Origin of the sequence: Nocardia sp. CA-129566 (assembly GCF_050956075.1) — a bacterium.
In the GTDB taxonomy this organism is placed as follows: domain Bacteria; phylum Actinomycetota; class Actinomycetes; order Mycobacteriales; family Mycobacteriaceae; genus Nocardia.
This window is the reverse complement of sequence record NZ_CP192085.1, coordinates 2,466,109-2,522,908: the sequence shown is the minus strand read 5'-3', so window position 1 is coordinate 2,522,908 and position 56,800 is coordinate 2,466,109. Positions and strand designations below refer to the sequence as shown.

The 56,800-nt window shown below is 66.1% G+C and carries 51 protein-coding genes (1 of these 51 cut by a window edge); 20 read left to right on the top strand and 31 right to left on the bottom strand.

From position 1 onward, the window contains the following. Positions 1–174: 174 nt before the first annotated feature. Positions 175–579 (top strand): hypothetical protein, encoded by a 405-nt coding sequence (locus ACQP0C_RS11250; RefSeq protein WP_433732878.1) that lies wholly within the window; start codon positions 175–177, stop codon positions 577–579. Between the two features lie 63 nt (positions 580–642). Here the strand turns inward: ACQP0C_RS11250 and ACQP0C_RS11245 are convergent, their stop codons facing one another. The 6 genes from ACQP0C_RS11245 to ACQP0C_RS11220 all read right to left on the bottom strand — a co-directional run bounded on the left by ACQP0C_RS11245 (position 643) and on the right by ACQP0C_RS11220 (position 8,525). After that, a complete protein-coding gene (locus ACQP0C_RS11245; protein ID WP_433732877.1) occupies positions 643–1,689 on the bottom strand; it encodes an acyl-CoA thioesterase in 1,047 nt (348 codons plus the stop codon). 104 nt (positions 1,690–1,793) lie between these two features. Beyond that, a complete protein-coding gene (locus ACQP0C_RS11240; protein WP_433732876.1) occupies positions 1,794–2,954 on the bottom strand; it encodes an alkane 1-monooxygenase in 1,161 nt (386 codons plus the stop codon). A 276-nt stretch (positions 2,955–3,230) separates the two neighbouring features. After that, the gene (locus ACQP0C_RS11235; protein WP_433732875.1) at positions 3,231–4,535 is read right to left on the bottom strand and encodes a lipase family protein; all 1,305 of its coding nucleotides are present in this window, start codon (positions 4,533–4,535) and stop codon (positions 3,231–3,233) included. A 321-nt stretch (positions 4,536–4,856) separates the two neighbouring features. Further along, positions 4,857–5,858: a ketol-acid reductoisomerase gene (ilvC, locus tag ACQP0C_RS11230; RefSeq protein WP_433685605.1), complete on the bottom strand. Its 1,002-nt coding sequence runs from the start codon at positions 5,856–5,858 to the stop codon at positions 4,857–4,859. A gap of 238 nt (positions 5,859–6,096) precedes the next feature. After that, entirely contained in the window at positions 6,097–6,600 is a 504-nt protein-coding gene (ilvN, locus tag ACQP0C_RS11225) for an acetolactate synthase small subunit (protein WP_040693551.1), read from the bottom strand. Next, the gene (locus ACQP0C_RS11220) at positions 6,597–8,525 is read right to left on the bottom strand and encodes an acetolactate synthase large subunit (RefSeq protein WP_433732874.1); all 1,929 of its coding nucleotides are present in this window, start codon (positions 8,523–8,525) and stop codon (positions 6,597–6,599) included. Before ACQP0C_RS11220 ends, ilvN begins: the two co-directional genes overlap by 4 nt. A 332-nt stretch (positions 8,526–8,857) precedes the next feature. On the opposite strand from ACQP0C_RS11220, the gene ACQP0C_RS11215 reads away from it, so the two are divergent. Together ACQP0C_RS11215 and ilvD are read left to right on the top strand one after the other, a co-directional pair. Further along, positions 8,858–9,463, top strand: coding sequence for a PH domain-containing protein (locus ACQP0C_RS11215; protein ID WP_433732873.1), 606 nt, complete (start codon positions 8,858–8,860; stop codon positions 9,461–9,463). 335 nt (positions 9,464–9,798) lie between these two features. Next, positions 9,799–11,640: a dihydroxy-acid dehydratase gene (ilvD, locus tag ACQP0C_RS11210; RefSeq protein WP_433732872.1), complete on the top strand. Its 1,842-nt coding sequence runs from the start codon at positions 9,799–9,801 to the stop codon at positions 11,638–11,640. A gap of 203 nt (positions 11,641–11,843) precedes the next feature. On the opposite strand, the gene ACQP0C_RS11205 is transcribed toward ilvD, so the two are convergent. After that, positions 11,844–12,740: a DoxX family protein gene (locus ACQP0C_RS11205; protein WP_433732871.1), complete on the bottom strand. Its 897-nt coding sequence runs from the start codon at positions 12,738–12,740 to the stop codon at positions 11,844–11,846. Positions 12,741–12,851: 111 nt separating this feature from the next. Here ACQP0C_RS11205 and ACQP0C_RS11200 point away from each other — a divergent pair, with 111 nt between their 5' ends. After that, the gene (locus tag ACQP0C_RS11200) at positions 12,852–13,958 is read left to right on the top strand and encodes a PQQ-dependent sugar dehydrogenase (RefSeq protein ID WP_433732870.1); all 1,107 of its coding nucleotides are present in this window, start codon (positions 12,852–12,854) and stop codon (positions 13,956–13,958) included. 65 nt (positions 13,959–14,023) lie between these two features. Here ACQP0C_RS11200 and gatB read toward each other — a convergent pair whose 3' ends face one another. From gatB to ACQP0C_RS11170, 6 genes are all read right to left on the bottom strand, one after another. Continuing rightward, positions 14,024–15,529 carry an Asp-tRNA(Asn)/Glu-tRNA(Gln) amidotransferase subunit GatB gene (gene gatB, locus ACQP0C_RS11195; protein ID WP_433734506.1) on the bottom strand — a complete coding sequence of 502 codons (1,506 nt, stop codon included), beginning with the start codon at positions 15,527–15,529 and terminating at the stop codon, positions 14,024–14,026. Between the two features lie 85 nt (positions 15,530–15,614). Then, positions 15,615–16,997 carry an alpha/beta hydrolase family protein gene (locus tag ACQP0C_RS11190; protein WP_433732869.1) on the bottom strand — a complete coding sequence of 461 codons (1,383 nt, stop codon included), beginning with the start codon at positions 16,995–16,997 and terminating at the stop codon, positions 15,615–15,617. 65 nt (positions 16,998–17,062) lie between these two features. Beyond that, on the bottom strand, positions 17,063–17,506 hold the full coding sequence (locus ACQP0C_RS11185; protein WP_433732868.1) for a hypothetical protein: 444 nt from the start codon (positions 17,504–17,506) through the stop codon (positions 17,063–17,065). Between the two features lie 55 nt (positions 17,507–17,561). After that, positions 17,562–18,596 (bottom strand): ATP-dependent 6-phosphofructokinase, encoded by a 1,035-nt coding sequence (locus ACQP0C_RS11180; protein ID WP_433732867.1) that lies wholly within the window; start codon positions 18,594–18,596, stop codon positions 17,562–17,564. Positions 18,597–18,667: 71 nt separating this feature from the next. Beyond that, complete coding sequence (locus tag ACQP0C_RS11175) at positions 18,668–20,401, bottom strand: protein kinase domain-containing protein (RefSeq protein WP_433732866.1); 1,734 nt, start codon at positions 20,399–20,401, stop codon at positions 18,668–18,670. A gap of 176 nt (positions 20,402–20,577) precedes the next feature. Then, positions 20,578–21,462, bottom strand: coding sequence for a hypothetical protein (locus ACQP0C_RS11170; RefSeq protein ID WP_433732865.1), 885 nt, complete (start codon positions 21,460–21,462; stop codon positions 20,578–20,580). A 498-nt stretch (positions 21,463–21,960) separates the two neighbouring features. On the opposite strand from ACQP0C_RS11170, the gene ACQP0C_RS11165 reads away from it, so the two are divergent. Next, positions 21,961–22,443, top strand: a complete 483-nt coding sequence (locus ACQP0C_RS11165) for an adenosine-specific kinase (protein WP_433732864.1) — start codon at positions 21,961–21,963, stop codon at positions 22,441–22,443. Between the two features lie 5 nt (positions 22,444–22,448). Here ACQP0C_RS11165 and ACQP0C_RS11160 read toward each other — a convergent pair whose 3' ends face one another. The 3 genes from ACQP0C_RS11160 to ACQP0C_RS11150 form a co-directional block, all read right to left on the bottom strand. Continuing rightward, on the bottom strand, positions 22,449–24,302 hold the full coding sequence (locus tag ACQP0C_RS11160) for an ABC transporter ATP-binding protein/permease (RefSeq protein WP_433732863.1): 1,854 nt from the start codon (positions 24,300–24,302) through the stop codon (positions 22,449–22,451). An 86-nt stretch (positions 24,303–24,388) separates the two neighbouring features. Beyond that, entirely contained in the window at positions 24,389–25,576 is a 1,188-nt protein-coding gene (locus ACQP0C_RS11155; protein ID WP_433732862.1) for an NADH:flavin oxidoreductase, read from the bottom strand. Beyond that, complete coding sequence (locus ACQP0C_RS11150; protein ID WP_433732861.1) at positions 25,573–26,154, bottom strand: TetR family transcriptional regulator; 582 nt, start codon at positions 26,152–26,154, stop codon at positions 25,573–25,575. Before ACQP0C_RS11150 ends, ACQP0C_RS11155 begins: the two co-directional genes overlap by 4 nt. Before the next feature lie 149 nt (positions 26,155–26,303). Between ACQP0C_RS11150 and ACQP0C_RS11145 the strand changes: the two genes are divergently transcribed. Beyond that, complete coding sequence (locus ACQP0C_RS11145) at positions 26,304–26,681, top strand: DUF488 domain-containing protein (protein ID WP_433732860.1); 378 nt, start codon at positions 26,304–26,306, stop codon at positions 26,679–26,681. Between the two features lie 8 nt (positions 26,682–26,689). Here ACQP0C_RS11145 and ACQP0C_RS11140 read toward each other — a convergent pair whose 3' ends face one another. From ACQP0C_RS11140 to ACQP0C_RS11130, 3 genes are all read right to left on the bottom strand, one after another. Then, positions 26,690–27,217: a DoxX family protein gene (locus ACQP0C_RS11140; protein ID WP_433732859.1), complete on the bottom strand. Its 528-nt coding sequence runs from the start codon at positions 27,215–27,217 to the stop codon at positions 26,690–26,692. Between the two features lie 137 nt (positions 27,218–27,354). Then, entirely contained in the window at positions 27,355–27,645 is a 291-nt protein-coding gene (locus tag ACQP0C_RS11135) for a hypothetical protein (RefSeq protein ID WP_433732858.1), read from the bottom strand. Positions 27,646–28,198: 553 nt separating this feature from the next. Then, entirely contained in the window at positions 28,199–28,462 is a 264-nt protein-coding gene (locus tag ACQP0C_RS11130; protein WP_433732857.1) for a hypothetical protein, read from the bottom strand. Positions 28,463–28,667: 205 nt separating this feature from the next. Here ACQP0C_RS11130 and ACQP0C_RS11125 point away from each other — a divergent pair, with 205 nt between their 5' ends. The 3 genes from ACQP0C_RS11125 to crcB are packed head-to-tail and all read left to right on the top strand — an operon-like array spanning position 28,668 to position 29,853. Further along, a complete protein-coding gene (locus tag ACQP0C_RS11125) occupies positions 28,668–29,138 on the top strand; it encodes a fluoride efflux transporter FluC (RefSeq protein ID WP_433732856.1) in 471 nt (156 codons plus the stop codon). After that, positions 29,135–29,482, top strand: a complete 348-nt coding sequence (locus ACQP0C_RS11120) for a DUF190 domain-containing protein (protein ID WP_433732855.1) — start codon at positions 29,135–29,137, stop codon at positions 29,480–29,482. Before ACQP0C_RS11125 ends, ACQP0C_RS11120 begins: the two co-directional genes overlap by 4 nt. Further along, the gene (crcB, locus tag ACQP0C_RS11115) at positions 29,479–29,853 is read left to right on the top strand and encodes a fluoride efflux transporter CrcB (RefSeq protein ID WP_433732854.1); all 375 of its coding nucleotides are present in this window, start codon (positions 29,479–29,481) and stop codon (positions 29,851–29,853) included. Before ACQP0C_RS11120 ends, crcB begins: the two co-directional genes overlap by 4 nt. A gap of 204 nt (positions 29,854–30,057) precedes the next feature. Here crcB and ACQP0C_RS11110 read toward each other — a convergent pair whose 3' ends face one another. Together ACQP0C_RS11110 and ACQP0C_RS11105 are read right to left on the bottom strand one after the other, a co-directional pair. After that, positions 30,058–30,858, bottom strand: coding sequence for an SDR family NAD(P)-dependent oxidoreductase (locus ACQP0C_RS11110; protein ID WP_433732853.1), 801 nt, complete (start codon positions 30,856–30,858; stop codon positions 30,058–30,060). After that, positions 30,855–31,376, bottom strand: coding sequence for a carboxymuconolactone decarboxylase family protein (locus tag ACQP0C_RS11105; protein WP_433732852.1), 522 nt, complete (start codon positions 31,374–31,376; stop codon positions 30,855–30,857). Before ACQP0C_RS11105 ends, ACQP0C_RS11110 begins: the two co-directional genes overlap by 4 nt. Positions 31,377–31,464: 88 nt before the next feature. Between ACQP0C_RS11105 and ACQP0C_RS11100 the strand changes: the two genes are divergently transcribed. Further along, positions 31,465–32,037 carry a TetR/AcrR family transcriptional regulator gene (locus tag ACQP0C_RS11100; protein WP_433732851.1) on the top strand — a complete coding sequence of 191 codons (573 nt, stop codon included), beginning with the start codon at positions 31,465–31,467 and terminating at the stop codon, positions 32,035–32,037. An 81-nt stretch (positions 32,038–32,118) separates the two neighbouring features. On the opposite strand, the gene ACQP0C_RS11095 is transcribed toward ACQP0C_RS11100, so the two are convergent. Next, positions 32,119–35,640, bottom strand: coding sequence for a hypothetical protein (locus ACQP0C_RS11095; RefSeq protein WP_433732850.1), 3,522 nt, complete (start codon positions 35,638–35,640; stop codon positions 32,119–32,121). A gap of 519 nt (positions 35,641–36,159) precedes the next feature. Here ACQP0C_RS11095 and ACQP0C_RS11090 point away from each other — a divergent pair. Further along, a complete protein-coding gene (locus ACQP0C_RS11090; protein WP_433732849.1) occupies positions 36,160–36,327 on the top strand; it encodes a hypothetical protein in 168 nt (55 codons plus the stop codon). 10 nt (positions 36,328–36,337) lie between these two features. Here the strand turns inward: ACQP0C_RS11090 and ACQP0C_RS11085 are convergent, their stop codons facing one another. Next, positions 36,338–37,066, bottom strand: a complete 729-nt coding sequence (locus tag ACQP0C_RS11085) for a dienelactone hydrolase family protein (RefSeq protein ID WP_433732848.1) — start codon at positions 37,064–37,066, stop codon at positions 36,338–36,340. A 253-nt stretch (positions 37,067–37,319) separates the two neighbouring features. Here ACQP0C_RS11085 and ACQP0C_RS11080 point away from each other — a divergent pair, with 253 nt between their 5' ends. The 5 genes from ACQP0C_RS11080 to ACQP0C_RS11060 all read left to right on the top strand — a co-directional run bounded on the left by ACQP0C_RS11080 (position 37,320) and on the right by ACQP0C_RS11060 (position 41,374). Further along, on the top strand, positions 37,320–37,871 hold the full coding sequence (locus ACQP0C_RS11080) for a dihydrofolate reductase family protein (RefSeq protein WP_433732847.1): 552 nt from the start codon (positions 37,320–37,322) through the stop codon (positions 37,869–37,871). Positions 37,872–38,407: 536 nt separating this feature from the next. Beyond that, a complete protein-coding gene (locus tag ACQP0C_RS11075) occupies positions 38,408–38,776 on the top strand; it encodes a hypothetical protein (protein WP_433732845.1) in 369 nt (122 codons plus the stop codon). Positions 38,777–39,002: 226 nt separating this feature from the next. Then, positions 39,003–40,019 (top strand): NADP-dependent oxidoreductase, encoded by a 1,017-nt coding sequence (locus ACQP0C_RS11070; protein WP_433732844.1) that lies wholly within the window; start codon positions 39,003–39,005, stop codon positions 40,017–40,019. A gap of 24 nt (positions 40,020–40,043) precedes the next feature. Next, a complete protein-coding gene (locus ACQP0C_RS11065; protein ID WP_433732843.1) occupies positions 40,044–40,619 on the top strand; it encodes a MerR family transcriptional regulator in 576 nt (191 codons plus the stop codon). Further along, positions 40,616–41,374 carry a class I SAM-dependent methyltransferase gene (locus tag ACQP0C_RS11060; protein WP_433732842.1) on the top strand — a complete coding sequence of 253 codons (759 nt, stop codon included), beginning with the start codon at positions 40,616–40,618 and terminating at the stop codon, positions 41,372–41,374. Before ACQP0C_RS11065 ends, ACQP0C_RS11060 begins: the two co-directional genes overlap by 4 nt. A 117-nt stretch (positions 41,375–41,491) precedes the next feature. On the opposite strand, the gene ACQP0C_RS11055 is transcribed toward ACQP0C_RS11060, so the two are convergent. Further along, positions 41,492–42,370, bottom strand: coding sequence for a hypothetical protein (locus ACQP0C_RS11055; protein WP_433732841.1), 879 nt, complete (start codon positions 42,368–42,370; stop codon positions 41,492–41,494). A gap of 118 nt (positions 42,371–42,488) precedes the next feature. Between ACQP0C_RS11055 and ACQP0C_RS11050 the strand changes: the two genes are divergently transcribed. Beyond that, the gene (locus tag ACQP0C_RS11050; RefSeq protein WP_433732840.1) at positions 42,489–43,409 is read left to right on the top strand and encodes a sigma-70 family RNA polymerase sigma factor; all 921 of its coding nucleotides are present in this window, start codon (positions 42,489–42,491) and stop codon (positions 43,407–43,409) included. A 268-nt stretch (positions 43,410–43,677) separates the two neighbouring features. Here the strand turns inward: ACQP0C_RS11050 and ACQP0C_RS11045 are convergent, their stop codons facing one another. The 6 genes from ACQP0C_RS11045 to ACQP0C_RS11020 form a co-directional block, all read right to left on the bottom strand. Next, positions 43,678–45,459 (bottom strand): ABC transporter ATP-binding protein, encoded by a 1,782-nt coding sequence (locus tag ACQP0C_RS11045; RefSeq protein WP_433732838.1) that lies wholly within the window; start codon positions 45,457–45,459, stop codon positions 43,678–43,680. Positions 45,460–45,813: 354 nt separating this feature from the next. Continuing rightward, on the bottom strand, positions 45,814–46,884 hold the full coding sequence (locus ACQP0C_RS11040; protein ID WP_433732837.1) for a fatty acid desaturase family protein: 1,071 nt from the start codon (positions 46,882–46,884) through the stop codon (positions 45,814–45,816). A gap of 471 nt (positions 46,885–47,355) precedes the next feature. Next, positions 47,356–47,757, bottom strand: a complete 402-nt coding sequence (locus ACQP0C_RS11035; protein ID WP_433732836.1) for a hypothetical protein — start codon at positions 47,755–47,757, stop codon at positions 47,356–47,358. 698 nt (positions 47,758–48,455) lie between these two features. After that, complete coding sequence (locus ACQP0C_RS11030) at positions 48,456–50,492, bottom strand: protein kinase domain-containing protein (RefSeq protein ID WP_433732835.1); 2,037 nt, start codon at positions 50,490–50,492, stop codon at positions 48,456–48,458. A 51-nt stretch (positions 50,493–50,543) separates the two neighbouring features. After that, positions 50,544–51,239, bottom strand: a complete 696-nt coding sequence (locus tag ACQP0C_RS11025; RefSeq protein WP_433732834.1) for a response regulator — start codon at positions 51,237–51,239, stop codon at positions 50,544–50,546. Then, positions 51,236–52,624, bottom strand: coding sequence for a sensor histidine kinase (locus ACQP0C_RS11020; RefSeq protein WP_433732833.1), 1,389 nt, complete (start codon positions 52,622–52,624; stop codon positions 51,236–51,238). Before ACQP0C_RS11020 ends, ACQP0C_RS11025 begins: the two co-directional genes overlap by 4 nt. Positions 52,625–52,780: 156 nt before the next feature. On the opposite strand from ACQP0C_RS11020, the gene ACQP0C_RS11015 reads away from it, so the two are divergent. The 3 genes from ACQP0C_RS11015 (at position 52,781) to ACQP0C_RS11005 (ending at position 56,413) form a co-directional block, all read left to right on the top strand. Next, positions 52,781–53,134, top strand: a complete 354-nt coding sequence (locus ACQP0C_RS11015) for a hypothetical protein (protein WP_433732832.1) — start codon at positions 52,781–52,783, stop codon at positions 53,132–53,134. A gap of 73 nt (positions 53,135–53,207) precedes the next feature. Then, positions 53,208–53,924 (top strand): ABC transporter ATP-binding protein, encoded by a 717-nt coding sequence (locus ACQP0C_RS11010; RefSeq protein ID WP_433732831.1) that lies wholly within the window; start codon positions 53,208–53,210, stop codon positions 53,922–53,924. Next, on the top strand, positions 53,921–56,413 hold the full coding sequence (locus tag ACQP0C_RS11005; RefSeq protein ID WP_433732830.1) for an FtsX-like permease family protein: 2,493 nt from the start codon (positions 53,921–53,923) through the stop codon (positions 56,411–56,413). The genes ACQP0C_RS11010 and ACQP0C_RS11005 overlap by 4 nt, the downstream gene beginning before the upstream one ends. A gap of 297 nt (positions 56,414–56,710) precedes the next feature. Here ACQP0C_RS11005 and ACQP0C_RS11000 read toward each other — a convergent pair whose 3' ends face one another. Continuing rightward, positions 56,711–56,800: the 3' end of a protein kinase domain-containing protein gene (locus tag ACQP0C_RS11000; protein WP_433732829.1), read on the bottom strand. 2,136 nt of this gene lie beyond the right edge of the window; the window shows 90 of its 2,226 coding nt (coding positions 2,137–2,226); its start codon lies off the right edge, out of view; it ends in the stop codon at positions 56,711–56,713.

Genomic DNA, 56,800 nt, shown 5'->3' with positions numbered 1-56,800 from the left:
CTGTGCCGAAGTAGCCGACCCCACACTGAGAACTCTTGTCGCCAACCGACTCCGGGTTGATGCTTCCGGGAACACCCCACCCCAGTCGTATCCGGTCTCATACTTCCGACTGAAATAACCCTGAATCCGCCTGCGGCAGGAGATTTTTCGGCGACAACACGCCAAAGTGGGGACATGACAATGACGCCTCGTCGGATACTGGCCCAGGTGGCCGTGGCCGCCACCATCGCCGCAGTTCCCTTGACCGCCTCGGCGATTCCGGCCTCGGCAGCGCCAGCGACGGGCTCCGCCGGATCCGGCCCGGCCTGCGAGAATTCCGAAAATCGAGACGCGTGCGAACGGGCATGGCGGGACGAGCAGGCGCGACGCAATCGCGAGAACGATGACTGGGCGCACAGCCTGAACAATCCGGCCAACCCCATGAGCCCGCTCAACCCCAATAACCCGGCCAACCCGCAATATCAGTGGGAGCACAGCCTGAGCAATCCCGCCAACCCCATGAGCCCGCTCAACCCGTCGAACCCCGCCAACCCGAACAGCCCGCACAACCCCAATAATCTGCCCCACCCCGAGCACTGACCACGACCCGAGAACGCCGGTGACCCGCCTCGAACCGGAGCGGGCCCGGATTCTCGCCGCGATTCACGGCATGGGCGCGCGGAAGTGACTGGGTTCGGCGTCGGCGGGCACGGCGCTGGCCACGGTGAACGGCTCCACCTCGGCCCGCAACTCGATGAGGTGTCGAGCATGCGCCGCCAGCGCGCGGTCCTCCTCGGACTCCGGAACCCACTGCCGGACGGGCAGCGCCTTTCCACTGCCGTCGACCGCGACGACGACGGCGAGCCCGTGCGCCGCGAGGACCGGTTCGTCGGAGTGGGCATCCGTGGCGGTCACGTGCACGCTGACGTGCATACTGCGCGGACCGGTATAGATCAGCCGAGCGCTGACCTCGACGATATGGCCGATGACAATTGGTCGGTAGAACCGGATCCCGCCGAAGTAGGACGTAATGACATGCTGTCCAACCCAATCGGCGCCGCAGATATAGGCCGCCTCATCGATCCACTGCATGGTGCGGCCGCCGTGTACCTTCCCGCCCCAGTTGATATCCGATGGCGCCGCCAGAAATCGCAGCGTGCCGGTGGGCGCGGTGCCCGCCGACGTGTACTGCTGGGCGGCCATCGCCTCTTCGATCCGCTTGCGCACCGAAATCCGCGCTCGCGCCTGCCGATGCCGCTGCAACTCGAGAATCGTGGTCGGATTCCACTGCGGCACTTCCACGGTCCGCCGAGTGTCGTCGATCGCGACGAAAATCGTCAGACATTGCGCCGTCTGCACCGGCTTGCGGCGCGTGGGATCGGTCGAATAGACGCTGACGAGGATATGCATGCTGGTGCGTCCCGTATGCACGAGATTCGCATGCAATTCGACCAACTCACCGACCGCGATCGGCCGGTCGAGATGAATGTTTCCGACATAGGCGGTGACGCAGTAACAACCACTCCACTGGGCCGCCGCCGCATAGGCGACCTTGTCGATCCATTCGAGTAGCTTTCCGCCGTCGACCGAGCCCGCGATGCCCGCATCGGCCGGTTTGACGAGAAAGCGGTGGATGGCCTCGGCACGTCGCCCGGCAGCTGCCGGGCTCGGTACGGAAGCGGGGACAAATGTGGTGGATGAGGTGCTCACGACTCGCGATCTGTTCGGCGGACAATGGTTCCGACTCCGTTGTCCCCGAAGACGATAGGCAACCGCGCCGCTACGGGCGAGTAGCCAGCCCCGCCGATCCGAAGTCAGTGGACGTATCTGGCGGAGCGAGGGGATTCGTTGCGACGTTTGGTTCGAGATTTGGTGTTGACGAGGTTGATATCGCCGCCGTAGTGGGCCAGGACACGATGGTCCATGACCGCGCGCCAGATCGCCGGAATGATCGCCAGCAGGATCATGCTGGCGTAGCCAGCGGGTAGCTGCGGCGCCTGCTCGGAGCTGCGCAGGGTCTGGTAGCGGCGGCCGGGATTCGCGTGGTGGTCACTGTGGCGCTGTAGATGGAACAGGAATACGTTCGTGACCAGACGGTCACTGTTCCAGCTGTCACGCGGAGAGCAGCGCACATAGTTGCCATTGCGACCGCGCTGGCGAAGCAGCCCATAGTGCTCGACGTAGTTCACCGTCTCGAGCAGCATCGCGCCGATCAGCGCCTGCAATAGCACGAACGGGATCACCATTGGCCCGAAGGCGACGATCAGCGTGCCGAACAGCGCGACGCTCATCGACCAGGCCTGCAACAGATTGTTATCCAGGCAGAACCAGCGCTTTCCCTTGCGGGACAGGCGCTCACGCTCCAAGGCGAGCGCCGAGCGGAAGCCGCCGAGCACAGTGCGCGGCAGGAACTCCCACAGTGATTCACCGAATCGGGCACTGGCCGGATCTTCCGGCGTCGCGACGCGCACGTGATGGCCGCGGTTGTGCTCGACGAAGAAGTGCCCGTACCCCGACTGCGCCAGTGCGATTTTCGCCAGCCAGCGTTCGAGGCGTTCGACTCTATGGCCGAGTTCGTGAGCGGCGTTGATTCCGATGCCCGACACGACTCCGAGCGTCACGGCCAAACCGAGCTTGTCCGATATGCTCAGTGCGTCTCTGGACCAGAGAAATCCCGCGATGAGCAGGCCGATGAACTGCAGCGGCAGGAAAAGGTAAGTGCACCAGCGGTAGTAGCGATCGTTGGACAAGGCCTCGTAGTCCTCGTCGCGCGGATTGCTCCCGTCATTACCAATAGCCCAGTCCAACAGCGGGATCACTACGAGCACAATGATCGGACCGATCCACCAGAACATTTCCAGGCCCGTACGGGCCACCAGTTGTGAGGGAAGTACCGAACAACTCGGAGCGATCAACCCCAGTATCCACAGATACCGCTTGGGGTCGCGTCTTTCCGTATTCTCGAAGATCGACATAGGCGCCTCGGGCATCCAACAGAACAACACCGACAGAGAGTGTGGTCGCCGAAATCCGTTGCGGTGAAACTGTCGCTCCAGAATAGCTGTGTCTGCGCCGCCCGCCAGCGATCTTCCGAAATCCACATTCTGACCTGGCGGCTTTCCTCAGCCGAGGGGTGAATCTCGCCGCGCCCGGCAGTGCTGCGGCCCGGAAATCGAATCCGGTACTCGATCAGCGTGCCCGGCGGCGGGTTTCGGCCCGCCACCGGGCATTACGCAGCGAAAATCACAGCGCTACGGCAGCGCCGCGCAGTTGGACGGAGCGGGCATACCCGCGAGCCGATCGGTCAACCACTGCTGCGAGGCCACCATTGCCGGGAAGAAGGCGATCACGTGGGTGCCCACGAGGCCGGATGCGGGGGGAATTTCGGCGTTCGCTTCCAACTGAACGGGCACTCCGCTACCACACCAACCGGCGGCCACTTCGCGCACCGGCACGAATGGCGCTCCCTGGTCGTTCATGGCCGACGCGGTAAGTACCGGAACGGACGGGGCGCGGAAACCGATACGCTGCTCGGCGAATACCGCCTGCAACACCGGGGACCGATCGATAACGGCGGTGAGCGGTTCTCCGCTGGTGGTCCACTCGGACGTGCGTCCATGCTCCTGGGCAAGTCCGGCCGGGACCGAACATTTGCCCAGGGATTCCTGCAGGATCGCCTTGCCGAGGTCGTTGAGTTCGGCGTCGAGCACCGGGCGGGTTTCCGGGTAGTCGGCGGCAATGCCATTGAGTATCCAGGCGAATGACGGTGCGAAATCGGCGCGGCCATCGTTGAATCCGATGAAGTACTCGTCGTCCACCACCGGTCCACCGACGTAGGCGCCGCGCACATTCAGATCGGGGGCATAGCTCGATTGCAGTTCGGCCGCACCGGCGGAGGCCATACCGCCCTGCGAATACCCGTAGAGGATGACCGGAGTGCCGGGGTTGAGACCGGTGCCGGGCAACTGCAGGGCAGCGCGCGCGGAGTCCAGTACCGCATAGGCTTGCGACTTCCGGTTGAGATAGTCGTGCACGTCGGGCGTGCCGAGGCCGTGATAGTCGGTCACCACTACCGCCACACCGCGGTTGAGCAGCGAACGGATTGCCACCAGGTCGTATTCGAAGATGATGTCCAACGGAGGCTGGAAATCGACGATCTGCGCCATCAACTTCGAGGGCGCGCATTGATCGCCCTGTCCCTTGGTACCGCCCGCGTATGCGATCAGCGGCCGCTCGCCCGGACCGGTCCACGGCACGCTCGGCTGTAAATACGTGCCCACCACTGCCGTCGGCGCATCGTGGGTATCGCTGCTGACGTACATGATGCGCGTCGCCGCCGCGGGGAACACGCCCGGCTGCCCGGGCGCCGACAATGCCACCGCCGCCGGTTCGGCGCGAACGATCGTGCCCCGCCCGTCCGGGAGCGCTGGCGGTGGAAGGTAGAAATCACCGGCCTCGGCGACCGGTTGCTCCCCGGCCGGTTGTGCCAACGTATGGGGTGCGGCGATAGTCCAGCCGCCGATCACAATGAGGGTTCCCGTCAAGGCTGCGGTCAATCCAAATATCCGGCTGCGCACGATTTCGGATCCTTCCTGCGAATTTGGGAGGTACCCATGGCATCTAGAATCGGATAGAGAGGGTATCTCCAGCAGTATCGGTTTTCCGTGAATCCCGACGAGAATCGCCGATCCGTGACGGCCTCGAACCCCGCGAACACCGGGGTCCAATTCGCGTGAGACTCCTCGATTACGAGCTTCGGGCGAGGCCGATATTGCTGATGTGCGTAGCGGCAATTGCGGCCGCGGCATAGCCGACCGCCGAAACAACAGTGGCCCACCCCGACGAATCGGGATGGGCCACTGTGGTGTTCGCGGGTATTACGCGGTTTCGGTGATCGGCCGGTCGACCCAGCTCATCAGGCCGCGCAGCTTGGCGCCGGTGACCTCGATCGGGTGCTCGGCATTGGCCTTGCGCAGCGCCTCGAGCTCCTTGTTGCCGCCCTCGACATTCGCGACGAGCCGCTTGACGAAGCTGCCGTCCTGGATGTCGCGCAGGATGTCCTGCATGCGCTTCTTGGTGTCGGCGTCGATGACCCGCGGGCCCGACAGGTAGCCACCGAATTCGGCGGTGTCGGAGACCGAGTAGTTCATCCGGGCGATGCCGCCCTCGTACATCAGGTCGACGATGAGCTTGAGCTCGTGCAGCACCTCGAAGTAGGCCATCTCCGGCGCGTAGCCGGCCTCGACCATGACCTCGAAACCGGTCTTGACCAGCTCTTCGGTACCACCGCAGAGCACCGCCTGCTCACCGAACAGGTCGGTCTCGGTCTCTTCCTTGAAGGTGGTCTTGATGACACCGGCGCGGGTGCCGCCGATGCCCTTGGCGTAGGACAGCGCCAGCGCCTGGCCCTCACCCTTCGGGTCCTGGTCGACGGCGATCAGGGCCGGAACGCCCTTGCCGTCGACGAACTGGCGACGCACCAAGTGGCCGGGGCCCTTCGGCGCGACCATGCCGATGGTCACATTGGCCGGGGGCTTGATCAGGCCGAAGTGGATGTTGAGGCCGTGGCCGAAGAACAGCGCGTCGCCGTCCTTCAGGTTGGGCTCGATGTCGTTGGTGAAGATCGACGCCTGGGCGGTGTCGGGGGCCAGCACCATGATCACGTCGGCCCACGCGGCGACCTCGGCCGGGGTGCCGACGGTCAGACCGGCCTCTTCGGCCTTCGGCCGCGACTTCGAACCCTCAGCGAGGCCGACGCGGACCTCGACGCCGGAGTCGCGCAGGCTCAGCGAATGCGCGTGCCCCTGGCTGCCGTAGCCGATGACAGCGACCTTGCGGCCCTGGATGATCGACAGGTCGGCGTCGTCGTCGTAGAACATCTCGACTGCCACTGTAGGTTCCCTTCGGATCATCCCCGCCTTGGCGGGGCACACCTGTTCGGCACAGGTGATGAGTTTGCAAAATTCGGATCAAATCGGGTCCCCCCGCGTGCGCGGGGAGCGCGGCACGCCGACCGTCGATCGCAGCAAGACTAGCTCGTCGTCACGATCGACCGATCAGGCACTAGCCGACCAGCCCGTTTTTGGGCTGGTCCAACCAAAACCACTGCGGCGAGCGTCAGCGAGTCGCGGTGATGGATTTCGGACCACGACCCACAGCCACCACACCGGACTGCACGATCTCCCGGATGCCGTACGGCTCGAGCATCCGCAGCAGCGCGTCGAGCTTGGATCGGGTTCCGGTCGCCTCGACAGTCAGCGCGTCCGGCGAGACGTCGATCACCTTCGCCCGGAAGAGCGTAACCGCCTCGATGACCTGGGTCCGCACGCTGGCGTCCGCACGCACCTTCACCAGGATCAGTTCGCGGGCGACCGAGGTGTCGGCGTCCTGCTCCACGATCTTGATCACATTGACCAGCTTGTTGAGCTGCTTGGTGACCTGCTCGAGCGGCAGGTCCTCGACGGTGACGACGATGGTCATGCGCGAGATCTCCGGGATCTCGGTGCCACCGACCGCCAGCGATTCGATATTGAAGCCACGGCGGGAGAACAGCGCCGCGACTCGGGCCAGCACGCCCGGCTTGTCCTCGACCAGGACGCTCAGGGTGTGAGTGGTACTCACTGATCGGTCCCCTTGTTCTTATCGTGCGACATCGCCTCGTGGATAACGGCGGGCTCGGCGGCCTGCTCGTCCTCGTCGAAGAGCGGGCGAATGCCGCGCGCGGCCATGATCTCGTCATTGCTGGTGCCCGCGGCGACCATCGGCCACACCTGGGCGTCCTTGCCGACGATGAAGTCGATCACCACGGGACGGTCGTTGATGGACTGCGCCTCGCGGATGGCGGCCTCGACGTCTTCCTCACGCTCGACCCGGATGCCGTGGCAGCCGAGCGCTTCGGCGAGTTTGACGAAATCGGGGATGCGCAGGGTATGCGTGCCGAGATCGGTGTTGGAGTAGCGCTCCTCGTAGAACAGGGTCTGCCACTGGCGGACCATGCCCAGGTTGCCATTGTTGATCAGCGCGACCTTGATCGGCACGCCCTCGACGGCACAGGTGGCCAACTCCTGGTTGGTCATCTGGAAGCAGCCGTCACCGTCGACCGCCCACACCTCTGTATCGGGTGCGCCCATCTTGGCGCCCATGGCCGCCGGAACGGCGTAGCCCATGGTGCCGAGACCACCGGAATTGAGCCAGGTGCGCGGCTTTTCGTACTTGATGAACTGCGCGGCCCACATCTGGTGCTGGCCGACACCGGCACAGTAGATGGCATCGGGTCCGGCCAGGCGGCCCAGCGCCTCGATGACGAACTCGGGCGATAGCGATCCGTCGCTGGGCGTCGTCCAGCCGAGCGGGTAGCCCTTGCGGATGCCGTCGAGGTATTGCCACCAGTCGGTGAGGTCCAGCTTCGGCGCGCCGGAGGGGTCGGCTTTGAGCGTCTCGATCAGTTCGACGATCACCTCTCGGCAGTCGCCGACGATCGGGACATCCGCATGCCGGTTCTTGCCGATCTCGGCCGGGTCGATATCGGCGTGGATCACCTTGGCGTCGGGCGCGAAGGAATCCAGCTGACCGGTGACGCGGTCGTCGAAGCGCGCGCCGAGGGTGATCAGCAGATCGGACTTCTGCAGCGCGGCGACCGCGCCGACGGTGCCGTGCATACCGGGCATGCCCATGTTCAGCTGATGGCTGTCCGGGAACGCACCGCGCGCCATCAGGGTGGTGACCACCGGGATACCGGTCAGCTCGGCCAGTTCCAGCAGCTGCGGTGAGGCGTCGGCCTTGATCACGCCGCCACCGACATAGAGCACCGGCTGCTTGGCCTCCAAGATCATCCGGGCGGCCTCGCGCACCTGCTTGCCGTGCGGCTTGGTCACCGGACGGTAGCCGGGTAGCCGCATCTCCGGCGGCCAGCTGAAGGTGGTCTGCGCCTGCAGCACGTCCTTGGGGATATCGACGAGCACCGCACCCGGGCGACCGGAGGCGGCCAGGTAGAAGGCCTCCGCGATGATGCGCGGGATATCGATGCCCTCGGTGATGAGGAAGTTGTGCTTGGTGATCGGCATGGTGATGCCGGAGATGTCGGCTTCCTGGAACGCGTCGGTGCCGATCAGCCCGCGTCCGACCTGGCCGGTGATGGCGACGATCGGGACCGAGTCCATCTGCGCGTCCGCGATCGGGGTGACCAGGTTCGTCGCGCCCGGACCCGAGGTGGCCATGCAGACACCGACCTTGCCGGTGGCCTGCGCATAACCGGTCGCCGCGTGACCCGCGCCCTGTTCGTGCCGGACGAGGACGTGGCGGACCTTGGTGGAATCGAAGAGCGGGTCGTAGACCGGGAGAATCGCGCCGCCGGGAATGCCGAATACCGTGTCGACGCCGAGCTCCTCCAGGGAGCGGACGACGGACTGCGCGCCGGTGACCCGCTCGGGCGGGACCTGGCGGCGGTTCGCCGCGGTCGTCGGACTACCGGCGGCCGCGGCCGGCTGATTCGCCGAAGGCGCTGGCCTGCGGGCCGAGGGCCCGGGCCGTGCGGTTGGTGCACTCACCGTCTTCGTTCCTCACTGTTCGTACTAGACCCCGGACAACTGTGCTTGCACGTGGTGCCTTGCGAAGCGGCCACGTGCCAGGACTCTTGTCCCGAACACAAAAAAGCCCCCGACAGCGCAGGGCTGTTCGAGGGTGGCGCGTCGCAACGCGAGCTGACGTATTCGACTCAGGTAGTCAGGCTCAACGCTGGACGCGCCGGCCGATTACGAGCAACTCGTTTCGATTCACGCGCATGACGGTATGTGTGCGCGAGTCGATCAGTCAAACAGGTCTCATTATGTGAGACCGAGCGGGTGCTCGAGTCCGTTCACCATGATGCGAGGATGGTGGTGTGTCATCACCGCATCAGTCCGTGCCACCGGCTAAATCGTCCCATACGCCCGCGGCGGGATCGGAGACGGGTAGCTCGCCGGAACCGACCGAGCCGAAGCAGACGATGCAGGTCATCCGCGTTACGCAGATGGCCTACCTCGGTGTGGTCGTCTTGCTGTTCTGCGTATTCTTCGCCTTCGTCGGCTGGCCGATCGGGCTGTGGTGGCTGCTGCTGCTGCCGGTCGTGGCGGCGGTGTGGATCGCGCGCACGCGCACCACGGTGTCGGAAGACGGGTTGGATCTGCGCACGGTTTTCGGTTCGCGACATCTCGACTGGGCACAGGTCGCGGGCGTCAGCATCCCCAAGCGCGGGTTCGTGCGTGCCCATCTCACCGACGACACGGATGTGAAGCTCCCCGCGGTCAGCTATGACCGGCTGCGCGATCTGATCCGGGCGTCGAACGGCCGGATTCCGGATCTGTTCGCGGCCGAGGCCGCGGCGCGGGAGGCCGAGCGCGAGGCCGAGGCGAAGACGGCCGAGGCGGCTGCCGCCGAGACCGAAGCACCATCCGCCGACACCAAGGCACCTACCGCGGAGACCGAGGCGCGCGACTCCGACTCGTAGCGGTTCACCGACGGCGAGAACAGCGACCGCCGCCGGTAGGCTCGCTGACGGATGCGCGATCCGGTGACCGCGTCGGACGGACGATCCCCGCCCGCACGCACCGGACCGGTGGATACCGACGGTGCCGGAACGGACACGGCCGATGACACCGTCCGCGCCGACGACCACCTCGCGGCGACACCATCCCGACCCACAGACCGATGGCGATCAGCGCCGCCGACCGCCACGAAAAGCCCGCCCACGCGCGGGAGTAACGTGGACGGTCGTTGAATTTGCTCAGCAGAGCGAACTCCGCGCAGTCGCACATCAGCCCCCGCGACCCCGAGGATCTATACATGCCACCGCTTCGTTCACGCACAACCACCATCGGCCGCAATGCCGCGGGCGCGCGCGCACTCTGGCGCGCCACCGGTATGACCGACACCGACTTCGGCAAGCCGATCGTCGCCATCGCGAACTCCTACACCCAGTTCGTGCCGGGCCACGTGCATTTGAAGAATGTCGGTGAGATCGTCGCCGACGCGGTGCGCGCCGCGGGCGGTGTGCCACGGGAGTTCCACACCATCGCGGTCGACGACGGCATCGCGATGGGTCACGGCGGCATGCTCTACTCGCTGCCCTCGCGCGAGATCATCGCCGATTCGGTCGAATACATGGCCAATGCGCACACCGCCGACGCGCTGGTGTGCATCTCCAACTGCGACAAGATCACGCCGGGCATGCTCAATGCCGCTATGCGCCTGAACATTCCGGCCGTATTCGTTTCCGGTGGGCCGATGGAGGCCGGTAAGGCCGTGGTCGTCGGTGGTGTCGCGCAGGCGCCGACCGATCTGATCACCGCGATCGCGGCCAGCGCCAATATGAACGTCAGCGAGGACGGACTCACCGAGGTCGAGCGCAGCGCCTGTCCGACCTGTGGTTCTTGCTCCGGCATGTTCACCGCCAATTCGATGAACTGCCTCACCGAGGCGCTCGGACTCGCACTGCCCGGCAACGGGTCGACACTGGCAACGCATGCGGCCCGCCACGCGCTGTTCGAGCGGGCGGGCACGGTGATCGTCGATATCGCCAACCGCTGGTACCGCGCGGACGACGCATCGGTGCTGCCACGGAATGTGGCCAATGCCAAGGCCTTCCGCAATGCGATGGCCCTGGACGTGGCGATGGGCGGCTCCACCAATACCGTGCTGCACACCCTGGCCGCCGCGCAGGAAGGTGAGATCGACTTCGATCTGCAGACCATCGACGAGATCAGCCGCCGGGTGCCGTGCCTGTCCAAGGTGTCGCCCAATTCCGACTACCACATGGAGGATGTGCACCGCGCCGGTGGCATTCCGGCCATCCTCGGCGAGCTGCGCCGCGCCGGTCTGCTGGAGACCGACGTGACCACGGTGCACACCGCCAGCTTCGACGAATGGCTCGACACCTGGGATATTCGCTCCGGCAAGGCATCCGAGGAAGCCATCGAGCTGTTCCACGCCGCGCCGGGCGGCGTGCGCACCACCGAGCCGTTCTCCACGACCAACCGCTGGTCGTCGCTGGACACCGACGCCGAGGGCGGCTGCATCCGCGATAAGGCGCACGCCTATACCGTCGAGGGTGGTCTGGTCGTATTGCGCGGCAATATCGCTCCCGATGGCGCGATCCTCAAGACCGCGGGCATCGATGAGGAGCTGTTCTCCTTCCAGGGCCCGGCCGTCGTGGTCGAATCCCAGGAGTCCGCGGTCTCGGCGATCCTCGGTAAGAAGATCAAGCCGGGCGATGTGATCGTGGTCCGCTACGAGGGCCCCAAGGGTGGGCCCGGTATGCAGGAAATGTTGCACCCCACCGCATTCCTGAAGGGCGCGGGTCTCGGCAAGGAGTGCGCGCTGATCACCGACGGCCGGTTCTCCGGCGGCACCTCCGGCCTGTCGATCGGCCATATGTCCCCCGAGGCCGCCGCGGGCGGCGCCGTCGGCCTGATCGAGGACGGCGATCAGATCCGCATCGACGTCCAGACCCGAACTCTCGAGGTGCTGGTGGACGAGGCGACCCTGGCCGAGCGGCGCGCGAAAATGGATGCCTCCGAACGCCCTTGGCAGCCGGTCGACCGTATCCGCCCGGTCACCACCGCCCTTCGCGCCTACGCCGCCCTGGCCACCTCGGCCGACAAGGGCGCGGTTCGCCAGGTGCCGTAAACCCGCGCCGCGCGATCGAATACGAACGGCGTTCCTCGTGTGCATCCGAGGAACGCCGTTCGTCTTTCAGTGACAACTGATTTCGTCAGGACCTGGGTAACTCGTCGGGTACCCCCGAAACCCAGCGGGGCACCCAACGCAGGACCTGAACGCGGGCCGCGTGGGCACCCAACTGGTACGGCCTGAATATTCGGGGAGGCGGATCAGAACGGCCCGATGCCGGTCAGTGGGTTGCCGCCGTGCAGCCAGTACCAGGTGCCGATGGCAGCGGCGATCGCGAGGATCAGGACGGCGAAGGAACCGAAGGCGGGGCGGGTGGCCCAGCCGCGGTTGCGGTCGAAGGATAGGCGGCCCGGGCCGGTCAGCAGCAGGACGACGGCGGTGCCCGCGAGAATGGACTCCAGTTCGACGCCGCTCTTGACCGAGGACTTGTACTGGAAGCCCGGGACCATGCCCTGCTTCCACAGCCACGCGTCGATGATCACCGCCAGTACCGCACCGGCGGCCAATGGGCTGGCCAGGCCGAGTACGAGCAGTGCACCACCGCCGAGTTCACCGGCGATGACCAGGATGGTGGACAGCGTCGCGTGGTCCCAACCGCCACCGCCCATCATGTCGCGAGTGCCGTCCAGGCCGGGTCCGTTGAACCAGCCGGTGAGCTTCTGCAGGCCGTGGTAGATGAAGGTGCCACCGACCACCAGCCGCAGCACGAACAGGCCGAGATCGAGCGTGCCGCGGCGGACATCGCCATTGCGGCGGCGCAGCGGGCGGCTCGGCTCGCCGGGGCCGTTCGACGCGGGTGGGATGCTGGCGTAGGCGTAGGCGGCGTTCGCGGTGTCATTCGCCCTGGTTTGTTCGCCCACCGAGGGGAGCTCGGGATCGAGGCCGAGTTCCTCTTCTGTGCGCGGCACATCTTTGGTCAGATCGGGACCTCGGCCGCTCGGCGGGGTATCGGAGGGCAGGTTCAGTCTGGGCATCACGCCGGTGGGTGAATCGTAGGGGCTGGTCACGCCACGACCGGTGGATGACACCGCCGACTGCTCATCCATCAGCGCGCCCTCGATGCCGGGTGCGGATGTGTCTTTCGGCTTCTCGGTCACGGTCGATACCCTATGCCGCCGCGCGCGCCGGTGTGCGGTGTGCACGCGACGGCGTGTCCGTTTCCCGACCCGGAGCAGCACATCGGCCGCGGTTTCCGTAACGTCTGAACCATGAGTTTGGTTGTCGCGGGGCGTATCGCCCTGAGCTTGGCGCTCGGCTCCGTACTGCTGGTCGGCTGCGCTCGGTTCGACGATTCCGCCTCCAGCCCCTTCACACCCGAACCGACCTTCAACCCCGCCGAACCCAAATCGCCACAGCAGAACCCCTCGCAGCGTGCTCGCCCGACCGGTCCGTGCATCGACCCGGACCCGAATGTGATCACCACCTGCCTGGACTCCACCGGCGGGATCATCGCGTTCGGCGATGATGCGATGGTTGCCGAGCGGCGCACCGGTCGCATCTACAAGACCGTCCCGGTGGATCCGAGCGATCCGCAGTCGCCTCCGGTCTTGGTCAACCAGGTCGACGTGGACGGCTCCGGTGATGGCGGCATCACCGATATCGCGCTCTCGCCGACCTACCGCGAGGACGGACTCATCTACGCCTACATCACCACCGCGTCCGATAACCGGGTGGTGCGCATCGCCGAGAACGGCCCACCGAAGGACATCCTGACCGGAATTCCGAAGGGGTCCGTCGGCAATCACGGCGCGCTGGAATTCGTCTCGCCGACCGAACTGCTGGTACTGACCGGCAATGCGGGCAATCCCGGTCTGGCCAGCGCGCCGTCGTCGCTGGCCGGCAAGGTGCTGCGGATCAACTCGCCGTCACCCGGGGCCAATGCCGAGGTCGTGGTCTCCGGTCTCGGCATCGCGGGCGATCTCTGCGATGACGGCAAGGACAGTGTCTGGATCACCGACCGCACCGCGACCGAGGACCGGCTGCAGCGTCTGGCCAAGGACGGAACCGTCACCACCGCCTGGACCTGGCCGGATCGTCCCGGTGTCGCCGGCTGTGCGGCAGGTCCGGACGTGGTGGCGATCGCGATGTCGGGGGCGAAGGCGCTGGCCATCGCCAATCCGGATGCGAACACCCACGCGGTGACGGCCGCGCCCACCTTTATCGTGCAGGACAAATACGGCAGGCTCGGCGGGGCGGCGGCCGGCGGTGACGGCACCGTCTGGGCGACCACGGTCAACAATGACGACAATCACGGCCCCTTCGACGATCGCGTGATCAAGATCCCGCCGCCGTCGTCGAGCACCGGCCCGGACTAACGAGCACATATGCGGCTGGACCGGCCCCGAGGGACCGGTCCAGCCGCGTTGGTGGCAGTCGGAACTCAGGCGCACGCCGCGAGTACGAGTTCGCGTACTCGCGCCGCGTCCGCCTGGCCGCGGGTGGCCTTCATGACATCACCGACGATCTTGCCGGCGGCCTGCACCTTGCCCGAGCGGATCTTCTCGGCGATATCCGGATTGGCCTCCAGTGCCTTGAGCACCTCGGCCTGCAGCGCGGTCTCGTCGCTGACCATGCCGAGGCCCTTGGCCTCGACGATCTTCGCCGGATCGCCCTCGCCCGCCAGCACGAAGTCGACGACCTGCTTGGCGACCTTGTTGTTCACCGTCTTCGATTCGACGAGCTTGATCACCTCGGCCACCTGGGCCGGCGTGATCGGCAGATCCTCCAGCGAAACCTCACGCTCCTTGGCCTTTTCGGTGAGGTAGGCGACCCACCACGACCTGGCGTCGTTGACCGGGGCGCCCGCGTCGACGGTGGCGATGATGAGATCCAGCGCGCCCGCGTTCACCAGGTCGCGCATGACCTCATCGGACAGCTCCCAATCGGACTGGATGCGCGCGCGGCGCAGCCACGGGTGCTCCGGAATGGTGCCGCGCAGCTGCTCCACCCAATCCTCGGCGGGCGCAACGGGTTCCAGGTCCGGCTCGGGGAAGTAGCGGTAGTCCTCCGAGGTTTCCTTCACCCGGCCGGGCGAGGTGGTGCCGTCGGCCTCGTGGAAGTGCCTGGTCTCCTGCAGGATCGAGCCGCCGTCGGCGAGAATGGCGGCCTGGCGGCGCATTTCGAAGCGGACCGCGACCTCGACGCTCTTGAGCGAGTTGACGTTCTTGGTCTCGGTGCGGGTGCCGAATTCCGTTGCGCCGATGGGCATCAGCGAGACATTGGCATCGCAGCGCAGCGAGCCCTGCTCCATCTTGACGTCGGATACCTGCAGCGACTTCAGAACTTCACGCAGTGCGGTCACGTACGCGCGCGCCACCTCCGGCGCCCGCTCCCCCGCGCCGGTGATCGGCTTGGTGACGATCTCGATGAGCGGCACTCCGGCCCGGTTGTAGTCCAGCAGCGAATGGCTCGCGCCGTGGATGCGGCCGGTCGCGCCACCGATATGGGTGGACTTGCCGGTGTCCTCCTCCATATGCGCACGCTCGATCTCGACGCGGAAGGTGCTGCCGTCGTCGAGCACCACGTCGAGGTGTCCGTTGGTGGCGATCGGCTCGTCGTACTGGCTGATCTGATAGTTCTTCGGCTGATCCGGGTAGAAGTAGTTCTTGCGCGCGAAGCGGCCCCACGGGGTGATCGAGCAATTCAGCGCCAGCCCGATCCGGATCGCCGACTCCACGGCCTGCTGGTTCACCACCGGCAGCGAGCCCGGTAGACCGAGGCATACCGGGCATACCTGAGTGTTGGGAGCCGCGCCGAACTCGGTCGGGCAACCGCAGAACATCTTGGTCGCGGTGTTCAGCTCGACGTGAACCTCCATGCCGAGCACCGGCTCGAACCGGTCGATGACATCGGCATAGTCCATCAGGTCGACGGTGGGTGCACTCATGGCGGCTGTGTCGACTGTTCGCTCGCTGCGCTCGCTCATAGCGATCAGTCTATTGACCCGCTCACCGCCCCCGCCACGCGGTTGGTCAGCGGGTCGGGGCGTGCTGAGCCAGCCATGCGGTGACGTAGCCGAGGACCTCGGGCGAGATGGTGGTTTGGATGGTGGTGTACTCGCCGGGCAGGCCGGAGTTCGCGGGTTGCATGAGGTGGTTGAGGTCGGCGAAGACGTGCACGGTGGCGTCGGGATCGGCGGCGAGGCGATCACGCATCGGCTGTTCGTTCTGGGTGGCGAGCACCTGCATGTCCTTGGTGCCGAAGAAGGCGAGGACCGGGATGCGCAGGGCCGAGAGTGCGGGTGCCGGATCGTAACGGATGAAGGCCGCCATATAGGGCGTGTTGTAGGCGTTGAGCACGTCGGCCGACGCGCGCTGCTCCGGCGGGAGGGACGCGTTGTGCCGTTGGCTCAGATCCTTGGCGGCGGCCAGATCGCCGGAACGGATCAGGCTGGTCCATTCAGTGATGTAGGCGACCTGCTCATCGACGCGTGACTGCGGTGCGCCGGCCGCGGTGAGCAGTGCGCGGTTCTGTTCGATCAGCACCTCCCAGCCCGGTACCGACGGACCGGCCATCAGGATCGCGAAGGCGATGCCGCTGTCCGGGCGCGCGGCCACCAGCGGTGCGAGATAGCCGCCCTCGCTGTGGCCGAACAGGCCGACGTGGGCCGGGTCGATATCCGGACGGGCGCGCAGGAAGCGCACACCGGCTGCCGCGTCATCGGCGAGGTCGTTGTAGTTGGCGTCGTCGAGCTTTCCGCTGGTACCGCCGACGCCTCGGTCATCGGTGCGCAGCACGGCATAGCCCGCGCGGGTGAACGTATCGGCCAACAGCAGAAAAGGCTTGTGGCCCATGAGTTCTTCGTTGCGGTCCTGTGCGCCACTGCCGGAGATCAGCAGGATCGCCGGAAACGGTCCGTTGCCCTCGGGCTCGGTCAATGTGCCCGCGATGGTGATATCACCATCGCGGTAGGTGACATCCTCGGACCGATACGGATACGGCGGTTTCGGCTCCTGTGGGTGCGCGGGCTGCTCGACCTTGCCCGGTTGCAGCGTCAGCGGCAGGCTCTGGCCCGCTTGCCGGAACTCACCGACGATACGGTCGGAACCCTTGTCGAATTTGCCATTGAACACGGGGTCGCCCGGCAGGTTCGGAATCGCGAATGCCACCCGATCCGGTTGCGTGGAAACATCTTTCAACTCCGCGTCGTGCACGCCCTGCAGCGGAATGTCGATGGTGGCGCTGCCGTTATCGGCGAAGCTCACCCCGACCGACAGCGGCGCGCCGGGCACCTCGATGGCGCCGTGCCAGTCGCCGGTGAGCGAGCGCGGCGCACCCTTATCCGATGACGAGCACCCCGCCACCACGGTGACGATCAGGAACACAACCGAGACGAACCATCGCCCACTGCGCATGCAGCAACCCTACCGACCCCGGCGACCGGTTCCGGCGAAAACACAGTGCCGACAGCAGGCGATCCTCACGCCCCGCGCGCGTATCGAACCGCCGTGGCGATCGCTTCCGTATCGAGTTCCAGCGTGGGGTCGTCCTCCTGCGCGTCCTGGAATTCCAGGATCGCCTCCGATACCCCGCCGCGCCGCGCGACCGCCAGCAGTTCCCGGCGCACGAAGGCACCGAGCGGCAATTCGGCGGCCCGAGCCCGGCGGCCGAACATGCCGAGCACGTCGGCGGGCAGGTCGTAGACCTGGATGAGTGTCAGCGCGGCGGAGTCGAATGCCGGGGTCAGATCACGGCCCTGGGACTCCAGGAATTCCACGATCGTGTCCACCGAAGTTCGCCTGCGCGCCATCGCGATCAGTTCCTGACGAACGACATCCTCGACCGCTATACCCGCGGCACGGGCGCGGCGGCGGAACACCGCGACAGCATCGGTGGGCAGATCGGATACCCGGAGTTGAGCCACGGTGACCAGAGTAGCTGTGCCACAACCGATTCGACAGGTCTCGATTGTGCAACAACTAGCCGAAAAATGCTTCGGCTTCGCGATATCGATCCTCGGGTACCCGCTTGAGCTGCTTGGTGGCCTCGGACAACGGCACCAAATCGATGGAAGTGCCGTGCAGCGCGACCATTTGACCGAAATGCCCGGCATGCACGGCCTCGGCCGCATGCAGTCCGAAGCGGGTGGCCAGCACCCGGTCGTACGGGGTCGGGCTGCCGCCGCGCTGGACGTGGCCGAGCACCGTCGTGCGGACCTCCTTGCCGATGCGGCGTTCGATCTCGGCGCCGAGTTGCTGGGCCACACCGGTGAACCGCTCGTGGCCGAATTCGTCGATACCCCCTTCGCGCAGCGCGAATCCGGAATCGGCGGCGGGATGCGCGCCCTCGGCGACCACACAGATGAAGTGCTTGTCGCCGCGCTGGAATCGTCGCTTGATCATCGAGCACACATAGTCCACATCGAAAGGCACCTCGGGGACCAGCGTGAGGTGTGCGCCCGCCGCCATACCCGAGTTGATCGCGATCCAGCCCGCGTGCCGACCCATCACCTCGACCAGCATGACGCGCTGATGCGATTCCGCGGTGGTGTGCAGCCGGTCGATCGCCTCGGAGGCGATGGACAGCGCGGTGTCGTGGCCGAAAGTGACGTCGGTGCAGTCGATGTCGTTATCGATGGTCTTCGGGACGCCGACCACCGGGACGCCTTCGTCGGACAGCCAACTGGCGGCGGTGAGCGTGCCCTCGCCGCCGATGGGAATCAGCGCCTCGATGCCGTTGTCGTCGAGGGTGCGCTTGATCTGGTCCAATCCGGCGCGCAGCTTATCGGGATTGGTGCGGGCGGTGCCGAGCATGGTGCCGCCCTTGGTGAGCAGGCGGTCGGTGCGATCGTCGTTCTGGATGGTGATCTTTCGGTCTTCCAATAGGCCGCGCCAGCCGTCCTGGAAGCCGACGATCGCGTCGCCGTAGCGTCCATTCGCGGTGCGAACGACGGCACGGATGACCGCGTTCAGTCCTGGACAGTCGCCGCCTCCGGTCAAGACTCCGATGCGCATGGCGCATATCTTGCACCGCTTTGCGCGATCATGTGGCCGCACCCCCATGAACCTTGGGTAACGGCTATGCCTCAATACACATAGACGATCGCGTTCTCGCCGCCGCTACAGGTCGCGAATTGATCACCAGCGGTGCAATTCATTGTGTAGTCGCGATTGCTGATCGGGCTGTGCGCCACGATCGAGCGGTCGGTGATGGTGGTGTCGCCACTGCTGGCGTACGCCTTGCGGACCTCCTCGGCGAAGGCGCAGCTGGTGACGGTGGTGCCGATCGCGGAGGAGGTGAAGCGGCCGAGGGCCGGGTACAGCTGGGCGCACGGCTTCGCCCCGGCGGGCAGGCGTGCGGGCGTGGTCGGCTGCGCGGATTGATCGCCGAAACCGTTGCGTGCGTACCAGCCGACGACACCCACGATCACGAGGACCAGCAGTGCCGCGGCGATCCACCCGACGCGCGAGGATCGGCGCGCGGACGTCGGCGAGCGATCGGGTGGATACGGTGCGTCGGATTGGGGCATCGGCATGGCGGAGGTTTTCGCAATGGCCTCGGTGGTGGCGTCGAGTGGCCGTCGCATCGGATCCGATGGCTGGCCGGGCACGATCGTTGGCTCCAGTCCGGTGATCGGCTGGGGGCCACTGATCGAATGCGGGCCACCGGTTGGATGCGGCCTGCCAGCTGCCTGGGGACCCTGGGTCGGCGGCGGCGCACTGGATGACTGCGGCCCGGAGGTGGGAGGCAGCCCGAAGGTCGGTTGCGGCCCACTGGTCGACTGTTGTCCCCTGGCCGGCTGCGGCCCGGCGATCGGTCGCGGCCCACTGGTGGACGGCGGTCCCGGCACCGACTGCGGCCCGCTCGCCGACTGGCGCCCCACCGCTGATTCGGGTCCGAATGCCGGAAATACGACGGTGGCCGCGGCGCGCGACGGGCGCTGGGAAAGCTGCGCGGTCGGCAATTGCGAATTCGGCACCGACGGTGTGCCCGAGACCGCCGCCCTGGCCGCAGCCGCCAGCGCACCGGCCGTCGGGTAGCGATCGGCGGGCTCCTTGGCCATGCCGCGCGAGATCACCTCGTCCAGGGCGGCGGGCAGTCCGGCGCGCATGGTGGTCGGCCGTGGTGGCGGAGTCGAAAGATGCGCTCGGATCAACGAACTCATGCCGTCCGATGGGAAGGGTTGTGCGCCGGTGAGGCATTCGAACAGCACGCAGGCCAGCGAGTAGACATCGGCGGTGCCGCCGATCGGGGTGATATCGAATCGTTCCGGCGCGATATAGCTATAGGAGCCGATGGCCTGGCCGGTCGCGGTCACGCTCGGATCGCTTTCGGAGCGGGCGATGCCGAAATCGGCGAGGTACGCGAAATCCGAGGGGGTGACCAGAATATTGGCCGGTTTGACGTCGCGATGCACCAGACCCTCGGCATGCGCGGCATCGAGCGCGGCCGCGACCTGTTCGATTATGCCGACCGCGCGGGCGGGGCTCAGCGGTCCCTTCTCCCGCAGCACCGAGCGCAGATCGCTGCCGCGAACGAGCCGCATATCTATATAGAGGACACCCTCGATCTCGCCCCAGTCGTGGATCGGGATGACGTGCGGTTCGGCCAGTCGGGCGGCAACCCGGGATTCCTGCCGGAACCGCCGCTGGAACCGTGGATCGTCCGCCAGCCCCACGGGCAGTAGTTTGACCGCGACCACCCGGTCCTTGACCGTGTCGTACGCCTCGTAGACCTCCCCCATACCGCCGCGGCCCAGCAGTGCACGCAATTCGTAGGGGCCGAATCGCGTACCGGCCCGCGACTGCGTGTCGTCCACCCCGTTTACCTCCACCTCGCGGCCACGACCCCACAGTCGTGGTCCGGCGACCTCACCCGATAAGTCGGGATTGTCGGGTGCCGCCGTTACCCGGTCAAGTGTGCGCGCTCAGGTCGCCGCCCGCGCGGCCATCAGGACCGCGCAGGCGTTGCCGCTGCGCATGGCACCGCGCCCGATCAGGAACAGGCGCCGCCGGCGAGTTCATCGAGATGTTGCGAGATCACCGTGGCCAGCCGATCCAGGATGTTCATACCGTCGGAGAACGAGCCCGAATCGGGTTGCACGGCAATGGCGACCGCTATCTGACCGCCCGGCCCCTCGATCAGACCGAATTGGCGGACCAAATAGGAGCCGGAGGTATCGGGCCCCCAGCCGCCCTTGAATTCCGCGCCGGTGAGCCCGCCGAGGCCCCAGCGCTGACTCGAGGTGATCTGCTCCATCAGGTCGATGACACTCGCGGCCTGTGGCAGACACGGTAGTCGGGAGGCGAATCGAACCTGCTCGGTCAGCGCCCAGTCCGCCTGGCCGAAGGCCGAGGCATCCGATCGGGTCTTGGTGGCGGGCACCGTGGTCTTGGGATCGCCGCCCTCACGCAGTACGGCCTCGACCGCCTTGGCCGCCTCCTGGCCGGTGCCGAGCGACTGCCAGAGGGTATCCGCCGCCGCATTGTCGGACTGGGTGATCGCTGCGGTCGCCGCGTAGCTCGAACTCGTCGAACTCTTGCGGAATGCGGCGATCGTCAACGGAACCTTCATCGTCGACCAGGCGGGTCCGGTGGTCCAGTCGCCGAAGGTCACCATCTTCTCGCCACCGACCGGCATGACCGCCATGCCCAGCTTGCCGTGCACGCTCACCTGCAGTTCCTGGAAACCGGCGGCCAGCGTGCCCGGCACGGTGACGGACAGATGCTGCTGGTCGGTATGCGCCGCGGCCGCGGTGATGCTGGTCTGCGCTGCCGAATTCCTACCGTGGTCCGCACCGCATCCGACCAGGACGAGCAGTCCGGTCAACGCGGCACCACCGACCGCCATCCGCAGGCGCCGGGTTCGATCAAAATACATACTTCGACACATTCTCGTTTCGAACTCCCCCGGGTTTCGATATCAATACGGCATCCCGACACCGTACTTGGCATTCATGCTGGCCGCCCACCGCACCCGCGCCGAGGTCGCCGAACCGCGCACAGCGACAACGGCTTACGACGTGGTCGAACAGTATGAACACCGGGACTCGCGCACCCGGATGGCGTCGGTCGGCCGCTATCGGCAGCGATGCCCGCATGCCGCAGGCGGCGGACCGCACCCGTGAACTCATCCTTGAGAACGTACTCGACGGATTGATCGCATCCCACTTTTGCCAGGCATGACGCAAATGTGACACCGCATCACGGCTGCGTCGAACCCACTCGCGGACAAGGGCTCTCATGACCGGGTCGGCATACCAGGGTCGACGTCCGTAGCGCCGATGACCACCTTTTCGCTGGTAGCCGTCCCGGCGGTCGCTGCGGCAAGGGCGTGTCGCCCTGGCGCACAAGCACGCGGGCAGCGCAGGATAGGGCAATGGAGCTGACTTCGGTACACATCGATAAGCCGGACGATCTCAATGTCATCATCGGGCAGGCTCACTTCATCAAGACCGTTGAGGATCTGCACGAGGCACTGGTGGGGATCAGTCCGCATCTGCGGTTCGGGTTGGCATTTTGCGAGGCGTCGGGGCTGCGATTGGTCCGGACCTCCGGTAATGACGATGAGCTGACCGAACTCGCCACCAAGAACGCGGTCGCGCTGGGCGCGGGACATTCGTTCATCGTCTTTCTGCGCGAGGGGTATCCGGTCAATGTGCTCAATGCGGTGCGGCAAGTTCCCGAGGTCTGCGGAATCTATTGTGCGACAGCCAATCCGGTGGAGATCCTGATTGCCGAGACCGAGCTGGGACGAGGGATTCTCGGCGTTGTCGACGGTGGTGCGCCGCTGGGCGTCGAAGGTCCCGACGATCAGCGCGACCGCAAACAGTTGCTGCGTCAGATCGGGTACAAGTTGTAGGCGGCTCACCGTTTGCCCAGGTGAGGCACGAACAACCAACCGCCACCGCCGGTGAGTTCGAGCCGGGCGGTGTGGTGCTGGTCGACGGTTGTGCGGTGCGCGGTGCTGAACAAAATGATGTCGGGGAGTTCGGTGCGGATGAGGGTGTAGAGGGAGAATTCCAGACCTTCGTCCACGGCCGATGTCGCCTCGTCCAGGAATGCCGCCTCGGGGCGGATCAGAATAATCCGAGCGAACGCCAATCGCTGCTGTTCACCGGGCGACAGGATATTCGCCCAATCGGCCTGGTCATCCAATCTGGTCGCCAGATGGCCGAGTTGCACCTTCATGAGGGCCGCACGCAACTCCGCATCGGAGGCGCTGTCGGGTGCCGCGGGATAGGTGACGGCCCTGCGCAGATCGCCCAGCGGGAGGTACGGCAGTTGTGAGATGAACAAGGTGCCGGTAGCCTCCGGTCGGCCGACGACACCACGGGTGTAGGGCCACATCTCCGCGATGGCGCGCAACAGCGTCGTCTTGCCGGTCCCGGAAAGCCCCTTGACGACCACCGCATCCCCGCTGCGCAGGCGCAGATTCAACGCCTCGATCAGGACAACGCCGTCGGGCTTCGACACGTCGACCTTTGTCAACTCCACCGAACCGTCCAACGCGCGCACGCCGATGGTGGGCAGTCGGCGCGATTCCTCACTTGCCTCGACGAGACCGTACAGGCGCAGCATGGTCGCGCGGAAGGACGCGAATTGGCTGTAGCTGTTGCGGAAGAACGATAGCGAGTCCTGGATCTGTCCGAATGCGGAACCGGTCTGATTGACATCACCGAGTGTGAGCGTTCCGACGAAGAAGTGCGGCGCCTGGATGAGCCATGGAAAAACCTTGGCCACCTCGGTAGCCGCTGAATTCCAGCCGATGAAACGGGTGGTGAACAGGACCAGGCGATAGTAGACGCGCAGCACTTCCGCGAACAGCGCACGCAATCCCGTACTTTCCGCGCCCCCGCCGCGGTAGAAGGCGATGCGCTCGGCATTCTCGCGCAATCGGACCAGTGCATAGCGGAAGTCGGCCGTGACGGCCTGATATCGGAAACCGAGCTGGATCAGTGGACGGCCGAGCCAGAAAGCAATGACCGTGGCCACCAGCACGTAGCTGAACACCAGGAATACCATGGCCCGTGGAATTTCGACACCGGCAATCATCAGCGGCTCCGAAAGGTGCCACAGGATCTCGCTGAAGGACACCACCGACACAACGGCGGTGACGGCCCCGAGGGACAGGGTCCGTGCACCCGAGATCATATCGCCGACATCCTGTTGGATGCGCTGATCCGGGTTATCGATAGGCTTGTTGATGAATCGGGCCCGATAATAGGCTCGATCCTCGATCCACGTTTCGGTGAGATGGTCGGTAAGCCAACGACGCCAGCCGATTTCGAAGATCTGACCGAGATAGAAATCCAGCTGGGTGCGCACCACTTCGGTGATGGCGAGCAAGGCGAAGATGGACAGCGAATGCCAGAACGCGTTCTCGGCGGCGTCGAGCCCGTGGCCGTCACGGCGCCCCATCGCCTGGGCGGCACGCTGTAGTGCCGAGAACATGTCATTGCCCTGATAGGACAGCAGCACTTGCACCCGGACCGATAAAACGGCACTCAATATCAGCACCCCGACCATCGGGATACTGCGCAATGCCGCCCGACCGGTGAAAAACCCGCCGGTGACAGTCCGGAAGTGTCGACCCCATACAGTGATCCGCAGCAACAACACCACGGCAAGCAGAAAGACCACGGCGGTGATCGGAAAGGCAATGAGCAGCCACCGCGCCGACCCGGCGAGTTCGTCGCTCCAGTCGCGTGACGCAGGCACCGCAGTCTCCGATCGTTTCCGGGCAGCATCGAAACAGCAGTCGAGAATTCGCCCGGCGTCGGGCGTGCGAATGCCAACGTTACTTGCTACCTACGCAAACTCGGTGGATCCTGATCGACTCGCAGTACACAGCGGGTGCGGGTGTAGATCGTCGGCATGCACTCGTTGCAGTGGATACACGCCGACCGTGTGCGCTGATCGGCTTGAATGCGGTGCAGCAGATCCGGTTCGCGCAGCAGCGCCCGCCCCATCGCGACGAAATCGAAACCCTCGCCCATCGCCCGCCGCATGGTGTCGAAGTCGGTGATACCGCCCAGGAGAATGAGCGGCATCGACAGCTCCGCACGGAACTGACGGGCGCGCTCGAGCAGATATGCGTCCCGATACGGATACTCACGCAGAAAGGCCCGGCCCATCAGGCGAAAGCCCCACCGCGCCGGTGCGGGAAGAACTTTCGCGAATTCCTTGCGCGGTGCGGCGCCGTGGAACAGCAGCATCGGGTTGAGCAATGAACTTCCGGCGGTCAACTCCAAGGCGTCCAACGCACCGTCCGCCTCCAGCCACGAGGCGACCCGCAACGACTCCGGAATCGAAAGTCCGCCGCGCACACCGTCTTCCATATTCAATTTGGCAGTTACGGCCAAACGGTCGCCCACCGCATCGCGTACCGCCCGCGCGACCTCGCGAGCGAGTCGGGCCCGATTCTCCGGTGATCCGCCGTATCGGTCCTTGCGCCGGTTCAGCAACGGACTCAGGAACGAACTCACCAAATAGTTGTGGCCGAAATGGATTTCGACCGCATCGAAACCCGACTGCTCGGCCAGTCGGGCCGCATTCGCGAAATCCGCGATGACCGCGGCGATTTCGGACAGATCCGGAACATGCATGGGACGCATGCCGAGTGGACTGAACATTCGACTCGGCGCCACTGCTGGTGCGCGATTGGATGCGGCATTCGCCACCGGGCCCGCATGCCCCAGCTGGGCACTGGCCGCCGCACCTTCGGCATGCACCGCATCGGTGAGCCGGCGCAATCCCGGCACGGCCTCCGGACGCATCCAGATCTGATGCCGGTCGGTGCGTCCGCCCGGTGATGTGGCGCAGTAGGCGAGTGTGGTCATCCCGACGCCACCGGCCGCGACTTCCCGATGGAAATCGATCAATTCGTCGGTGACCAGCGCATCCGGTGTCCGTCCCTCGAAGGTCGCCGCCTTGATCACCCTGTTGCGCAACGTGACCGGGCCCAGCGTGGCCGGCGCGAATACCTCGTTCATTTCCGCTGTCCCTTCGCCGCGGTGAGTCCGGCGACCACGAAATCGCGCAGCGTGCGCACCGCCTCGTCCGACATCTCACGCTCGCCCGTGCCGACACCACCGAACTGCACGATGATCGATTCGAATGCCAACGCCCATCGCCGCCGACTCTCGGACTCACTCACCTCCGGCAGCAAACCGACCCAGTCGTCCATTCGGAACCACGGCCGATGCCACACCGTCGGATGTCGTCCGAGGACGACCTGGGCCAGCAGCCGCAGGTGCAACCGCCCGACCGGATCGGCCGCCAGCCCGATGAACGGCTCGATCACCGCGTCCACGACCGCCGCCACCGATCCGTGCGCATCGGTCACCTCGGTCAGCCGTTCGGCCCACAGCGATCCGAGCCGATCCTCCAGCAGCGCCGCGACCAGCGCCTCCTTCGACCCGAAGTGATAGTGCACCGAGGCCGAATTCGCCCCCGCCGCCGCACACACCGCCCGCACCGACACGTCGTCATACCGCTCGGTCAGCAATAGCCGCTCGGCCGCGAGCAGGAGCCGCTCCCGAGTCCCCGTTGCCGTTGTCCGCTCTGTCATGCACAGAGTCAACCACGGTTCCAATCATCGATTCAAGCATTGATTGAATCAATGATTGACAGACCCGGAGCTATCATTGGGCCACCTCGATGCGGGCGGGGATTCCGATGGCGCACTGCGCCGCGAAAACGACCTGACCAGGACGGAGCATGATGAGTCAGCACATCGGCTACCGGAGAATCTATGAAGCGCCCATTCCCTCCGATGGAACCCGGGTCCTCGTCGATCGGGTGTGGCCGCGTGGGATGCGGAAGGAGGATGCGCATCTGGACGAGTGGATGCGCGATATCGCTCCGTCGACCGAACTGCGCCAGTGGTACGGCCATCGGCCGGAACGGTTCGCCGAATTCCGTCGCCGATATCTGGCCGAATTGCGGGACGCGCGACATCGCGACGCGGTCGCACAACTGCGGGAGCTGGCCAGCCGACATCCGGTGACGCTATTGACCGCCACCCGCGATATCGACCACAGCCAGGCCGCAGTCCTCGCGAACTGGGTTGCGGCGCAGGAGAATTCGCCGGACTAGACGGCAGGTCAGTCGAGTCCGCGGGCGCGATGCAGGAAGCGGAATGCCGCCGGAAGCGGCTTCGGATCACGCTGGGCGGGGGCGCGCAAAGACCACGAGGTCAGCGTCAGAGCGGTGAACACCAGCGGACCTGCCCATTTGGCGGCCGGATCGCCGACGCTCAGATGTGAGGCAGCCGCACCTCCGTACACGAAAACCAATCCGGCATAAGCCCATTCCTTCAGTCGCGGGAATCCGGGGGTCACCACTGCACCCACTGCGAGGAGCTTGGCGCTGCCGAGGATTGTCGCGAAGTACATCGGGTACTCCAGACGGGCGAAGGTGTCCTGGACATAGGGGATACGCGCCAAGTCCCAATAGGAACCGACGACGGATTCGGTGAGCACCGCTGCGGTGGTCGCGACAAACGCGGCGAACTTCGCCCGTTCCGTCCAGGTGGTACCGGCCAGCGAATTGATCAGTCCGGCAATGCGATTGATCTCGGTGCTATCGGGTTCACCTGATATCGCGGGCGGGGCCTGCGGATGGGAGGTCATGATTCATGTCCTTTCGAAACGAACGTTGTGTCCGCGCCGCCATGCGAAACCGCTCTGAGAATTAGGGAGCGCGGGGGGGATTTGAACCGTGAGCCGATGCGGGCAGCGGCTGGTGCAGGACGCTGCCCGCGTCTGGTCTATCGCTCGTCGACGATCTCGCCGGTCTCCGCAGTGGCGTCCTCGGTCAGCGCCATTGTGGCGCCCACCAGCGGGAAGCCTTGCGAGGCACCGATCGCCGCCAGCATCTGCTCCGCCGACTCCCACCGCCAGGTATCGGAGTAGCTGCCGTCCTCGAGCCGGGTAAGTCGCGTCTCGGTCAAACCCGGGTTCGCCCCGCGGATTCCGTCGATCAGGGTGGCGCGCTGTGCCAGGAGCGCGTCGAGTCGGTCGGCCGCTACGCGATAGTGATGAATCCGTACCACAGGCATGGTGCAGTCCTTACTACTGGTCGAATGAGGGTGAAGGAACTGCCAGTTCCAGGCTTCCTTCATCGTCGTGGTGACAACGAAAAGCCTCACATCGAGCCGGAATCGCTGGTAGTGCGTGCAACACCGGTCTCGTGTGCATCTTCCGGTGCCGACGGTATGCAATATGCACAGTCGCCGACCCGGATCTGCGCCGAGAGTAGAACTCGCCACCCTGTGCCGATGCCGCCTGCGCCGAGCACACGAACCCGCATGTCCCGCAGTCCCTGACCTCCGGTCCCGACGGCCTGTGCCTCGACGCCATCTACGGTGAGGTGCCCCGGCCCGAGCACACCGGGGATCGGCGCGCCGATATCACCGCCATGCTCATCGGCTGACGCACGGTGATGTTGCGGCACCGGTGATCGATCACCCTGGTGGGGCGCCCCATGATCGGACCGAACATTCTGGCGCACATGGAGTTTCTGCAGGCGTCACTGCTTCGCGCCGGGCTCACCGACGCATGCCTGGCCGTTCTCGGCTCGTTGATCTTCCGAGAATCCCGTGCTGTCCAAGGTCATGCGCGGTAGTGCGAGGTGACCGAGTCCTGTCCGGTGTAGTTCGGTCCTGCGTGGTTGTCGGCACCGAGATACCGGAGCTCCCAGCGGGGCAGGCCGTGTCCGGCGCGGGTGAGTCGATGGTTCCTGGTGTCGTACTGGAATCCGTTGCGACGCAGCGAGGTAGTGAATGGCCTACCGACCGGTGAGCCGTCGGCCCACCGGATCGAGGACGCATCGAAGTTGGCGACCAACTGGCCGTCGGCGGTGAGCCACGACGCCATTCGGGTCAGCGCGGCAATCTTGTCACCGAGGCGACCGGCAGAGCAGCGATATGGGCTAGGCTCAGCAGTCTGCGGAACCCATCACCTGATCGGAACCGCGCGGCGGTGGGGCTCGCCGTACCCGAACCGCGGTCACGCACCGCCAACGGTCCCTACTTGTGATGACCGGCGCCCACACTTGGGCGCGCCACGAGTAGGAGAATCCGTGCCCACACCCCCACCCGCCACCACAGTCGGATCAGATCCGTTCGCTGCCCGACCGCGTCGTGCACGGCTGCGCGAGCACGTCCCCATCCTTGCTGTGATCGCCCTCGGCGGCGCGATCGGCGCCACCGCCCGCTACGCCGCTGCACTGCTGTGGCCGACCGCCTCCGGCGCGTTCCCCTGGACCGTGCTGCTGGTCAACATCACCGGGTGCGCCGCGATGGGCGCCCTCATGGTGCTGATCGCCGAAGTCTGGACCGCACAACGACTGCTGCGCCCATTCCTGGGCACCGGTGTCCTCGGCGGCTACACCACCTTCTCCACCTACGCTGCCGGCTTCCACCACCTCGTCGACACTCGTCACCCTGCCGCCGGCCTGATCTACCTCGCCGCCACACCGATCCTCGCGCTGACCGCCACCTGGACCGCCGCCACTCTCACCCACACCCTCATCGACCGGAGGACACGATGACCCGCCTCACCGGAGATGCGCTACGCCTGACGGTGTTCATCGGCGAAAGCGATACCTGGCACCACAAACCATTGTTCAGCGAGATCGTCCACCGCGCCCACCACGCCGGACTCGCCGGGGCCAGCGTGTTCCGCGGCGTGGAAGGCTTCGGCGCATCCTCACGCGTCCACACCACCCGACTGCTGTCGCTGAGCGAGGATCTGCCGGTCGCCATCGTCGTCATCGATTCCGCCGACCGCATCCGCGCATTCCTGCCCCAGCTCGACGAACTCGTCGCCGAAGGGCTCGTCATCCTCGACCCCGTCGAAGTCATCCGCTACGTCGGCCGCACCGAACAATCATGACCTGGCTGCTCGTCATCGCCGGGGCCGCGATCGGCGCTCCCGTGCGCTACCTCACCGACCGGCTCGTCCAAGCCCGCCACGACACCGTCTTTCCCTGGGGCACCCTCACCGTCAACGTCGTGGGCAGTCTCACGCTCGGATTTCTCACCGGCGCGGCCACCGCAGCAGCAGTAGGCCCCAACCTGCAATTGCTGATAGGCACCGGCTTCTGCGGTGCCCTGACCACCTACTCGACCCTGTCCTACGAAACCCTGCGCCTGACCCAAACCGGCGCACGCTTCCACGCGATCGCCAATCTCGCCGCCACGATCACCGCGGGGATCGGCGCCTTCTACACCGGCACCGCACTCACCCAAGCCCTCTGGCACTGAACCAACCACCACACGAGCCGCACCGCCCCACGAGTCACACCAAGCCCCAGCCCAAGGCACGGCACCCGTTGTGCCATGGGTAAACGGGATTCTCGATAGTCCATCGGCTACCGAGACGCGGTGGTCCGATCGAACTCCCGCGACGGCCGCGCCGCGATCGGCAGCATCTCGGATTCTGCGAAACGCGAGTTCTGGTGCAGGGTGTCAGGCGATTCGGGCGCTTTGGCCGCCGTCCACCGGCAGCACGGCGCCGGTGATGAAGGCGGCCTCATCGGAGGCCAGGAAGAGGGCGGCATGGGCCACGTCCCATGCGGTGCCCTGGCGTTGGTTCAGCGGGACCATCCGGTCGCGCGCCGCACGCAGTTCGTCCTGGTTCACGCCCAACGCCGAGGCCATGCCCTCGATCGCCATCGGGGTATCGATGAGGCCGGGCATGATGGTGTTGGCGCGGATGCCGAAGGAGGCGTTCTCCATGGCCAGGGCATGGGTCAGGGCGTTCAGCCCGGCTTTGGAGACCTTGTAGGCGACCAGCGGGGCCGAGCAGACCGCGGCGATGGACGAGACGTTGATGATGACGCCCGTCCGGCGTTCGCGCATGTGCGGGATGATCTGGCGGCAGACCGTCCAAGGGGCGCGCAGGTTGACCGCCTGGATGCGGTCCCAGGCGTCCTCGGTGACGTCGAGCGCGCCGCCGTCACCGGCGCCGATGCCGATGTTGTTGTGCAGGACGTCGATACGGCCGAAGGCATCCAGCGCGGTGCGGGCGATGGCGGCGCAGTCGGACGGGTCGGTGATGTCGGCGACCAGCGGACGGGCGGTGCCACCCGACTCGGAGATCAGCGCGCAGGTCTCGAGCAGCGATTTCTCGTCCCGGTCGACGGCAAGCACCTGGGCGCCTTCGCGAGCGAACAGCAGGGCCGTGGCCCGGCCGTTGCCAATGGTCGTGCCGGGGGTCTGGCCGGCGCCGCAGACGACGGCGACCTTGTCGAGCAGACGTCCTGTCATGACGGGAATCCCTCCAATCCTTCGTCCAGGGCGACCTGGAAGGTGTTCAGCGCAGTGGAAACGAGCGTGTACTGGCCGACGGCGAAGACGATGTCCAGGACCTGCTGCAGCGTCCAGTCCCGGCTCAGAGCCGCCCACAGGGTGTCGTCCATGGTGTGGGTGGCGACGAGTTGGTCGGTGGCGTGCAACAGGACAAGGTCGCGCTCGGGCCAGTCGGTGGCGTCCGAGGCCGCCTTGTCGATCTCCGGACGGGTCAATCCCGCCCTCTCGCCCAGCTTGCGATGCTGGGCGAACTCGTACTCCGAGCCACACCGCCACCCGGTGCGCAGGATGACCAACTCGCGCTCGCGTGCCGGCAGCGTCGAGCTGACCAGAACGTGGCGGCCGAACACCAGCCAGCGGTGCAGCAGGTCGGGATGGTGGGCCAGGGTCGTGAAGATGTTCAGCCGACCGAGCTGGTCGAGCGTCGTTCGGGTGGGCTCGTCCCAGTCGGCCTCGACGGTGGGGGGAACTCGCATAGGAACAGCACCTTTCAGATAATGATCGTTCGCCGAATGGTCATTATTCAAGTTTGGTATGCTGTCCGCAAGACCCCAGGAGGATGTTTTGCCCGAACCGACCACCCGGCGGCAGCGTCAGGAGCAGACCCGCGCCAAGCTGCTGGACGCCGCCGCCCGCGTGTTCGCTCGCCGTGGTTACGACGGGGCTTCGGTGCCGGAGATCGCCGCCGAAGCCGGGTTGTCGACCGGCGCGATCTACTCGAACTTCGACGGCAAGGTAGACCTGTTCCACACGCTGATGGCCGGGGAGATGCGCCGTCAGAGCGAGCGCCGCGTCCGCCGTGTGACAGCCTCGCCACAGGAGGCTGTCGCCGCCGCCAGTGCCCAGTGGGCCGACTTCGTCGAACACCACCGCGACTCGGTCCTGCTTCTGCTCGAGTTCTGCCTCAGCGCTGCCCGCGACAACCCTTCCGCCAGCCTCCACGCCGCCGAGGAGTTCACTCGCGTCCGAGCCGATCTGGCCGGCCTCGCTCCCGACGCCCCACCCCATTTGGCCGCCGCCCTCCAGGCCCTCGCGTACGGCTACGGTCTCCAGCGCCTGGTCGACCCCGACTCCACCGACAAATCGTCCCTCGTCGACGCCTTCACTTGGCTCCTCAACGGAGCGTTGAAGACCTAGGACCTGCCTGCGTGGGCTGCTATTGGCCCCATCCACCGAGAGGTCCAACACGAAATCGATCGAGTCCGGTCGCGGTCTTATTCAGCGCAAATCATCCCATGACCATGCGGCGGCTGCGCTGGCGTCAGGCTCATGCCCGAACCCGAGGTCGCCCGAGGCATTGCCTACGAACATGTACTCATCGAACAATCCTGCGGCGGCAACCCGGCGTGCGAGTTGGTCAGCTTGTTCGCTTGTCCCTGCGGCACGCAATTCGCTGACTACGCTTGCGAATCCGTAGTTAGGCGTGAGTTCGTTGGCAGCTCGGTGTGCGAGTGCAGTGGATTGCTCGGTCGCGCCCGCCGCCCGCAACCCGTGGATCAGCTCGATCAGGTTGTGCGGATTATCGAGGGGGACTTCGGTGGCGGCTCGGTGTGCGAGCTGGGTGATCAGTTCGGTCGCACCCGTGTCCTGTAATGCGCTGAGCAGTCGAGTAACGCCGTAAACGTCGTCGAGGGAAAGGTAGGTGGCGGCTCGGCGTGCAAGTTCAGCGAATTGTTCGGTCGCGCCTGCCGTCCACAACCAGTGCATCAGCTCGATCAGGTGGTGTGGGTTGTCGAGGGGGACTTCGCTGGCGGCTCGGCGTGCGAGTTCAGCGACTTGCTCGGTCAAGCCCGCGTCCTGCAGCGCAGTGAGCAATTCAGTGGCGCCGTAGACATAGTCGAAAGTAGCGGCGTTGGTGGCGGCTCGGCGTGCAAGTTCAGCGAATTGTTCGGTCGCGCCTGCCGCCCGCAACCAGTGCATCAGCTCGATCAGGTCATGTGGGTTGTCAAGGGAGACTTCGACGGCGGCTCGGCGTACGAGTTCAGTGACTTGCTCGGTCAAACCTGCGTCTTGTAGTGCGCTGAGCAGTCGAGTAACGCCGTAAACCTTGTCGAGAGGGAAGTCGGTGGCGGTTCGGCGTGCGAGTTCAGCGAGTTGTTCGGTCGCGCCTGCATCCTGGAGCGCGTTGAGCACTAGAGACACCCCGACGGCGCTGTCGAAAGTGACGTTGGTGGCGGTTCGGCGTGCGAGTTCAGCGAGTTGTTCGGTCGCGCCTGCGTCCCGTAGTGCGTTGAGCAGTAGAGAGACACCGAAGGCGTTGTCGACGGAGATTTCGGTGGCCGCTCGGTAGGCGAGTCGGCCAGCTGGTTCGGTCGCGCCTGCGTCCTGAAGCGCGTTGAGCAGTAGGGCGACGCCGTACGCGTTGTCCGGAGCGACATTGGCGGAGGCGTCCTGTGCGAGTTCAGCGACCTGTTGGGTCGCGTGAGCGTCCTGGAGCGCGTTGAGCAGTAGGGCGACGCCGTGCGCGTTGTCGAGCGGGAAGTCGGTGGCGGCTCGATGTGCGAGTTCGGCAACTTGTTCGGTCGCGCCTACAGCCCACAACCCGCTCAACAGTTCAATGAGGTTGTCTACGTAAGCGATCGTGGCGGTAGCTACAGGCGCGAAAATGAACTGCGCTGCTGTGGTCGATCCCGGTTGCAGCCACTTGTCGACACTTGTCGGTGTGTCGAGGGGAAAGTTGGTGGCGGCTCGGCGTGCGAGTTCAGCGACTTGTTCGGTCGCGCCTGCGTTCTGAAGTGCATCGAGCAGTAGGGCGACGCCGTGGGCGTCGTCGAGGGGAAGGTCGGTGGCGGCTCGATGTGCGAGTTCAATGACTTGTTCGGTGACATCGGCGTTCTGAAGTGCATCGAGCAGTTGCGCGATCGCGGCTTCGTCATCGACGGGGACTCCGGTCACGGCCCTACGTGCCAGTGCATTGGCCTGTTCGGCTGCACCCACGCCCTGCAGACCTTTGAGCAGCCGAGCCACACTGCGTGCGTCATCCAGCGGGAAGTCGGCGGCTGCCCGGTGTGCAAGCTTGCTGACCTGTGGGGTCAGGCTCGCGTGCCACATCCCCCTCAGAAGACCGGTCACTTTCTCGGCGTCGCGGATCGGAAAGTCGGCGGCTGCCCGGCTTGCGAAGTCATCGACGGATTGATCAGTAGCACCAGCGAACCGCAATTTGACCAGCATGTCAGCCGCTTCATCGCTGCTGCCCGAGAATGCAACGTGCTCGGCAACCCACGCGAGCAGTTGCCGCCGATACGTATGCTGCAGCCCCGGCAGAGGTAGCGAAAGCAATTGACGCGCAGCTGCTATGTCGCCGTGGCCGGTCGCGTTCTTCCACAGTTGCGTGGCGTCGCGGTACAGGCCCCGATGCCATGCCGCGTGACCTAGAGCGGTCAGGCATCCGGCGTAGGCGTGGTCGGCAGCTGCTTCCCAGAACCCGATCGGTGGAATTGTTTCCGCGCGGGAGGTGCGACCGTACTGGTCGAGGTAGTCGGCCAGTACGAAGGTCGGCACGACCGCGGGTGCCGGACCGCCGTTCGGCGTCCGAGATCGGTTTCGGCGGCCTCTCCGGCCCTGCGCGGGAAGCGAATTGACTCGGGTAACGGGTCCGCGGGCTCCTTTGCACGGTTCGCTGGTTTCGGCGAGGGCACGTTCGAGCCAGTCTTCGGTGAGGCCATCGCGATCTACACCCGTGAGGTAGTCCGGTACCGCGTCGCGAAGAAGGCCATAGGGCAGGCTGTTCGGGTGTCCCATTCGCACCGCGTCCATCGCCACCTCGATAACCGCCTTGGCGACCGGAGAACTGGAAAAGCGGTAATGCCGAACCAGTTCGGGACCGCCCGCGAGATACTGTGTGACCTGGTCGTCCTCAGCGCGTTCGACCGCCATGGCCAGCCGCGGATCCGTAGTCGCGGCCCGGCGCATCGCCTCCAGCGCCGCTCCGGTGAACGCATTCGGAACCTCGATCACACTGCCGTCGAGAAGCTTCGAGGTCTGCGCGGCCGGGTCACGGCACAACCGGTCGTGATGAATCGGCCACAGCGTGCCCAACACCAGTACCGGCGACCGCGTGTTGTCGGTCAATAGCGTCTGCAGGGCCAGAGCGGCTCGTTCACCATGGTCGCCGACCAGGTATCGCTGGGTTTCGTTCAGCCACACAATCGTTCGGGACCGAACCCGACTCAGCTCATCGAGCGCCTGGCTGCGGGTGGGGCTCTGCGGGTGCCACAGCCGCCATCCGCCGCCGTTCCGCAACGGTGCCAACGCTTCCCACAGCGCCCGTGTCTTACCGGTCGACGATCCCGCCACAAGCACCGCTATGCCGCTCTCACCGGCAGCGGCCCGACGCACCACAACTCCCAGTTCCTCGTCATGCCGCCGAGGCACATACGCTGGAAGAAGCTGGAGGTCTGCACCGGTATCGACGGTGATCGGCTTGTGCACCTCCAGCGCGAACGGATCCGTCACTGCCTCCAACGGCACGCCTGGCGCTCGCACGCGTGCTCGCTGGTATGCCTGCTCCCATACCGCCAACTCCGCGCCTGCGATGCCGCACGCGGTCAGCACCTGTTCGACAGTGTCCCAGCGCGGCAGACCGGTCTTGCCGCTGACCATGTCGCTCAGCGTCGTCTTGCCCACGTTCCCATTCGTCTTCCGGATGAGCGCGTCGTAGCTGAGATGCCGGTGAGCGAAAAGCATTTTCAGCGCTGCCCGCAGATCGTCGGGAGTACTGACCGCGGCGACATCGACCATCGTCCTCGCCCCCTCGCCGGTCTTCGCTGGTTCGGTTTCGTTCGGTTCCCTGATGACAGTATGGCTGCGCGGCCCCGTCTGTCGGCGAGTTGTGATCGGTCCAGCGAACCGCGATGTGTCCGAACGGCTCTCAGGCCGATCGTTGCCGCATGACAACCGAGATCCTCGCCACCATCGTCGTAATCCTGCAAGCCGCGACAGCAATACCTCGCGCGCTCACCGAGCTTCTACACGCCTGCCGATCAGCCCATACGGCCGTGCGCGATCTACGAAACGGGCATCGCCGATCCCACTCAGGACCAGTGGATGACGATTGTGCGCACGACCTGGATAGCGACGGTCAACGCTGTCCGCGGTGAGGGCGAGCTCGCGGCCGGCGGCCTCCCCGGCTTGGATCGAGCGGCCGCGGTCCGGCTGTGCGGGAACCCGTGCCGGGCTAGATCGGTAGTGCGATGTCGCCGATGCCGCGCCGATCCTTGATCGCGGACCGATCCGCCGAGCGCCAGTGCGGCCCAGGTGATGGAGGCGCTGGTGGCCGAGCGCCGCCCCGACCGGCCGGTAGCGCCAATGGCCGGTACCGCCGCGGTCGGGGCGGTTGTGCATCTGCTGGGCACCGCCATCGAGGAGGGCCGGGACCTGATGAGCGGCATCCTGGCCGACAGCTCCTATCGTCAGCTGCTGGCCTGACGGCCCGGCCTCACTTCAGGTGTCGGGCGAAGAACCGGTTCCCGGCGTCCCCCTCGAACGGCGGGACGCCGGTGTGTCCGCCCATATTGGCGTGCAGCGTCTTCTGCTCGGAGCCGAAGGCGTCGAACAGGTCCAGGGCCAACTGCCGGTCGTTTCCTTCGTCGTCCCACTGCAGCAGAACCTGCAGCGGAATGGTGACCTGCCGGGCCTCCTCGAACATGGTGCGGGGCACGAAACTCCCGGCGAACAGCAGGGCGGCCGCGATGCGCGGCTCGACCACCGCCAGCCGGAGGCCGATGGCGATCACCCCTCCCGAGTACCCGACCGGGCCGCCGATCTCGGGCAGCGCAAGGAGGACGTCCAGGAGGGCCCGCCATTCCGGGACCGCCTTTTCGACCAGCGGCAGGACGAGCCGGTCGACGATCTCGTCGACCGGCTCGCCGGCCGCCAGCGCCCGACGCAGGTCGGCGCGGGCCTGCTCGGCGGCGGCCGAACGGGGCCGGTCACCGCTCCCGGGGAGCTCGATGGTGGCCGCGGCGAAGCCCTCCGCCGCGCAGTGTCGGGCCCGGGCCACCAGTCGTGGGTACATCTTGTGCAGTCCGCCTGGGTGGCCGACCAGGATCAGCGGGGCCGGTGCGGATGCGGATCCGGGCGTCCACAGGATGCCGGGGATCTCGCCGAGGGTGAATTCGCGCTCGAGGACGCCGTCGTCGAGGCGCTGTTCGGAAATGAAGTGCATGGTCGTGCCTTTCGGGAGTGCTCTTGAACGGCGCTCCCGGACGACCTATCGCCCGACCGTGACCCCTGAGGGGAGCACCCATGTCGATACTGCGTTCACGGGTACCACCTCCTCGTTCTCTGGCACGGCCTCCGGAAAAGTAGCAGTGGTCGCCGTGGTCCGCCAACAGGTTTTTTGCGGAGGCTCCGGGCCGGATGCCACGAAGCCACTCGAGCACCGATGAGTTTCGAGCGCGGAGGACGTCTACCCGGTCATGAGGAGACTGATCTACGGATTCAGCGTGTCCCTGGACGGCTACATCAACGACCGCGACGGCAACATCGACTGGACCAACCCGGACGACGAGCTGCACCAATTCCACAACGACCGCTACCGCGAGATCGAGGTCTCGCTGCACGGCCGTCGCCTGTACGAGCTGATGGCCGAGTACTGGCCGCAAGTGCCAGAGGACGCGCCGCGCATCGAGCGTGAGTTCGCCACGCTCTGGACGGAGAAGCCGAAGGTCGTCTTCTCCCGCACGCTCACCGAGGTCCACTGGAACAGCACGCTGATCAGCGAGAACGCGGTCGAGGAGGTCCGCAGGCTCAAAGCCGGAGGCGATGGCGTCATGGAGGTCGGTGGCGCCAGCCTCGCAGCCTCGCTGATACCACACGGGCTCATCGACGAATACCAGCTGTTCCTCTCGCCCGCGGTGCTCGGCGGCGGCACACCGATGTTCCCATCGCTGGCCGAGCGCATCCAGCTCCGATTGGCCGAGACAAGGCACTTCAACACCGCGGTGATGCTGCGCTATCTCGCCGACTGAGGTCCGTTCAACCGCAGCAGCTCCCGCTACTCGTCGATCTCGTTCCCGTGCTGATTCGCCATCTTCGTGTACTGGTCGCGCCCCATCACCCAATCTCGCTGCCGCTGCGGGTGTTCCACCATTACCGGTACAAACCCGGCGCGAGGCAGTCCAGAACCGCTCGCGCACACCGACTCCCCACCACCTGCCAACGGCAGTCCGATCGGTCGCGATGCCCACCCCGGGGACTGTCCGTTCCGGCTTGATTCTTCGATTGAAATCTCCTCGAGCCGCGATCCGAAATGTTCGGTCGTGTCGTCTTGTTCGGATCGAGTTTTCGGATTTTCTGCGCTTGGCGGTGCGGGTGCCATTCGGGGCGTTCCTCGGTTGATGACGACGTCTGCCTGCATGCAGGGTCCTGTTCGACCAGCGTGTCGGCGCGTCAGCGGGTGCGGGCGCGCGGGATCTTCTAGCGTCGGGTCAGGAAGGGGTTGCGGCAGCGTGGGCAGCGGCCGCCTGGCTGGGCTCGGCGATCGACGACGGCGAGGAGTGCAGGCTTGAACACGTTTTGGGATTACGCAGGCGGACCGCTTTTAGGGCTCGCCATCACGGTGGTCTTCTGGCTGATGGTCTGGGGCGCGGTCTCGGTCGCTCGTGTCCGGTCGGGAGGGCGGTCCCGGTTGGGCCGCGTCAACGTCTTCGATGCGACACTAGGGCGATTGCCACAGCGGCGGGGCTGGAGGCGAGAAGTATTGCCCCTGACGTTGCTCGTCTTTGTCCCCATCGCGGCTTGTGGGGTGGTGTTGGACGTTCTCGGAGTGATACCCGACTGGGGGCTGGCGGCGATCCTCGTTGCTGGCATCGGCGTGGCAACAACCGTGTCCCGTGTGCGGTTCCTGATGCGTGCGTCGACGTCCGATGAGTAGCGTCGCGTGGCGTCATCGCGTAGCGGCCGGTCCAGCCCGGCCGACCACTACTCTGCCCGAGGTGAGTCACCCGGATGCTAGCCCGGTACGGGCTTGGCCGCGTTGGGGATTCAGCCCGGCGAGGAGGTAACCGAAGAGCTGATGGAGGCCATGTTCGGATTGGGGATCGGCCTGTGCAGTGTTCAGTTTGACCTTCACGTATGCGTCAATCCTTAGCGTCGGTGGCATGACCATGACGACGCGAACCTCCCGAGCAGTCCAGCTCGCCGTGCGACCGGACGGATTTCCGGCACTGTCCGACTTTCGGCTGGTTGAGCAGCCGGTATCCGAACCCGCGCCGGGGCAGGTGATGGTGCGGAATCTGTACATGTCGCTCGATCCAGGGATGCTGATGCAGATCGGGGCCTATCCGGGAATTCCCGTGCCGCCCTTCGTTATCGGGGACGTGATGGCAGGCGACGCGGTCGGCGAGGTCGTCGCATCCGCCGATCCGGGTGTCCCGGAGGGGGCACTGGTGCTGCATCGGCTCGGTTGGCGTGAGTATGCCGTGGCCGAGGCGGATGCGGTGCGGATCGTGGATCCGCACGCGTATCCGTCGCCGTCGGCATATCTGGGGTTCGGGCTGGTCGCCTACGCGGGCCTGACGGTGGCCGCCGGGCTGCGCGCGGGCGAGACCGTGTTCGTTTCCAGCGCGGCCGGCGCCACAGGCAGTCTGGCCGGGCAGATTGCACGGCTGCTCGGCGCGGGTCGTGTCGTGGGCAGTGCGGGATCGGCGCAGAAGGTGCACCACGTCGTCCACGAGCTCGGCTTCGATGCGGCGTTCGACTACCACGACGAGCCGCTGACCGACCGATTGCGGACCGTCGCACCGGCCGGGATCGATGTGTACTTCGACAACGTCGGTGGCGCCCAGTTGCGGGCGGCGGTCGAGGTAATGAATGTCGGCGGGCGGATCGCCCTGTGCGGCGCGCTGGCTCGACAACGGTCCGGCGGTGTGCCCGACGGCGGTCCCGGAGATCTGCTGCCGGTGATAGGCAAGCGGCTCACCCTGCGCGGGTTCACCATGCTCGACCATCTGAACCTGGCCCCGGAATTCGGCCGACGACTGCGGCAGTGGCTCGCCGACGGCTCACTCGTACACACCGAGACCGTCGTCGAAGGACTGGAAAACGCACCGCAGGCACTGCTCGATCTAGTGCGGGGACGCTACACCGGGAAGGTAGTCGTGCAGCTCACGCGTTGAACCATCCCGAGGAAAGGAACGACGATGCTGATCGGTGAACTCGCGACACGCACCGGAACCACCACCCGCGCCCTGCGTTTCTACGAAGAACAGGGACTGCTCACCTGCGAGCGCACTACCTCCGGATACCGCACCTACGACGAGACAGCGGTCAAACAAGTCCGCAATATCCGCGAACTGCTCGACATCGGATTCACCATCGACGACGTTCGTGCGTTCCTGCCCTACCTCGACCGCGATTTGCCGGGCGTCTTTCCGTTCGAACCGCGATGCACCACCGGATACGCAGCCGTCGGCCCACCCCGCGTGGCCGAGCTGAACCAGCGCATCACCCGCCTGACCGAACTGCGAGACCGGCTCGTCAGCCGGATGCCATGGCTGACACCTGACGATCCCACCGGCAACGCGAGCGGCGAACGCTCGGATCAGCGTGTCGTCCCGGGCGGTGACCATCCTGTCCGTCCACGCGAGGATCCTGACGGCCCTGATCCGACCCACCCACAGTCGATGGCGTCCGCCGCCGAATTACGCAACCATTGGTCTGAACTAGTGCACGACCCTTCAGGTGTGGCCCGTCCGCAATCAAAGGAGGAGTCATGAACAAGGAACCGAACCACAATGGTCAGCCGGACTTCGAAGCGCTGTACCGTGACGCGTCGCCGGAGCAGGATACTGCTGCGTTGATCCCCTGGGACATCGGCGGCCCACAGCCGGTAGTGCAGCAGTTGGTGGCCTACGGCGCTGTGCGCGGCGAGGTGCTCGACCCCGGAACCGGCCTGGGACATCACGCGATCCACTACGCGTCCAAGGGCTACTCGGCCACCGGCATCGACGCGTCGCCGACGGCGATCGAGCGGGCCAAGCGCAACGCGGAGCGCGCCGGGGTGCGGGTGGACTTCCAAGTGGCCGATGCCACCAGACTCGACGGCCTGGAGAATCGGTTCGACACCGTCGTCGACAGCGCGTTCTACCACGTGTTCCTCGACGACGAACAAAAACAGACCCAGTACGCGCAGGCCCTGCACCGGGCCACGAAACCGGGGGCGCGACTGTTCATGTTCGAAATCGGACGCCACAACGTCAACGGTATTCAGCCCGAAGGTTTGCCGGCGGAGAATTTCGAGCGGGTGCTTCCCGCGGCCGGGTGGCGCATCGACTACCTGGGAACCACCACGTACCAAGCCACCTTCAGCCCGGAAACGTTCACCCATCTCACCGAGCAGATGGGCGACGATTCGGGTTGGGCGGAGCGGATGAAGCCGATGCTGGAACAACTCCAGACCATTGCGCCGTTGCTGAAGAACAACCGGGTGCACCTGCCGGTGTGGGCCGTGACCGCCACCCGCCTCGACTAGCCGTTCCGAGCTGCCGAACCACACACGCACAAGCGAATATTCGCGACGCCCGCGCTGAACCGCTTACCGAAGTCATTGCGTGAACAGGACTTCGAAAAACAGTGGCGGTGCCTGCGGTCAGTTCGTCCTGGTCAGGGAGCCCGAGGTCATCACGAACGGGATGCTGTGATCCTGTCCCGCCAGGATGGCGGTTTGATGTCCCGAATCGTCGGCGATCGACCAGAACGCCAGCGTGGTCGCGCCGCAGGTCTGTGTGGCCGGGGACAGCTCGGCGGTATTCCCATGGGCCTCGAAGGTCCAGCCGCAGCCGTCGGCGGTATGCGCGGTGACGGTGCTGCCCGCCGACGGGACGAAGGTGACCGGTCCGGACATGGGAGCGGGCGTGAACGGCAGGGGAATGAAGTAGGAGTTGGTGGCGGCGTTGGTGGGGAAAGGCGCGCGGTCGAAGGTCCAGGTACCGCTGAAACGCCGCGCGGTGTCGGCCTGAGTGCCCGCGGCGGCATTGCTCCGGCGGCCGTCGACCAGATCGAATCCGAAGGTCCCCGGGCCGAGATAACTGTTGGCGTGCAAGGTTTCTCGCTCGACACCGTCATCGACGGTGACGCGCCAGCGGTCTATGTTGTAGCCGGACCCGATCACCTGGTTGAAGCAGTACTGGGTGGTGGAGGTCAATTCCAGAGCGTCCCCCACGGGCCGGAAATGCCAGGTGCAGCCCTGATCGGTGTGGCCCAGGATCTCGCTGTCGGCACCGCGCGTGAAGGTAATGGTGCCGATCTGCGGAATGTCGGGTCGGTATCCGAACAGGTCCATGGTGGCGATATTGGTTCTGGTGATGTGGTCCGGCTGGTCGTAATTCCAAGTGCCCAGGTACTTTTCGATGAATACGGTGGTTTCGGCGGACGCGGTCGAATCCGCTCCGGCCGGTGCCGGGGCGGTCGCGAGGCCGGCCAGCGCCAGGGCTGCGATCGCGGTCAGTCGGCTCGAACTGCGCAACATGAGGTCTCCTCGGATGGTGCTTCGTGTTTTTCGGGTCGGCACTATGACGAGGCGGGCGGCGGGAAAGTTACCGCACCGGATCGGTAACTTTTCGCCCCGCCGTCTCGTCGTAATCGGTATGGAGACTCATGGCGACCAGTTCACCGCGCTGTGGGATGCGCATCGCGCCTACCTGGTGGACCTGGCGTTCCGAATGCTCGGTGACATCGCGGACGCGGAAGACGTTGCGCAGGAGGCGTTCCTGCGCCTCTCACGCACCCGCGCGGACGAACTGAACAATGTCCGCGGCTGGCTGACCGTGGTGACCGGCCGCCTGTGCCTGGACCTGATGGGCAGTGCCCGGGCCCGGCGCGAGCAACCCGGCGACCCGGAGCTGCTGAACTCGGTGGTCGCACCGGGCGTCGACCCGGCGGACCGGGTCACGCTCGACGATCACGTCCAGTCGGCACTGGCGATGGTGCTGCAGCGACTGAATCCGCCCGAACGGGTGGCGTTCATCCTGCACGATGTGTTCGCGCTGCCCTTCGAGGAGATCGCGGCGATCTTGGGCCGTCCAGTGGGTACGTGCAGACAGCTGGCGCGGCGGGCGCGTACGAAGATCACCGGGGCGGCGGCGGCAGGTCCCACGATCGCAGCGGCTGATCGCGCGGTCGTCGGGGCCGACCCGGTCATCGACGCGGTCGATCATGCCACGGCATCGACGCACCGAGCCGTCCTGGACCGGTTCATCGCGGCCTGCTCCGGCGGCGACCTCAACGCCCTGCTGAGGGTGCTGGCCCCGGACGCCTGGGGATCGGCGACCTTCGTCGCGGGCTCGCTGCCGACGCCGGAGGACACCCACGGCGCGACGGCCGTGGCGTCGAACCTGCTCAGCTACTTCGGATCCGGCGCGACGCTGGTGTCGCACCCAGCGCCCGCAACCATGGGCGTCCTGGCATACCACAACCGCGCCCTGTACGGCATGCTCGTGCTCACGATGCGTGACGACCGCGTCGCGGGCATCGAGGCGATCGTCGACCCGACGATCCCCATGGCGTGAGGACGGCCGCGCCCTGTTCTGATGCGCCGACGGTCGGTACAGGCCGTCGGCGCCACCCGCCCGAACTGCTTCGCCGTACTTGCGGCATACCCGGTGATCGCGGTGCCCCAGGCGCCGGATCCGCACCATCACACCGGGCCGGTGGACGCAGATAGCCATCCGTTGGTGTGGCATGGACCGGGCCCGCAGCTTCACCCCGCAACCACCGGCAAAACCGTCTCGAAGTTCCCACGTGCCTACGTCGGGATCGAGCTCCGACGAACTCCGATCAGCGGGCGACCACGTCCTCGCCGAGGAATCCACCCGACTGGTGCCGCCACAGCTGAGCGTATGTTCCTTGCGCGCACAGCAGCTCCTCGTGTGTCCCCTCCTCGACGACTCGCCCGTGGTCGAGCACCACCAGCCGGTCCATCCCGGCCACAGTGCTCAGTCGGTGCGCGACGACCAGCGCCGTACGCCCTTGCATCAACTCCCAGAGCGCTTGCTGCACAAGCAATTCGCTTTCCGAGTCGAGGGCGCTGGTGGCCTCGTCCAGGAGCAGGATGGGCGCGTCCCGCAGGATGGCCCGAGCCAGCGCGACCCGCTGACGCTGGCCGCCGGACAGTTTCACGCCGCGCTCGCCGATGAGCGTTTCCATACCCTGCGGCAGCGCGTCCGCGAACTCGGTGACATGCGCGGCCTTGGCGGCCCGCAGGATCTCCTCGTCGGTGGCGTCCGGGCGCGCGAACCGGATGTTCTCGCTCAGGGTCCGGTGAAACATGGCCGGATCCTGTGGCACGTAGGCAATCAGACTGCGCAGATCCGCCTGCCGCAGCCGGGCGATGTCCTGCCCGCCGATGCGTATCGTTCCGGATTGGATATCCATCAACCGCAGCAGCAGCTGGGTGAGGGTGGTCTTGCCACCACCGGATCGTCCGACCAGTCCTACCTTGGCGCCGCTGGGCACCTGGAGATCCAATCCGTGGAACAGCTGCCGCGCACCCTCGTGTGTGAAGTCCACTGTCTCGAACCGCACGTCGAAGCCCTTGGGCCGCAGTGGTTCCGGATGTTCGATATCGAGCACCTTCGGCTCGTCGAGCAGCAGTTCGGTGAACTGCGCCGCCTCGGTGAGCACCGTCTCCAACCGCCGGTAGATCTGGTTGAATCGGAACATGATCCCGGTGGCGTTGAAGTAGTAGGTGAATGCCACCACGATGGCCTCCACCCCCGCATTCCCGCCGCCGAGGCCCAGCGCGATCAGCAGGCCCATCACGTTGGTGAGCACCAACAGCGGCGTCACCAGCGTATCTATCCGCAGGTTCGCGTAATCCCAGGAGCGCAACGACTTTCGCCGCGACGTGGCGACCCGCCGCCGATGCTCGGCCGCCTCCTGCGGTTCGGCAGCGAAGGCGCGCACCACCTGCATATTGGCCAGGCTGTCGGCCACATGCCCGGAAACCTGCGCAATGGCGGCCTCCCGGTCGTCGACGAGCTTCTGGCGGCGCTGGATCAAGGGCATGATGACCAGCGCGGTCACCACGATCATCCCCATCAGCACAACGACCAGCGCGGGGTTGTAGCGCCACAACACAACCGAGGCGAACATCAGCGGCACCAGGGCCGCCACTATCTCGAAGGCGAGGGTATCCACGAACTGTTCGAACCGCGCCGCGAAGCTGAGCGAGCGCTTCGTCAGCGAACCAGCGAAGTTATTGTGGAAGAACGCCGTGTCCTTGGCGAGCAGCTCGTCCATGGCGAGCACGTACAGGTGCTCGATACCGTAGGCGTCGACTCGGCTCAGACAGTGAATCCCGATGCGCCACAACAGTTCCGCGAGCAGCATGGTGCCACCGAAGGCGAGGACATACGAAGCCAGGGCCCCGAAACTCGTATCCCCGGTCACCGCGACCCGGCCGACCACCATGGCGACGATCAGCGGTGCGATGTACAGGTTGCAGATATTGCCGAGTGCCGGCGCCAGCAACGCCGGAATCGTCGTGGCCTTGCGAGAGGCCATTTCCCAGCCATAAAAACGCAGCACCAGCTTGACCGCCGTTGGGCGTGAACTCATGCTCCCCCCTCGTCTCGAATCAACGAGCGATGCAGGTGAGCAATGATCCCGTGTCCAGGCGAGTTACCGCCAGCGAATATCCGCCGACCGCGAGCTCAGCTACATCCTCGCCACCTACCTGGCCTCGGGCACATGATGACTCAACACACGCATATGCCGAATTCCGTGCATACGAGGTGGCCGCAGCAGTCCGCCGACTGCTGACCGCATAGGAGCGTGCTCCCCGCGGGAGCGGGCTTCATCGAGATGCATTCGAAAGACCGATAATCCCGCTGCCGATTCCGCGAACGGCCTTGTCCGCACCCAACTCTCGGGCCCGGCGCAATCGTGGCGCCGCAGCCCACCCGGGAAGGGTCATCCGACATCCTGGTGTCGGTCGGTGGTGCGCAGCGGCGCGCCGACGTGGTGCATGTGCTTCAGCGCCTCGCGGTAGGAGGAGATCAGCCCGGTCTCGTGGTATGGCACCCCGATTTCGGCGCAGTAGTCGCGGACGATCACCTGGGCGTGACGCAGATTCGGCGTCGGCATGCTCGGGAACAAGTGGTGCTCGATCTGATAGTTGAGCCCGCCGAGGGCTAGGTCGGTCAACACGCCACCCCGCACGTTGCGGGAGGTCAGCACCTGCCGGCGCAAGTAGTCGGGGCGGTCGTCGCCGACCAGAGTTGGCATGCCCTTGTGGTTCGGGGCGAAGATGCAGCCCATGTACAGGCCGAACAGCGCTTGGTGGACAGCGAGGAACGCGAAGGCTTTGTCGGCGGGCAGCACCGCGAACAGTGCGGCCAGATAGGCGGCGAAGTGGCCGAACAGCAGCGCGCCCTCGAGCCCGCGGTGTTTGATCGATCGATTTCTGAGCGCACGGGCGCCGGCCGCATGCAGGTTCAGGCCCTCCAGCATCAGTAGCGGAAAGAACAGGAATGCCTGCGACCTCCCGATGAGACGAGGCAGGCCACGGCTGGCGCGCGCCTGCCGTTGTGACCAGACCAGAATGTCGGGCGCGACATCGGGGTCGAGTTCCTCGTGGTTCGGGTTGGCGTGATGGCGGGTGTGCTTGTCCTGCCACCAGCCGTACGCCAGGCCGATGCCGGCGTTGCCGACGAGTCGGCCCACGACCTCCGTCGGCCGCCGCAGCCGGAAGACTTGGCGGTGCGCGACATCGTGCATGACGAGGGCGACCTGAGCGCACGTCACGGCCATGAACGCCGCGACCATGAGCGTCCACCACGAGTCCCCGACAAGGACGAACGCCGCCCAGCCGGCCGCGAACGCGATCCCGACGAGGCTGAGCCGGACCGCATAGTAGAGAGGACGCCGGTTCATCAGTCCCGCGTCGGAGATCCGGCGCAACAGACGGGCGTAATCACCGTCGGCGCCGCCGCGCCGCGATGATCGTGGAAATGACTCTGGGACCAAGGCCGGTGTCGTCATAGATCTTCCTGAGAGCTGGATCGGAGATGCCACCTTCGCCCGTCCTGGATGCCGGCCGGCCGATGTCGATCGAAGATCTGATTTCAGCGAGAACTGCTCGGTGTGTCGGGCGGAGGTGCCGATTCGAAGCTATCGGCCGGATTCTCGTTCGTTGTAACCCCTTGGTATGACATGGAATCGGACTGCGGTGTGATAGCGGACGCGCACCGCAGACCGAGGGTCCGTGGCGCAGATCCGGACCCCTCGTAGCCGACGGCCCGTCCACGACGGCATGACCGAAGACGACCCCCGGGATCGAGCGCGGTCCGGTCAAGCGCACCACCCGGCAATAGTCTGCGCGAGGGAGCGGAAACGCCGCTGGGCGCGCGTTTCCCAACGGCCCCGCGGCCGCACCCTGAGGTTCGACGGTCGGTGGCCGTGTCGCGGGGTCCGCATAGGACCCCGCGACCAGCTGCGCTGACCCCGCACCCGTCAGGCGTCGAGGGCCGCGGTGATCTTGCGAGCCATCGCAGCCACGGCCGGGCTGGGCTCGCCCTTGCCGGACCGGGCGGCGGCTTCGACGGCCACCAGGACGGTGTCGCGGAAGTTGTCGGCCTCGCCCGGGTCCTGCTGGCCGAGCAGGCTCATGGCCGCGGTCAGGGCGGGCAGCACCTGGTCGGCGAGTTCGGCGACCGACTTACCTTGCAAGTGAATGTCTTTGGACTTGGCGGCGAGCACGTGTCCGACCAGTCCGGTCGCCGAGGTCAGGACGATCGAGGCCTGCGTGCTGCCCTTGTGCGGTGCACCGGCAGCGGCCAACAGCGACACCGCACCGTAGGCGGCGGTGCGCAGGGTGCTCTTGTCCTGATCGGTCAGGATGATGGTGACAGTCATGTCGTGTACTCCTCGAAATCGGTTGTGGCACCAACTGAAACAGTGTCGGTGCCGGTCGTTTTGTTCGATGGACAGACTTTCGCCGGGCCGACTGACAGCGACCTGACACACACCTGACACCCGCACTGACACCGCGATCGGCCGTCCATACGCCAGCTGACCCGCTGACGATCACACCGTCCGAAACCGCTGTGGCTCAGCACGTCCTATACCGCGACCCGCGCCTTCGATCAGGCTCAAACGTTAGCCGCCAGTCGATCTCGCGAACATCTGCATCTGCCGCGGTGGTCGGCCACATCTAGATCCTGAACACAACCTTGCGCACCCGCCAGAGCAGCGCGCTGTGCGCAGGCTATCCCCCGCGCACATCGCTGGACCCGAGGCCGAAATCTGAAACGGTGCCGACCGAGCGCTTTCTCGCCCCACGCCACCCCAGGTTCCGTGGTGATCGACCGCCCGAACAGTTGCCGGTGCATCGCATCGGTATGTCGGGCTCGGGAGCCGGCTTCCACCCGATGCGGGAACCACCTCCGATGATCGAGACTCTCGACGAGCCGACTGCCACCGAGATCGAACGACACCCACTGGCTCGGAGCCATCGCCATCCGCTGGCCCCGAGACAGCGTGAACCGCACCGAGATCGAATGCGATAAGTCCTATGGACACGAATTCATAGCGTGTTCGTCGCGGTGGCTGTGTCAGTAGACGTAGACCACCGCATTCTCACCGCCCGTGCAGGTGACCAGTGGGCCGTCGGCGACGCAGTTCATGGTGTAGGTGCGGCCGGTGACGGGGCTGGTCGCTACCACCGAGCGCGATGAACGTGACACATTCGTGGCGGCGGAGTCGGCGTAGGCCTGGCGGACCGCGTCGGCGAAACCGCAACTGGTGACCGCGGATCCGGTGGCCGATCGGGTGAAGGTGCCCGACGCCGGTTGTCCGGTCGAGCACTGCGTCGCGCCGGCGGGCAGGGTGACCGAGGTGGGGGCGGCCTTGGTGGTCGAGGTCGTCGGCGATGTCGTCGAACCGGCGGTGGCGCGGGCGGCCGCGGTCGTCACCTGGGCGCCCGCCTGGGCGTCCTTGGAATTCCCGGAGTCGTCGGAACCCATCAGCTGCCAGCCGATGGCACCGCCGACGGCGAGTACGACGATGACGAAGACGGCGACCATGATGGGCAGCACGATCGAGCGGTCGCGCCGCTGATAGGGGTCCTGGCCGTAGTCGTCCTCGTACTCTGGCTCGGCATAGCCGCTCTGCGGCGGGTATTCCGATGCGGCTTGGTATTGCGACGCGCGGTTGGGGGCAGCCGCGTGGGCGGGCCCGGACGGCGGCTCGAACGGCGGTGCGCTCGAGAAAGGTTGCGGGATGCGGCGCGTCTCCGGAGCGGGCGAATACTGTTGCGCGCCGAACTGTTCCGGGTACTGCTGTTCCGGGTATCTGGCCTCGGGGTAGTGCGACTCCGGATACCGCATCGTCTGCTCGGCCCGCGACGCCCCCGCAGATCGCGATTGATCCGGATACTGCTCGGTCGGCGGGGTCGGCGAGCCGCCCAGGTAATCCATCGACTGCGGGTACTGCGGCTCCGGATACTCCGCAGGCGGCGGCGACTCCGCGTACAGATGCGCATCCGGAAACGGCCGCACCGGCCGGGCGGTGCCGGGCGGTGGCCCGAGCGGCGGCCTCGGTGGCTGCCGCGACGGCAACGGAGTGAACTGTAGATCGGCGGCCGAGACCACTGTCGGCCCGGTCGGATGGATCACCGCCGGGATCGATCCCGTCGACTCGGCGGGCGTCGCCGCACTGCGGTGCACCACAGCCTGATCCGACGGACCGCGGGCCGGATCGGGCGGACGCACGATCAGCGTCGGGGTGTTCGCGGCGGGCGCGGCGGCCAGCGCCGCCCTGGCCGCGCGGGCCAGATCGGTCGCGGTCGGGAAGCGATCGGCGGGCTCCTTGGCCATACCGCGGGCGATCACTTCGTCCATCACCGCGGGAATGCCCGGCCGCTGCACGCTCGGCCGCGGCGGCGGATCGGAAAGATGCGACCGGATAAGCACACTCATGCTCCCGGCCGGGAACGGTGTTGTGCCGGTGAGGCATTCGTGCAGCACACAGGCGAGGGAGTAGATATCGGCGCGACCGGTCACCGGGGCGGAATCGAAGCGCTCCGGCGCCATATAGGCATAGGAGCCGATCGCGGTGCCCGCCTGGGTCACGGCACTGTCACCCTCGAGATGGGCGATGCCGAAATCGACCAGGTACGCGAAATCCGAGTCGGTCACCAGAATATTGGCCGGTTTGACATCACGGTGCACCAGACCGTCGGCATGCGCGGCATCCAGGGCAGCGGCGATCTGTTCGACAATGCCGATCGCGCGCTCGGCGCTCATCACCCCCTGGTCACGCAGGATGCCGCGCAGGTCAACGCCGGGCACCAGGCGCATATCGATGAACAGCACACCGTCGATCACGCCCCAGTCATGGATCGGGATGATGTGCGGCTCGGCCAGCCGGGCGGCGGCCTGGGATTCGCGCCGGAAACGCACCTGGTAGATGGGGTCCCTGGCCAGTTCCTCGGACAGCAGTTTGACCGCGACCACGCGGTCCTTCACCGTGTCGTACGCCTCGTAGACCTCGCCCATGCCCCCTTTGCCGAGCAGCGATCTGAGCTCATACGGCCCGAACCGACTACCGACTCTCCATCCAGGTCCGTCCACCCCGTCAATCCTCCACATCCCGGGCGAGATCGCCCACCACCGGCGGTCGTGCGCGATCGGGGCTGCCCGTCAACCTGTGGATTGTCCTGGTGCGACCACCCCGTGGTCAAACGCAAACACGATAGCGGCGGCCCGGTCCCGCAGCTCCAGTTTGCCGAATATATGTCCGACGTGGCTCTTCACGGTGACTTCGGAGATGCCGAGTTCGCGGGCGATCTCCGCATTGACGCGGCCGCGTCCGATGAGTTCGAGCACCTCGTACTCGCGCGCGGTGAGTTCGGCGAGCCTGCTGTCGTCGCGGATGGCGACGGGACGCACCGTCCGGTACGCCGAGAGCACCCGACCGGTGACCGAGGGATCCAGCCAGGCCCCGCCGACGGCGACCGTGCGCACCGCGCGGATCAGATCCTCGGCGGGCGAATCCTTGAGGATGAACCCGGCCGCCCCGGCGCGCAGCGCACCGGAAAGCAGCTGGTCATCGTCGAAGGTGGTGAGCACGAGCACCGGTGGCGCACCGTCGCGCGCACGCAGCGCGCGGGTCGCGTCGATACCGCCGACGCGCTTCATGCGCAGGTCCATCAGCACCACGTCGGGTCGGCTGGCCGCGATAGCGGCGGGCACCTCGTCGCCGTCGGCACATTCGTTGACGACGAAGCCGTCGCGCCGCCGCAGGATCCGGCGCAGTCCACCGCGCACCAACTCCTGATCATCGACCACCAGAACGGTGACGGCATCCTCGCCACCGGTCGCAGACACCGAGGTCACGCACCCTCCCCCAGCACACCGTCGCGCCGAATGGCCTCGGCCTTGTCACGCATCGCGCTCGCCGCTCCATGGATCATGTCGGGCACCGGACACGACGACATCGCCCAGCCCCGCGCACCGCTGAGCGGGAATTCTGCCCGCACCATCCACCCGTCGTCGTACGGTCCGGCCTTGATCCGGCCGCCGAGCAATTCGGCCCGCTGCCGCATACCGGACAACCCCATTCCGCCGCCCAGATCCGGCGGCAATCCCTTGGGCAGCGTGTTCGTCACAATGAGCCGGGCCACCGTCGAGTCCACCTCCAGGAGCACGGTCGCGGTCGCGCCGGGCGCATGTTTGATCACATTGGCCAGGGATTCCTGACCGATCCGATAGAGCGCGAGCCCAACGGCGGCCGATACCGCGGTCAGGTCCTCGACGCGGGAGTAACGGACATCGAGTCCCGCCCCTGCGAAATCACCGACCAGATCATCGAAATCGCGGATGCCGGGCTCGGGCACCAGTTTCGACGGCCGCGCGTCCAGCAGGCCGATGGTGCGGCGAATATCGGCCATGGCCTGTCTGCCGAGTCGTTCGGCGTCGACCAGCGCGTCCACCGCTTCGTCCACATCGCGATCGGTCTGCAGTGCGTGCCGGGCCGCGGTCAGATGCAGCAGGGTGATGCTCAGCGAGTGCGCGATGACATCGTGCACCTCGCGCGCGATCCGGCGGCGCTCCTCGTCGGCGGCGCGGGCGGCCCGGATCTGCTGGCTCTGGCGTTCCTGATAGAGGAATTTGCGCTGATACTGCAGCATCACACCGACCAGCCAGCCGAGCGCGATCCCGATCGTGTACATCTGGATCCCCTGCAACCGCTCGCCGGTCACACTCCACATCAGATTTCCGGCCGCGTCGAAGGCGGCCAACTGCAATGCCGCGATCACCGCGAAGAGCGCACTGAAGCGCTTGCGCACGATGGCCGCGACCTCGCCGACCATCACCACCAGGATGAACGGGGAGAAATCGGCCGATGCCGGTTGGGTGAGCAGGATCGCCGTCGCGGCCAGTCCGGAAACCGCGAGCAGGATCGGGCTGGGGGTGACACCGAAAAAGCAGAACAGCGGCACCGAAACGAAGACCAGAATCACGGCCAGGATCGGCAGCACGGTCGGAAAGTATTCGTGCCGCTGGATGATCGCGCCGACGCTGACCAGCAGCAGGGCCGCGTCCGCGCTGATCATCACCGAGGGCGGGTAGTCGAACGGCAGCTCTTCGAGGTTGCGTCGAATGACCGCAATGGGATTGCGCAGAAAGGCCGCGAACCGATCCCGGATGCGCCCGCTCTCCCGGAACGGTTTCGCCGGTTGGGCGCCCGCCGACGAGCCGATGGCGTGGATCACATCCATCCTGTAAGGCTAACCGCCAGGTCGGGCCCGCGGCATCGTGCCGGGAACGGGCCGCGACTCCTACCGCGGTAGGAGATCGATTCGCGTCCCTGGCACGAAGACACCGTATTTTCCCGTCCGTAGCGTGAGATTCACCAATCACGGAAGGCCGACGCCATGTCCGATCAATTCGAGCGACAAAGCAGTCGCAATGGCTGGGACGACCAGCACCGCCGGACCGAGATCGTGCGCACCGTGCTCACCCGCGCGGCCGTCGATCCGGCCAGCCCCGACCTGTTCGCGGACATCCCGGAACTGGACCGGCTGTTCGGCGGACCGGAAGGCCTCTTGCTCGCGCTGCGCTATCGGTGGAATATCCATCTCGACGCGAAATTGGATCAAGCGCTGCTGCAGGGCCAATCCGCGGTCGAGGCATATCTCGAACTCGCCGCCGAGCAACCGGTGCTGCGTGCCGTTCTCGATGCGCAGTACCGACGCCAGGACCAGGCATCCGAGGCGATGGCACGATAACGCGCTGGCGCGGCACGCGCTGCGCAACAATCGACCGAGTTCGAACACGTGACGAAAGAGGGTGGGGACCGCCATGCCGGACCAGGCCATGCTGGAACTAACGGATGTCACCAAGGAGTACCGCGTCGGCGAACAAACCGTGCGCGCGCTCGACGGCATCAGCTTGCGCATCGAATCCGGTGAATTCACCTCGATCATCGGACCGTCCGGCTCGGGTAAGAGCACGCTGCTGCATCTGCTCGGCGCACTCGATACCCCCGACGCCGGGTCGATCCGATTCCAGGGCGAGGAGATCGGCGGCCTCGACGACGAGCGGCAGTCCGAATTCCGGCGCCACCGAGTCGGTTTCATCTTCCAGTTCTTCAACCTGCTGCCCACCCTCACCGCCTGGGAGAACGTCGCGATTCCGAAGCTGCTGGACGGCACCGGATTACGCAAGGCCAAGCCGCGGGCGCTGGAACTGCTCGACCTGGTCGGGCTCAGTGAACGCGCCGCGCATCGTCCGGCGGAGCTGTCCGGCGGACAGATGCAGCGGGTCGCGGTGGCGCGGGCGCTGATCATGGATCCGCCGCTGATCCTGGCCGACGAACCGACCGGCAATCTGGATTCCAAGACCGGCGCGTCCATCCTGAAACTGCTCGGCGATATCGCGGGCAACGGCAATTCGGTGGTGATGGTCACCCACGATATGGGCGCCATCGAATACTGCGACCGGGTGATCACGTTGCGCGACGGCCAGATCGGCTCCAATGACAAGGTCGATATCGCGAAGCGGGCGGTGCGCGCATGATCGGCGCGGCATGGGATCGGCTGCGGCTGTTCAATATCGGAGAACTGCTCGCCCACCGTGGCCGCACCTTCATGTCACTGACGGTGATGGCCATCTCGGCCTCGCTACTCGTCGCGGTGTTCAGCATCTCCGGCTCGGTCACCGGATCGGTCGACCGGCTGACCCGCAGCCTCGGCGGCAAGGCCGCGCTCGAGGTCACCGGGATCACCGACGCGGGCTTCGATCAGCAGGAACTGCAACGGATCGCGACCACACCCGGTGTCGACAAGGCGGTACCGATGTTGCGCGCGCAGGTCGGGTCTGGCGCGGATAAGGCGCTGCTGATCGGCGCCGACGCCAGCATCGCCGCACTCGGCAGTGAATTGGGCGGGCCGATGGCCGCGCAGGCGAGCAAGCTGCTCACCGTGGCGAACGGTGTCCTGGTCGGATCCGGAATGGGGCACGCCGAGGGCGATCGGTTCCCGCTCGGCTCCGGAACCGTCACCGTCGCAGCGGTTCTCGACAAGAAGACCTCCGAGCAACTCAATGGGGGCCATATCATCGCCGCCCCGCTCGGCCTTGCGCAGAAACTCACCGACCGCGTCGGGCGGCTGGACTCGATTCAGATCATCGCGGCCGATGGCACCGATGTCGACCAATTGCGTGCGACGCTGACCAAGGTCGTCGAGGGACGCGCCGTGGTCGCCGATCCCGGACTGCGCACGGCACAGGCCGGTGGCGCCATCCAGATCGTGCGGTACTCGACGCTGATGGCCTCGGCGGCGGCACTGATCGTCTCGGCGTTTCTGATCTACAACGCGATGAGTATGGCCGTCGCCCAGCGCAGGCCGGTGTTATCGATGCTGCGGGCCATCGGCGGCAAGCGCGGGCCGATGGTGCGTGATCTACTCGTCGAGGCGGCGCTGCTCGGCGTGCTCGGCGGTGTGGGTGGCTCGGCGGTCGGTGCCGTCATGGGCGGCGTCGCGATCGATAAACTTCCCACCGCCGTCATGCAGTCGGTGGAGGCGCGCACCGAATATATGGTGCCCGGGTATGCGATTCCGGTAGCGATCGGCGCCTGTGTGCTGGCCAGCGTGCTGGCGGCCGCCATCGCGGCGCGCCAGGTGTACAAGGTCGAACCGATCGAGGCGCTGGCACCGGTGGGGGTGGCGCGCGCCGATACGACGAGCGCGGCACTGCGCTGGACCTCGATCGTGCTCGGCGTCGGCCTGATCGTCGGCGCGATCGTCATCGCCGAGGCCGATCTGGGCCGCGTATCGCTGGGGGCGATCTCGATGTCGTTCGCCGGGGCGGTGGCACTGTGCTTCGCCGCCACCGGACCGATCGTGCGTGGTGCCGCGGCGATCGCCGGACGCTTCGGCGCACCGGGCACGCTCGGGGCCACCACCCTCGAACGCGCACCGCGGCGGGTGTGGGCCACGGCGATGACGGTGATGATCGGCGTATCCGCCACCGTCGCGATGGGCGGGGGCTCACAAAATATGGTCGATTCGGCCACCGCTTCCTTCGCCGGGTTCGGCGATACGGATCTGTTCGTCAGCACCAGCTCGATGGAGCAGTTCCCGACGGGGCCGTTGCTGCCCAACGGATTACGCGAGAAGATCGCCGAGGTGCCCGGTGTCGAGGAGGTCGGCGCCGCGCAGATGGCCTTCGCCACCCTGGGCACCGGGCGGGTGATGCTGCAGGGCTATCCGAGCGAGGCGAATGAATCCGAGACCGGTTCGGTGAGTCGAGAAGTCATGGCCCACTTGGCCGCCGGACAAGGTGTGGCGATCTCGCGGGATGTCGCACGATCACTCGGCGTCAGCACCGGGGCCGAATTGACCCTGCCGACCCCGACCGGCAATCACACCGTGCGGGTGCTGGATGTGATTCCGTACATCTCGGCCATCGCGGGTGTGGTCGTGATGAATCTCGACCAGATGCGCGCGTGGTATCAGCGACCGGGTGAAACCGTGCTCGCGGTGCATTTCCAACCGGGCGTGGACAAATCGGCGGTGCAGGCCGCGGTGCGGCGGGTGGTGCCAGCGGATATCCATGTCGACACCGGCGCGCAGGCGGTCATCGCCATCTCCTCCAGCCTGCGGCAGGGCACGGCGATCAGTTACGCCATTCTGTGGATCGTGGTGTTGGTGGCCACCGTGGCACTGCTGAACACCCTGATGCTCTCGGTGCTGGAACGCCGTCGCGAGCTGGGCGTGCTGCGCGCCATGGGAACCAGCCGCAGATTTCTGCTGCGCTCGGTGCTCGCCGAAGCCGTCGGCATCGGATTCATGGGCGCGGCAATAGGTCTCGTGGTCGGCGCGGCGATCCAGTATCTGGCGACCGTCGCTACCGGCCACGCCCTGACCATCGACATCGTGTACCAGCCGAGCCCGATGCTGCTGGTCTACGGCACTGTCGCATTGGCGTTGGCGCTGCTCGGGTCGATTCCCCCGGCACTGCGCGCCGCCCGAATGCCGATCGTGGAGGCATTGGCGGTCGACTGAGTCGACCAGGGCTGCCGGTGTGCTGAATGGCGCGCTGGCAGCCTCCATTTGGCTGTCCGAGCAACTACCACTGTCACGCGATGAGCGCTGCTTGGCCCCGGTCGACCAGGGCAGAGCATTCGCCGCTCGACTGCCGCAACGCGCACCGAGAGCCCGATTCGGTTGTCCGACAGGCAACTACGGTTGCACTGTGTCACGCGATGAGCGCTTCCTCTGCCCTGGTCGACCGCGGCAGAGCATTGGCCGCTCGACTGACGTAACGCACATCGTAGTCCGATTCGGTTGTCCGACAAGCGATTACAGTGGAGCTGCGGCCCACCAGGCGATGAGGGCGTCTTGAGCGGAGGTGGTCGGGGGGATGGTCGGGGCGACGCCGGAGGTGCCGTA

Excerpts from the sequence above, each read along its gene's own strand:
- ACQP0C_RS11250 (WP_433732878.1), top strand. The coding sequence starts at position 175 with ATGACAATGACGCCTCGTCGGATACTGGCCCAGGTGGCCGTGGCCGCC.
- ACQP0C_RS11240 (WP_433732876.1), bottom strand. The coding sequence starts at position 2,954 with ATGTCGATCTTCGAGAATACGGAAAGACGCGACCCCAAGCGGTATCTG.
- ilvC (WP_433685605.1), bottom strand. The coding sequence starts at position 5,858 with ATGTTCTACGACGACGACGCCGACCTGTCGATCATCCAGGGCCGCAAG.
- ilvD (WP_433732872.1), top strand. The coding sequence starts at position 9,799 with ATGCCACCGCTTCGTTCACGCACAACCACCATCGGCCGCAATGCCGCG.
- ACQP0C_RS11200 (WP_433732870.1), top strand. The coding sequence starts at position 12,852 with ATGAGTTTGGTTGTCGCGGGGCGTATCGCCCTGAGCTTGGCGCTCGGC.
- gatB (WP_433734506.1), bottom strand. The coding sequence starts at position 15,529 with ATGAGTGCACCCACCGTCGACCTGATGGACTATGCCGATGTCATCGAC.
- ACQP0C_RS11190 (WP_433732869.1), bottom strand. The coding sequence starts at position 16,997 with ATGCGCAGTGGGCGATGGTTCGTCTCGGTTGTGTTCCTGATCGTCACC.
- ACQP0C_RS11180 (WP_433732867.1), bottom strand. The coding sequence starts at position 18,596 with ATGCGCATCGGAGTCTTGACCGGAGGCGGCGACTGTCCAGGACTGAAC.
- ACQP0C_RS11170 (WP_433732865.1), bottom strand. The coding sequence starts at position 21,462 with ATGTATTTTGATCGAACCCGGCGCCTGCGGATGGCGGTCGGTGGTGCC.
- ACQP0C_RS11165 (WP_433732864.1), top strand. The coding sequence starts at position 21,961 with ATGGAGCTGACTTCGGTACACATCGATAAGCCGGACGATCTCAATGTC.
- ACQP0C_RS11155 (WP_433732862.1), bottom strand. The coding sequence starts at position 25,576 with ATGAACGAGGTATTCGCGCCGGCCACGCTGGGCCCGGTCACGTTGCGC.
- ACQP0C_RS11150 (WP_433732861.1), bottom strand. The coding sequence starts at position 26,154 with ATGACAGAGCGGACAACGGCAACGGGGACTCGGGAGCGGCTCCTGCTC.
- ACQP0C_RS11145 (WP_433732860.1), top strand. The coding sequence starts at position 26,304 with ATGATGAGTCAGCACATCGGCTACCGGAGAATCTATGAAGCGCCCATT.
- ACQP0C_RS11140 (WP_433732859.1), bottom strand. The coding sequence starts at position 27,217 with ATGACCTCCCATCCGCAGGCCCCGCCCGCGATATCAGGTGAACCCGAT.
- ACQP0C_RS11135 (WP_433732858.1), bottom strand. The coding sequence starts at position 27,645 with ATGCCTGTGGTACGGATTCATCACTATCGCGTAGCGGCCGACCGACTC.
- ACQP0C_RS11130 (WP_433732857.1), bottom strand. The coding sequence starts at position 28,462 with ATGGCGTCGTGGCTCACCGCCGACGGCCAGTTGGTCGCCAACTTCGAT.
- ACQP0C_RS11120 (WP_433732855.1), top strand. The coding sequence starts at position 29,135 with ATGACCCGCCTCACCGGAGATGCGCTACGCCTGACGGTGTTCATCGGC.
- crcB (WP_433732854.1), top strand. The coding sequence starts at position 29,479 with ATGACCTGGCTGCTCGTCATCGCCGGGGCCGCGATCGGCGCTCCCGTG.
- ACQP0C_RS11110 (WP_433732853.1), bottom strand. The coding sequence starts at position 30,858 with ATGACAGGACGTCTGCTCGACAAGGTCGCCGTCGTCTGCGGCGCCGGC.
- ACQP0C_RS11105 (WP_433732852.1), bottom strand. The coding sequence starts at position 31,376 with ATGCGAGTTCCCCCCACCGTCGAGGCCGACTGGGACGAGCCCACCCGA.
- ACQP0C_RS11095 (WP_433732850.1), bottom strand. The coding sequence starts at position 35,640 with ATGGTCGATGTCGCCGCGGTCAGTACTCCCGACGATCTGCGGGCAGCG.
- ACQP0C_RS11090 (WP_433732849.1), top strand. The coding sequence starts at position 36,160 with ATGGAGGCGCTGGTGGCCGAGCGCCGCCCCGACCGGCCGGTAGCGCCA.
- ACQP0C_RS11085 (WP_433732848.1), bottom strand. The coding sequence starts at position 37,066 with ATGCACTTCATTTCCGAACAGCGCCTCGACGACGGCGTCCTCGAGCGC.
- ACQP0C_RS11080 (WP_433732847.1), top strand. The coding sequence starts at position 37,320 with ATGAGGAGACTGATCTACGGATTCAGCGTGTCCCTGGACGGCTACATC.
- ACQP0C_RS11070 (WP_433732844.1), top strand. The coding sequence starts at position 39,003 with ATGACCATGACGACGCGAACCTCCCGAGCAGTCCAGCTCGCCGTGCGA.
- ACQP0C_RS11065 (WP_433732843.1), top strand. The coding sequence starts at position 40,044 with ATGCTGATCGGTGAACTCGCGACACGCACCGGAACCACCACCCGCGCC.
- ACQP0C_RS11060 (WP_433732842.1), top strand. The coding sequence starts at position 40,616 with ATGAACAAGGAACCGAACCACAATGGTCAGCCGGACTTCGAAGCGCTG.
- ACQP0C_RS11055 (WP_433732841.1), bottom strand. The coding sequence starts at position 42,370 with ATGTTGCGCAGTTCGAGCCGACTGACCGCGATCGCAGCCCTGGCGCTG.
- ACQP0C_RS11050 (WP_433732840.1), top strand. The coding sequence starts at position 42,489 with ATGGAGACTCATGGCGACCAGTTCACCGCGCTGTGGGATGCGCATCGC.
- ACQP0C_RS11045 (WP_433732838.1), bottom strand. The coding sequence starts at position 45,459 with ATGAGTTCACGCCCAACGGCGGTCAAGCTGGTGCTGCGTTTTTATGGC.
- ACQP0C_RS11040 (WP_433732837.1), bottom strand. The coding sequence starts at position 46,884 with ATGACGACACCGGCCTTGGTCCCAGAGTCATTTCCACGATCATCGCGG.
- ACQP0C_RS11035 (WP_433732836.1), bottom strand. The coding sequence starts at position 47,757 with ATGACTGTCACCATCATCCTGACCGATCAGGACAAGAGCACCCTGCGC.
- ACQP0C_RS11030 (WP_433732835.1), bottom strand. The coding sequence starts at position 50,492 with ATGTGGAGGATTGACGGGGTGGACGGACCTGGATGGAGAGTCGGTAGT.
- ACQP0C_RS11020 (WP_433732833.1), bottom strand. The coding sequence starts at position 52,624 with ATGGATGTGATCCACGCCATCGGCTCGTCGGCGGGCGCCCAACCGGCG.
- ACQP0C_RS11015 (WP_433732832.1), top strand. The coding sequence starts at position 52,781 with ATGTCCGATCAATTCGAGCGACAAAGCAGTCGCAATGGCTGGGACGAC.
- ACQP0C_RS11010 (WP_433732831.1), top strand. The coding sequence starts at position 53,208 with ATGCCGGACCAGGCCATGCTGGAACTAACGGATGTCACCAAGGAGTAC.
- ACQP0C_RS11005 (WP_433732830.1), top strand. The coding sequence starts at position 53,921 with ATGATCGGCGCGGCATGGGATCGGCTGCGGCTGTTCAATATCGGAGAA.